A 54,959-nucleotide genomic window follows, 5' to 3' on the forward strand; every position below is an offset into this window, starting at 1 on the left:
AGTTGCACCATCGCCGGGTCGTCCACGTGCGGCGTCAGGGACAGGCCGAGGGCGGTGGCGGCGTCCTGGGCGTGGGAGCGCAACTGGCCGCGCAACTGCTCGCGGGAGTTCTCCACGCTGCTGACGAAGCTGCCGCTGAAGGCGACGACGAGGAACAGGCAGATGGCGAGGAACAATTGCTTGAGCAGTGACATTCAATCCTCCTTGGGGGCGTCGAGGTCGAGGCCTTCGGCGCGCATCTTGGTCAGCAGGTCCTGCCAGCGCGACAGCTTCTTGCTGTCGCCGGTCCGGCGTCCGCCGTCGGCGCCGGGCAGCCAGAGGCCCTCGGCATTGAAGGCGTACACCGGCAACAGGTCGTCGCGTTGCGAAGCGGGGCGGATCTCGCCGATCAGGTTGTCCAGCACCAGTGGGTCGGCGCCCGGGCTGGCGTACCAGGTCAGCACCATGTGCGCCTGGTTCAGGCGCAGGGCCTTGACGTAGGTGATGCGCAGCTTGTCGCTGGCGACGCCGAGGCGACGCAGGGTCACGTACTTGGCGATGGCGTAGTCCTCGCAGTCGGCTGCGCCCTTGACCAGCGCCTCGACCGGAGTCGCCCAGTAGTCTTCCTGCTGCCAGATTTCGATGTCGTCGGTGAAGCGTAGCGACTGGTTGAAGAAGTCGTTGACCGCGCGCAGCTTGGCCGCTTCGTCGAGCGTGCCGCCCTGTTCGAGCAGGCGGCCCCAGTCGCCCAGGCGTGATTTCGCCGCGCCCAGCTCGCCGTAGCGCTGCTCGGCACGGCTCAGTATCGACTCCAGGTCCCACTGCGCCAGCGCCGCGCCGACTGCCAGCAGCAATGTCGCCGCCAGCGACAGCAGCCAGGGGGCGTAGGCCCTGGGGCAGGGCCGGCGGGCGCCGGGGGTTGGGGACATCGAGCGGGCTCCGGAAGGACTCAGCGAAGTCTACGAGAGCGCCGGGCGGCCTGCCAGCGCGGGGTGTCCGGCGAAACTGACAGGATTGTCATTCAGGGGTCAGGGTGGGGTCCCGCTGCGCTGCTTATAAAGAAGAACGAAGTCGGCCGCGCGAGGCCGGCGACTGGGAAAGGTGGACAGATGCAGGCGTTGCGCAGTGGTGGGGGGCGGGTCCTGGTGGGCGTGCTGGCGGCGGGCCTGGTCGCCTTCGGCGGTTGGGCATGGCTCGGCGGCGACGCCGGGGCGAAGGCGGCGCCCGCGCCGGCCAGGGTCCCGGTGAACGTGGCGCGGGTGGAGCGGCGCGACGTCGAGCAACAGGTCAGCGGCATCGGTACGGTGACTTCGTTGCACAACGTGGTGATCCGCACCCAGATCGACGGCCAGTTGACCCGCCTGCTGGTGAGCGAAGGGCAGATGGTCGAGGCGGGCGAGTTGCTGGCGACCATCGATGACCGCGCCGTCGTCGCCGCGCTGGAGCAGGCGCAGGCCTCCAGGGCGAGCAACCAGGCCCAGCTGAAATCCGCCGAGCAGGACCTGCAACGCTACCGCAGCCTGTATGCCGAGCGTGCGGTGTCACGCCAACTGCTGGACCAGCAGCAGGCGACGGTCGACCAGTTGCGCGCGACCCTGAAGGCCAACGATGCCACCATCAACGCCGAGCGGGTGCGCCTGTCCTACACCCGGATCACCTCGCCGGTATCCGGCAAGGTCGGTATCCGCAACGTCGATGTCGGCAACCTGGTGCGGGTCGGCGACAGTCTCGGCCTGTTCAGCGTGACCCAGATCGCACCGATCTCCGTAGTCTTCTCCCTGCAACAGGAACAGTTGCCCCAGTTGCAGGCGCTGCTCGGCGGCGAGGCGGCGGTGCGCGCCTACAGCCGCGACGGCGGGAGCGCGCTGGGCGAGGGCCGGTTGCTGACCATCGACAACCAGATCGACAGTTCCACCGGCACCATCCGCGTGCGCGCCTCCTTCGATAACCGCCAGGCCCGGCTCTGGCCCGGGCAGTTCGTCGCGGTGAGCCTGCACACCGGGGTCCGGCGCGACCAGTTGGTGCTGTCGAGCAAGGCGGTGCGCCGCGGCCTGGAGGGCAATTTCGTCTACCGGGTCGCCGCCGACCGGGTCGAGGCGGTGCCAGTGCGGGTGCTCCAGGACATCGACGGCCTCAGTGTGGTGGAAGGCCTGGCCAGCGGTGACCAGGTGGTGGTGGACGGCCACTCGCGGCTGATGCCAGGCGCCCTGGTCGATATCCAGGAGCCGCGCCCGAGCCTGGCCCAGGTCACGGAGCGGCGGCCGTGACGCCGCGCGCCGGGATTTCCGGCTGGTGCGTACGGCACCCGATCGCCACCGCGCTGCTGACCCTGGCCTCGCTGCTGCTGGGGCTGCTGGCGTTCCTCCGGCTCGGCGTGGCGCCGTTGCCGGAGGCGGACTTCCCGACCATCCAGATCAACGCCTTGCTGCCCGGCGGTAGCCCGGAAACCATGGCCTCGTCGGTGGCCACCCCCTTGGAAGTGCAGTTCAGCGCGATTCCCGGGATCACCGAGATGACCTCCAGCAGCGCCCTGGGCACCAGCACCCTGACCCTGCAGTTCAGCCTCGACAAGAGCATCGACGTCGCCGCCCAGGAGGTCCAGGCGGCGATCAACGCCGCGGCCGGGCGGCTGCCGGTGGACATGCCGAACCTGCCGACCTGGCGCAAGGTCAACCCGGCGGACAGCCCGATCATGATCCTGCGGGTCAACTCGGAGATGATGCCGCTGATCGAACTCAGCGATTACGCCGAGACCATCCTCGCCCGCCAGCTCAGCCAGGTGAACGGCGTGGGGCAGATCTTCGTGGTCGGCCAGCAGCGCCCGGCGATCCGCATCCAGGCCCAGCCGGAGAAGCTCGCCGCCTACCAGCTGACCCTGGCCGACCTGCGCCAGTCGTTGCAGTCGGCCAGCGTCAACCTGGCCAAGGGTGCGCTCTACGGCGAGGGGCGGGTGTCGACCCTCGCGGCCAACGACCAGTTGTTCAACGCCAGCGACTATGACGACCTGGTGGTCGCCTACCGCCAGGGCGCGCCGGTGTTCCTCAAGGACGTGGCGCGGATCGTCTCGGCGCCCGAGGACGACTACGTGCAGGCCTGGCCGAACGGCGTGCCCGGGGTGGCGCTGGTGATCCTGCGCCAGCCTGGGGCGAACATCGTCGATACCGCCGACGCGATCCAGGCCGCATTGCCGCGCCTGCGCGAGATGCTCCCGGCGACCATCGAGGTAGACGTGCTCAACGACCGCACCCGGACCATCCGCTCGTCGTTGCACGAGGTCGAACTGACCCTGCTGCTGACCATTGGCCTGGTGGTGCTGGTGATGGGCCTGTTCCTCCGCCAGCTGTCGGCGACCCTGATCGTCGCCACGGTGCTGGCGGTGTCCCTGAGCGCCAGCTTCGCGGCGATGTACGTGCTCGGCTTCACCCTCAACAACCTGACCCTGGTGGCGCTGATCATCGCTGTCGGCTTCATCGTCGACGACGCCATCGTGGTCGTGGAGAACATCCACCGACACCTGGAAGCGGGCGCCTCGAAGGTCGAGGCGGCGCTCAAGGGCGCGGCGGAGATCGGCTTTACCGTGATTTCCATCAGCTTCTCGCTGATCGCCGCGTTCATTCCCCTGCTGTTCATGGGCGGGATCGTCGGCCGGCTGTTCCGCGAATTCGCGGTCAGCGTGACGGTGGCGATCCTGATCTCGGTGGTCGCTTCGCTGACCCTGGCGCCGATGCTGGCTTCGCGCTTCATGCCGGCATTGCGGCATGCCGAAGCGCCGAGAAAGGGCTTCGCCGAATGGCTGACCGGCGGCTACGAACGCGGCCTGCGCTGGGCGCTCGGGCACCAGCGGCTGATGCTGGTCGGCTTCGCCTTTACCGTGCTGGTGGCGGTGGCCGGCTACGTCGGGATTCCCAAGGGTTTCTTCCCCTTGCAGGACACCGCCTTCGTCTTCGGCACGAGCCAGGCTGCCGAGGATATCTCCTACGACGACATGGTCGCCAAGCACCGGCAACTGGCCGAGATCATCGCCAGCGACCCGGCGGTGCAGAGCTACAACCATGCGGTGGGCGTCACCGGCGGTAGCCAGAGCCTGGCCAACGGACGTTTCTGGATCGTCCTCAAGGACCGTGGCGAGCGCGATGTCTCGGTCGGCGAGTTCATCGACCGGCTGCGCCCGCAACTGGCCAAGGTGCCGGGAATCATGCTCTACCTGCGCGCGGCGCAGGACATCAACCTCAGTTCCGGACCCTCGCGGACCCAGTACCAGTACGCCCTGCGCAGCAGCGACAGCACCCAGCTGGCGCTCTGGGCGCAACGCCTCACCGAGCGCCTGAAGCAGGTGCCGGGGCTGATGGATGTGTCCAACGACCTGCAGGTCGGCGCCAGCGTCACCGCGCTGGACATCGACCGGGTGGCCGCGGCGCGTTTCGGCCTCAGCGCCGAGGATGTCAGCCAGACCCTCTACGACGCCTTCGGCCAGCGCCAGGTCGGCGAGTACCAGACCGAGGTCAACCAGTACAAGGTGGTCCTCGAACTCGATGCGCGCCAGCGCGGCCGCGCGGAAAGCCTGGACTGGTTCTACCTGCGCTCGCCGCTGAGCGGCGAGATGGTCCCGCTGTCGGCCATCGCCAAGGTCGCGGCGCCGCGCTCCGGGCCGCTGCAGATCAACCACAACGGCATGTTCCCGGCGGTCAACCTGTCCTTCAACCTGGCTGCCGGGGTGTCCCTCGGCGAGGCGGTGCAGGCGGTGCAGCGCGCCCAGGAGGAGATCGGCATGCCCTCGACCATTATCGGCGTGTTCCAGGGCGCGGCGCAGGCCTTCCAGAGCTCGCTGGCCTCGCAACCGCTGCTGATCCTCGCCGCGCTGATCGCGGTGTACATCATCCTCGGGGTGCTCTACGAGAGTTTCGTACATCCGCTGACGATCCTTTCGACCCTGCCCTCGGCGGGGATCGGCGCGGTGTTCCTGCTCTGGGCCTGGGGCCAGGACTTCTCGATCATGGCGCTGATCGGCATCGTGCTGCTGATCGGCATCGTCAAGAAGAACGGCATCCTCATGGTCGACTTCGCCATCGTCGCCCAGCGCGAGCAGGGCATGAGCGCGGAGCAGGCGATCTACCAGGCCTGCCTGACCCGTTTCCGGCCGATCATGATGACCACCCTGGCCGCGCTGCTGGGCGCGATACCCCTGATGATCGGCTTCGGCACCGGTTCCGAGCTGCGCCAGCCTCTGGGCATCGCGGTGGTCGGCGGGCTGCTGGTGAGCCAGGTGCTGACCCTGTTCAGCACGCCGGTGGTATACCTGGCCCTGGAGCGGCTGTTCCACCGGCGCGGGGCGACGACCTCGGACGGCGGAACCGCTGGGGCGACGGCGACATGAGGCGTAACGGACGCGGCTTTCCTGGACGGCGGCGCGTGGCTAGGATGCAGGCAGGCATGCGTCCCGCCCGGGATGCGAAGGCGAACAGAGGATCGGGCGATAGATGCGGGTACTGATTGTCGAGGACGAGGCGAAGACGGCGGACTACCTGAACCGTGGCCTCAGTGAACAGGGGTTCACCGTGGACCTGGCGGACAACGGCATCGACGGTCGCCACCTGGCGCTCCATGGCGAGTACGACGTGATCGTGCTCGACGTGATGCTGCCGGGCGTCGACGGCTACGGCGTGCTGCGGGCGTTGCGCGAGCGGCGGCAGACCCCGGTGATCATGCTCACCGCGCGCGAGCGCGTGGAAGACCGGGTGCGCGGGCTGCGCGAGGGCGCCGACGACTACCTGATCAAGCCGTTCTCCTTCCTCGAACTGGTCGCCCGCCTGCAAGCCCTGACCCGGCGCGGCGGCAACCATGAAAGCCATTCGCAGATGCGCATCGCCGACCTGTCCATCGACCTGCTCAGCCGCAAGGTCTTCCGCGGCAACACTCGCCTGGAGCTGACTGCCAAGGAGTACGCGCTGCTCTGCGTGCTGGCCCAGCGCAGCGGCGAGATCCTGTCGAAGACGGCGATCGCCGAACTGGTCTGGGACATCAACTTCGATACCGACACCAATGTCGTGGAGGTGGCGATCAAGCGCCTGCGCGCCAAGCTCGACGGTCCGTTCGAGAACAAGCTGCTGCATACCATCCGGGGCATGGGCTACGTCCTGGAGAACCGTGCGCTGACGGAGTCGGGCTGAGGTGGGCATGTCCTTGTCGACCCGCCTGGCGGGAATGTTCGCCGGCGCCGCGGTGGTGATCTTCGCCCTCATCGGCACCATGCTTTATTGCATCCTCGACCGCCAGACCGAGCGCCTGCAGCAGGGCGAGGTGGACGTGCGCTTCAACATGGTCTCGCGGATGCTCGACCACCCCGACCTGGCCGAACGCTGGCCGCACCTGCAGGGCAAGCTGGACAACCTGAGCCAGGAGTACGAGCTGATCCGTTTCTGGATCGACAGCGACGACCCGCGCTATCACTACGGGCGCTTCAGCGAACCGGTGCAGCGGCTGATCGCCGATGGCGCCGGCCGCTACGAATTGGAGTTGCCGGAGCACCGGTACGCGCTGACTGCGCGGGTCGGCGTGTTGCCGGCGCGCGAGGGGCGGCCGCGGCTGACCTACGTCACCGCCATCGACAGCGCGGCGTTCCACGAGGCGCGGACCTCCACCGTGAAATGGCTGCTCGGCCTGTCCGCCCTCGGCGTACTGCTGGCCTCGTTGCTCGGCCACTGGATCGCCCGCCTGGGCCTGTGGCCGGTGCATCGGCTCTCCGAGGAGGCCCGGCGGATCAGCCCGCGGCAGTTGTCTCAGCGCTTGCAGCTCTCGCCGCTGCCGGCCGAGCTGCGCGAGCTGGTGGGAGCGTTCAACGGCGCCCTGGACCGCCTGGAGCAAGCCTACGTGCGCCTGGAGTCGTTCAATGCCGACGTCGCCCACGAGCTGCGCACGCCATTGACCAACCTGATCGGCCAGACCCAAGTGGCGTTGTCCCGCGAACGCAGCGGCGAACATTACGAAGAGGTCCTGCAATCCAACCTGGAGGAGTTGGAGCGGCTGCGGGCGATCGTCAACGACATGTTGTTCCTCGCCCGTGCCGACCAGGGACGCCTGGCCTGCGAGCGCGAGGAAACCTCGCTGGCCGGCGAGATCGCCACCACGGTAGATTTCCTCGAGGTGATCTTCGACGAGGCCGGGGTCGGCATCGAGGTGCGCGGCGAGGCCCGCGCGCTGGTCGAGCGCGCCCTGTTCCAGCGGGCGGTGACCAACCTGCTGTACAACGCCGCCCAGCACACCGCCGCCGGCGGCACGCTGCGGGTCGGCGTCGAGCGGCGTGGCGACGAAGTGCGGGTGGCGGTGAGCAACCCCGGCGTGCCGATCGCCGACGAGCACCGCAGGCACCTGTTCGAGCGCTTCTATCGGGTCGACGCGGCGCGCAGCAACAGCGAGGCCAACCACGGCCTCGGCCTGTCCATCGTCAAGGCGGTGGCGAGCATGCACGGCGGTTCGGTGTTCGTCGACAGCGCGGACGGCTGGAACACCTTCGGCTTCACCGTGCTGAGCCCCGAGCGGCGCGGGCCCGGCGACCGCTTGCCGCTGGGCGAGGGCGATCCGGCGCTGTCCTGAGCGGGCCCTCAGGCGTCGTGCGGCGGGCGGGTCTTCTGGCGGAGGATATAGATGCTGACCAGTACCGCGCTGGTCAGCATGAAGCCCTGGGCCCAGGGGCGTCGGACCAGGTAGCAGGAAAGGGCGATGCTGGCCCACATCAGGCCGATGGCGTAGACCTTGCCCTTGAGCGGGATGCCTTCGCCGTCGAGATAGTCGCGGATCCACGGGCCGAGCCGTGGATGGCCGACCAGCCAGTGGTAGAAGCGCGGCGAGCTGCGCATGAAGCAGGCCGCCGCGAGGAGCAGGAAAGGCGTGGTCGGCAGCACCGGCAGGAAGATGCCGATCACGCCCAGGGCTACGCTTAGGAAACCCACGGCCTGGAGGCTATAGCGCACCCAGGCACGAGCGCTCGGGCGAATTTCCCGCTGCGCCACCGCGGCGCTCCTTAGTGCGTGCGCGGCTTGAGCAGGGCGGGCTTTTCTTCCGGCGCCTGGCAGAGCAGGAACAGGTTGGTCAGCAGGTCGGGAATCTGCGCGACCATGTCGTCCACCAGGTGGCGGTCGCGGGCGATCTCGTCGAACTCGGGCTGCTCGTCGAACAGGCCGGAGCCGACCATGATCGGCAGCAGCAGCTCGCTGACTTCCTCTTCGGCCTGCTCGAACCAGACTTCCTCGCGAAGGAACACGCCTTCCATGAAGCCGATGCACCAGCCGCGCAGGTCGGAGTCGTCCGGCTCGTCGCCGAGGTCGAGGTCGCAGGGCAGCTCGAGGTCTTCGTCGCTGGCCAGCACGCGGGTGATGTGCGCCTTGAGCTGCTCGAGGGAAGTCTCGATCTCCTGGCGCTCCTCATCGCTGCGGTAGTGCGGCGGTTCGGCGAACAGGGCGTCGATCCACTCCCGCTCCGGCACCTGCTCCGGGCAGATGGAGAGGGCGGTCAGGTAGCCGTGGGTCGCCACGTAGTCCAGCGCTTCTTCGTGCAGGTCATCGGCATCGAGGAAGGCTTGCAGACGGGACAGTTTTTCGGCGAAGGACATCAGGGTACTACCTCGGGAGGGATGCGGCTCTGGATTGTAGTCCAGACGGGACCTGCGGGCAAAGCGAGCGTGCCTGCTGCGGCGCCCTGGCGAGCGTTTCGCGGACGCTCTCGGCGAAGTTGGCCCGGACCTTGCTCGATCCCTTGCGCAAGCCACGATGCAATCCCTTCGCAAATGGAGAATTCCCATGGCCGTCGCCCCTGGTGTGTTGTTGCCGCCGACGCCTGATGTAAAGCCCAAGGCCGCTGCGCCGAAGAGCCAGCAGAAAACGCCTGAGCCCAGTAACGACAAGACTTCCAGCTTCTCCGACATGTATGCCAAGGAGACCGCGAAGAAGCCCGCCGAGCGCGCCGACGGTCCCGCGAAGGGTTCGCGGGACAAGCCGCGGGACGCCGGCAAGGAGGCTGCCGAGGCGCAGCCGACGGATGCCGCCGCGCAACCGGCCGTTGCCGAAGACGGCAAGCCTTTGCCGGCCGACGGCCAGGCCAAGGCCGACGGCGAAGATAAAGTCGAAACGCCGGTCGATCCGCTGCAACTGCTCGGCCTCGGCGGCGCCGTGCCGATGCTCGACGAGAATACCCAGGCGACTTTGCTGCCGCCGGCCGTGCCGACGGCCAGCAGTGCTCCGGCCAGCCTGACCGAAGCCAGCAGCGACCCGACCCTGGTCAAGCTCAACGGCGTTCCGGCAGTGAACATGGCCCTGGAGCAGGGTGCCCAGGACGCAGCGCAGGCGGCGAAAGGCGGGCCGGCGAAGAACGCCGATCCGCGCCAGGCGAACCTCGGCGATGCCCTTGCCAGCCTGACCTCGGATTCCTTGCCCAAGGCCGTCGACGGCAAGGCGCTCGAGGCCCAGTTGCAGCAGACCGCCGAGCCGGCCATCGCCAGCGCCGCCTCCGAGAGCCTGCTGGAGAGCAAGGCGGAGCCGCGCGGCGAGCCTTTCGCGGCCAAGCTCAACGGGCTGACCCAGGCCATGGCGCAACAGGCCCTGACCAACCGTCCGGTGAACGGTACGGTGCCCGGCCAGCCGGTGGCGATACAGCAGAACGGCTGGAGCGAGGCGGTGGTGGACCGGGTGATGTGGATGTCCAGCCAGAACCTGAAGTCGGCGGAGATCCAGCTCGACCCGGCCGAACTGGGACGCCTGGACGTGCGCATCCACATGACCGCCGACCAGACCCAGGTGACCTTCGCCAGTCCCAACGCCGGCGTTCGCGACGCCCTGGAAAGCCAGATGCACCGGCTGCGCGACATGTTCAGCCAGCAGGGCATGAACCAGCTCGACGTGAACGTCTCCGACCAGTCGCTGGCGCGGGGCTGGCAGGGCCAGCAGCAGGGCGAGGGCGGATCGGCGCGCGGACGCGGCTTGGCCGGCGACGCCTCGGGCGATGAGGAAACCCTTGCCGGAGTCAGCGAGATCCGCAGCCGGCCGGGTTCGTCGGCGGCGCGCGGTCTGGTCGACTACTACGCCTGAGGCGAACGACTGCATTTCCCCTTTGGGCCTCCTGCGGGAGGCCTTTCTTTTTCCGGAGCGGGCGATTTCGCAAAAGACGGGGATGATTTCCTGTGGCCAGGCTGTAATATCCGCGCCGTCTATCATCTCGGACAGCCCTCCGGGGCTGGCCCCAGGGGGCGGGGCGGCGTTGCAGAAATGGCACAACCCTTGCTCTGCCCCTGTGAAACCCTTCATTTGACGCTATAGCGACGGATTTTTGGCATGGCTAAGAAAGAGGCGACACCCGCCGACGCGGGGGCTCCGAGCGGCGGCAAGAGCAAGCTGAAGCTGATCCTGCTGATCGTGGTCGGCCTGCTGCTGGCGATCGGCCTGTCGGTGGGCGGCACCTGGTTCTTCCTCAGCAAGTCGCTGAAGGCCGAGAAGACCGAGGAAGTCGCCAGCGAGGCGGCGAAGCCGGGCAAGCAGCCGGCGCTCTACGAGATCCTGGCGCCGGCCTTCGTCGTCAACTTCAACCAGAACGGCCGGCAGCGCTACATGCAGGTCGGCGTCGCGTTGATGGGGCGCGACAAGGCGCAGATGGACGCATTGCGCGAGCACATGCCGCTGGTTCGCAATAAACTGGTGATGCTGTTCTCGAGTCAGAGTTTCGACTCGCTGGTGACGCCGGTGGGCAAGGAAATGCTCCGCCAGCAGGCGACCGCCGGATTGCAGGAACTGGCCAAGAAGGAAACCGGCCAGCTGGCTATCGAACAAGTGTTGTTCACCAATTTCGTGCTGCAGTAGGTATCCCATGGCCGTGCAAGATCTGCTTTCCCAGGATGAAATCGACGCGCTGTTGCACGGCGTCGACGATGGCCTGGTGGAAACCGAAGTCGAGGCGACGCCGGGATCGGTCAAGTCCTATGACCTGACCAGCCAGGACCGCATCGTCCGGGGCCGCATGCCGACCCTGGAGATGATCAACGAGCGTTTCGCCCGCTACACCCGCATCAGCATGTTCAACCTGCTGCGCCGTTCGGCCGACGTCGCGGTCGGCGGCGTGCAGGTGATGAAGTTCGGCGAGTACGTGCACTCGCTGTACGTTCCCACCAGCCTCAACCTGGTGAAGATGAAGCCGCTGCGCGGCACCGCGCTGTTCATCCTCGACGCCAAGCTGGTGTTCAAGCTGGTGGACAACTTCTTCGGCGGCGACGGCCGCCACGCCAAGATCGAGGGCCGCGAGTTCACCCCGACCGAACTGCGGGTGGTGCGGATGGTGCTGGAGCAGGCCTTCGTCGATCTGAAGGAAGCCTGGCAGGCGGTGCTGGAGATGAACTTCGAGTACGTCAACTCGGAGGTCAACCCGGCCATGGCCAACATCGTCAGTCCCAGCGAGGTGGTGGTGGTCTCCACCTTCCACATCGAACTGGACGGCGGTGGCGGCGACCTGCACATCACCATGCCCTATTCGATGATCGAGCCGATCCGCGAGATGCTCGACGCCGGTTTCCAGTCCGACCACGACGACCAGGACGAGCGCTGGATCAAGGCCCTGCGCGAGGACGTGCTGGACGTCCAGGTACCGCTCGGCGCCACCGTGGTCCGCCGCCAGCTCAAGCTGCGCGACATCCTGCACATGCAGCCGGGCGACGTGATCCCGGTGGAGATGCCGGAACACATGGTGATGCGCGCCAACGGCGTGCCCGCCTTCAAGGTCAAGCTGGGCGCCCACAAGGGCAACCTGGCGCTACAGATTCTCGAAGCGGTCGAGCGCTCGCGCTGACCGCTTCCCCCGGAGGAAAGACGAACCATGGCAGACGAAGAAAAAGTGACCACCGAGGAACAGGCACTGGCCGACGAGTGGGCGGCGGCGCTGGCCGAGGCGGGCGACGCCAGCCAGGACGACATCGATGCGCTGATGGCCCAGGGCGGCGCGACTCCCGTGGCGGAGCCGAGTACCCCGCGGGCGCCGATGGAAGAGTTCGGCGCTTCGCCGAAGGCACCGACCATTTCCGGCCTGGAGGGGCCCAACCTGGATGTGATCCTGGACATCCCGGTGACCATCTCCATGGAAGTCGGGCATACCGACATCAGCATCCGCAACCTGCTGCAGCTGAACCAGGGGTCGGTGATCGAACTCGATCGCCTGGCCGGCGAGCCGCTGGACGTACTGGTCAACGGCACCCTGATCGCCCACGGCGAGGTGGTGGTGGTGAACGAGAAGTTCGGCATCCGCCTGACCGACGTGATCAGTCCCAGCGAACGCATCAAGAAGCTGCGCTGACATGCGTCGCTACCTGTTCGCCGGCTTCCTGCCGGCACTCGCCTCGCTGAGCGCGCCGCTGTGCGCCGCCGAGGGGACGACGGGTGCCGCCGCGCCGACGGTGGGCGCCGCTTCCGGCGCCGCCGCGCAACTGGCCCAACTGGTGCTCGGCCTGGGCCTGGTGATCGGCCTGATCTTCCTGCTCGCCTGGCTGGTGCGCCGGGTGCAACAGGCCGGTCCGCGCGGCAACCGCTTGATCCGCACCCTCGCCAGCCAGCCGCTGGGTCCGCGCGACCGGCTGGTGCTGGTGCAGGTCGGCGAGGAGCAGATCCTGCTCGGCCTGACGCCCGGCCGGATCACGCCGTTGCACGTGCTCAAGGAGCCGGTACACCTGCCGGACGGCGAGCCGGCCACGCCGGAATTCGCCCAGCGCCTGCTGGAGCTGCTGAACAAGGACCCCAAGGGCAAGCCATGACTCCGCGCATCTCCCTGGCCGGCGCGCTCGCCGCGCTCTGCCTCCTGTTGCTGGCGCCGTGGCCGGCGCTGGCCGCCGACCCGACATCGATCTCGGCGATCACCGTGACCACCAACGGCCAGGGCCAGCAGGAGTATTCGGTCAGCCTGCAGATCCTGCTGATCATGACCGCGCTGAGCTTCATCCCGGCGTTCGTCATGCTGATGACCAGCTTCACCCGGATCATCATCGTCTTCTCCATCCTGCGCCAGGCGCTGGGCCTGCAATCGACGCCGTCGAACCAGGTGCTGGTGGGGCTGGCGCTGTTCCTGACCATGTTCGTCATGGCCCCGGTGTTCGACAAGATCAACAGCCAGGCCCTGCAGCCCTACCTGAACGAGCAGATTCCCGCCCAGGAAGCCCTGCAAAAGGCCGAGGTACCGCTGAAGGCGTTCATGCTGGCGCAGACTCGCACCTCCGACCTGGAGCTGTTCGTGCGCCTGTCCAAGCGCACCGACATCGGCAGCCCGGAGGCGACGCCGCTGACCATCCTGGTCCCGGCCTTCGTCACGTCCGAGCTGAAGACCGCGTTCCAGATCGGCTTCATGATCTTCATCCCGTTCCTGATCATCGACCTGGTGGTGTCCAGCGTGCTGATGGCGATGGGCATGATGATGCTGTCGCCGCTGATCATTTCCCTGCCGTTCAAGATCATGCTGTTCGTCCTGGTGGATGGCTGGGCGCTGATCATCGGGACGCTGGCGGGCAGTTTCGGCACCGTCTAGCGGTGCCGCCGGCTTGACGCGCCGCTGGCGCGCTGGAGAGAGACATGACCCCTGAGGTGGCACTCGACCTGTTCCGCGAGGCGTTGTGGCTGACGGCGATGATCGTCGGCGTGCTGGTGGTTCCGAGCCTGCTGGTCGGTCTAGTGGTGGCGATGTTCCAGGCCGCCACCCAGATCAACGAACAGACCCTGAGCTTCCTGCCGCGCCTGATGGTGATCCTGCTCACCCTGATCGTGCTGGGCCCCTGGCTGCTGCGGCAGCTGATGGAATACACCCAGACGCTGATCGGCAACATCCCGCTGCTGATCGGCTGATGCTGGAGCTGACCAACGCACAGATCGGCGGCTGGATCGCCAGCTTCGTGCTGCCGCTGTTCCGGGTCGCGGCGCTGCTGATGACCATGCCGGTGATCGGCACCCAGCTGGTGCCGGTGCGGGTGCGCCTCTACCTGGCGCTGGGCGTCTGCGTGGTGCTGGTGCCGAACCTGCCGCCGATGCCGCAGGTGGACGCGCTGAGCATGAAGGCCATGCTGCTGATCGGCGAGCAGATCCTGGTCGGCGCCTTGCTCGGCTTTTCCCTGCAGTTGCTGTTCCACGCCTTCGTGATCGCCGGGCAGATCATCTCGATGCAGATGGGCCTGGGCTTCGCTTCCATGGTCGACCCGGCCAACGGCGTCTCGGTGCCGGTGCTCGGCCAGTTCTTCACCATGCTGGTGACGCTGCTGTTCCTGGCGATGAACGGCCACCTGGTAGTGTTCGAGGTGATCGCCGAGAGCTTCGTCACCCTGCCGGTGGGCGAGGGCCTGAGCGGCAACCATTTCTGGATCATCGCCGGCAAGCTCGGCTGGGTGATGGGCGCAGCGCTGCTGCTGGCGCTGCCGGCGATCACCGCGCTGCTGGTGGTGAACCTCGCCTTCGGCGCCATGACCCGCGCGGCGCCGCAACTGAACATCTTCTCCATCGGCTTTCCATTGACCCTGGTGCTGGGCCTGGTGATCCTCTGGATCGGCACCGCCGACCTGCTCAGCCAGTACCAGGTGCTGGCCGGCGAGGCCCTGCAATTCCTCCGTGAACTGGTGCGGGCGAGGTAGCCATGGCCGAGAGCGAGAGCGGGCAGGACAAGACAGAGGAACCCACGGAGAAACGCCGCCGCGAGGCGCGCGAGAAAGGGCAGTTGCCGCGTTCGCGGGAGCTGAACACCCTGGCCATCCTCATGGCCGGCGCTGGCGGCCTGCTGATCTACGGCGCCGACCTGGCGGGCGCCCTGTTGCGCCTGATGCGCAGCAATTTCGAGCTGTCCCGGGAAACCGCGATGAATACCGAGAGCATGCTGCAATTGCTCGGCGCTTCGGCCTACCTGGCGGCCCAGGGGCTCTGGCCGATCCTGCTGATGCTGCTGGTGGCGGCGATCGTCGGGCCGATCGCCCTCGGCGGCTGGCTGTTCTCGATGGACGCCCTGCAACCCAAGTTCAGCCGGCTCAACCCGCTGTCGGGGCTGAAACGGATGTTTTCCGCCAAGTCGCTGCTCGAACTGAGCAAGGCGCTGATCAAGTTCCTGGTGGTGCTGGCGGTGGCCCTGCTGGTGCTCTCCGCCGACCGCGACGCCCTTCTGGCCCTGGCGCACCAGCCGCTCGAGCAGGCGATTCTGCACAGCGTGCGGGTGGTCGGCTGGAGCGCCTTCTGGATGGCCTGCAGCCTGCTGCTGATCGCCGCGGTGGACGTGCCCTACCAGATCTGGGACAACCGCCAGAAGCTGCTGATGACCAAGCAGGAAGTGCGCGACGAATACAAGGACTCCGAGGGCAAGCCCGAGGTCAAGTCGAAGATCCGCCAGATGCAGCGCGAGATGGCGCAGAGACGGATGATGGCGGCGGTGCCGGAGGCCGACGTGGTGATCACCAACCCGACCCACTTCGCCGTGGCCCTGAAGTACGACCCGGCGGGCGGCGGGGCGCCGCTGCTGCTGGCCAAGGGCAACGATTTCCTGGCCCTGAAGATCCGCGAGGTGGCCCAGGAGCACAAGGTGATGGTCATGGAGTCGCCGGCGCTGGCGCGAGCGGTGTACTACTCCACCGAGCTGGACCAGGAGATTCCCGCCGGGCTCTATCTCGCCGTGGCCCAGGTGCTGGCCTATGTCTACCAGCTCAAGCAGTACCAGGCCGGCAAGGGCAAGCGGCCGAGCCCGTTGAAGGACCTGCCGATCCCGCCGGACCTGCGTCGCGACGAGTGACCGGGCTGGAGCTGCGTGCCGCGCTGTGGCAGCCTTGGCCGATACCCGCTCGGGATGAGAGCTTTGCCGTTCATGGATCGAACCCTGTCTGATCGTATTTTCCCGCCTGTCCTCCTGTTGCTCGCCCTGGCCTGGCTGCTGCCCTGGATGCCTGCGCACGCCGAAGCGCCGGCGGAATGGGTCGCCTTGCCCCTGTCGGAGCGGGTGGTGGATGCCACCCACACGCTGGACGAGGCGACGCGCCAACGCCTGGTGGAGAAGCTCGAGGCGCTGGAGCGGCGACGCGGCGCGCAGATCGCGCTGGTGATGCTGCCGACTACCGGTACCCTCGATATCGAAGCCTTCTCCGACAAGCTGTTCCAGGCCTGGAAGCTCGGCCGCAAGGCGGTCGACGACGGTCTGCTGCTGGTGGTGGCCAAGGATGACCGGCGCATGCGCATCGAGGTCGGCTACGGCCTGGAGGGTGCGGTGCCCGATGTGGTCGCCGGACGGATCATTCGCGAGCGGATGGCCCCGGCATTTCGCGAGGGCGACTACGCCGGCGGGATCGAGGCCGCGGTGGACGAGCTGATCCGCCTGGTCGACGGCGAAACGCTGCCGGCGGCTGCGTCGTCGTCGGGTACGCCGGAGGTCTCGCTGGGGCCATTGCCGGCGGAAGCCTGGGCGCTGCTGGTCGCTTTCATCTACGGAGCGCTGGCCGGAGTGCTGTTGAGTGCCCGGGCGCTGCGCTGGCCCTGGCTGCTCGGCGGGGCGCTGCTCTGCTGGCTGCTGGGCACGCTGGCCGGCGCTTCCGGCGAGTGGATGAGCGTGCTGCTGGTGGCTCCGCTGTGCATGCTGGTCGGCGGCGCGACCTTCGGCGCGCTGTGGACGGTGCGCCCGGCCTTCTACCTGGTGATCGGCGTACTGGTCTATGTAGCCCTGCTCGGGCTGGCGGCGCATTGGTTCAGCGCGGTGTCCTTCATCTACGGCCTGCTGTGGCCGGCCGGGGTGCTGATGCTGGCGGTTCTCTGCTGGTCGAACTACCGCCTGATGCGCTCGCTATGGCGCGAGCGGCGGAAAAGTTTCCACCGCCGACTGTGGGCGTTGCTGGCGGCCTACCTGCTGCTCGGATTGCTGTCCGGTGGTCTGGACGCACCGCTGGTCTGGCTGGCCCTGCTACCGTTCCAGCTCATGCTCGGGCTGCTGGTGTTCGGCCAGGTACGCCTGAGTGGGGGTGGTGGAGGCTCGTCGGGAAGCTCCGGCGGCGGTTCCTCCTCCTCTTCCTCCTCGTCGTCCGGCGGCTTTTCCGGGGGCGGTGGTTCCAGCGGCGGAGGCGGTGCCTCGGGCAGTTGGTAATGGGTTCCCATTCATTTCATTCGGAGACAAGGATGTCTGCAATCACGCGTTATCTCGCCATGCTTCGGCTGTTCGGCATGCTGCTCTGCGCCGCCGCGATTCCCTCCGTTGCCACCGCGACGGTGCCGGTCACCGTCGCGGTGGCAGCGTCCGATGTCGAGGAGGAGGCCGTGGAGGCATCGGCGGTCGGCGCCGAGGCCGAGGCAGCGCGCGATGCGGGCTACGAGTCCGCGGAGGTTCCGGCGCCGGCGCGGCGGGTGACCGACCTTACCGCGACCCTCGACGCCGCCGAGCGTGCCCGCCTGGAAGCTTCGCTGGCCGCGCTGGAGGCCCGGAAGGGTGCCCAGGTAGCGATCCTGATGGTGCCCAGCACCTATCCGGACAGCATCGAGGCCTATGCGACGCGGGTCTTCGAGGCGTGGAAGCTGGGGCGCAAGGGGATCGATGACGGCGTCCTGGTGCTGGTGGCGAAGGACGACCGGCGCATGCGCATCGAAGTCGGCTATGGCCTGGAAGGAACGATCACCGACATCGATGCCGGGCGGATCATCCGCGAATACATGACCCCTGCGTTCCGTCAGCAAGACTACGCCGGCGGCCTGGAAGCGGCGGCGCAGCGCCTGGTACGACTGATCGACGGCGAGGCGTTGCCGCCGCCGCCGCGCGACCCGCTGGAGCCCGGCGCGGTACGGCAGACCCTGGCTATCGCATTCCTGCTCGGCGCTCTCGGCGGGGTGGCGCTGCTGGTACGCCCGCGCGCCTGGTACTGGACCCTGGGTGCGGTAGTGGCGCTCGCTGCGGCGCTGGCGCTGGGGCGACACTGGCCAGCATGGGCGATGGTGGCGCTGGCGGAGATGGTGGCGGTCCTGGGCGTCGGCTTCGGCGCCTTGCTCAAGTATTCGCGCGGTGCCCGCTGGTTCTTCGCCATTCTTGTGCTCTATGCGCTGGGGCTGTTCTGGGCCTACGGCCGTTATGGCCTGCCGGTGCTCCATTACGGATTGGCCGTGCCGCTTTCGCTGGGGCTGACCCTGCTGATGCTGGCCGGTGCCTGGCAGGGGCTGCGCAGAGGACGGCGCTGGGCCTACCTGCCGGGCCTGCTCGGCCTGCTGCTGACCCTGGCCCTGGAGTGCCTGCTGTTGCTGGTGGACGACCCGCTGAACAGCATCGAGGCGTTGATCATCCTGCCCGCCGCTTGCCTGCCGCTGCTCATCGGTTGCAATTTCAGCGCCGGCGGCTCGGGGGGAGGGCGTCGGCGCGGCGGCGATTACGCTAGCTCATCGGGGTCCTCGTCTTCCTCGTCGTCGAGTTCGTCCAGTTCGTCTTCGGACTCGTTCTCCGGCGGCGGAGGCTCGAGTGGCGGCGGTGGCGCCTCCGGCAGTTGGTGATTGGCGAAAACCCTTTTTCAATCAATGAATTGAAAAGTTGGAACGGTTCCTGCAATGACCCGCCCGACGCGCATTCCGGCGTCAAAAGTTTGTTCGGCGCCCACCTACGGGCGCCATACGCAGGGCAGGGGAGTCGAGAGTGGATCGCACGCAACTGATCAGCAATGTGCGCAGCAACCTGGCGGGGCTGGGTCGCGGCAGCCTCGGCGTGCCGATCCTGCTGCTGGCCATGCTGGCGATGATGACCCTGCCGATCCCGCCATTCCTGCTGGACGTGCTGTTCACCTTCAACATCGCCCTGTCCATCGTCGTCCTGCTGGTCTGCGTGTACGCCCTGCGGCCGCTGGACTTCGCCGTGTTCCCGACCATCCTGCTGGTGGCGACCCTGTTGCGCCTGGCGCTGAACGTTGCCTCGACCCGCGTGGTGCTGCTCCACGGCCACGACGGCCATGGCGCCGCAGGCAAGGTGATCCAGGCCTTCGGCGAAGTGGTGATCGGCGGCAACTACGTGGTCGGGGTGGTGGTGTTCGCGATCCTCATGATCATCAACTTCGTGGTGGTGACCAAGGGCGCCGGGCGGATTTCCGAAGTCAGCGCGCGCTTCACCCTGGATGCCATGCCCGGCAAGCAGATGGCCATCGACGCCGACCTCAACGCCGGCCTGATCGAGCAGGAGGAAGCCAAGAAGCGCCGCAGCGAGGTGGCCCAGGAGGCCGACTTCTACGGTTCGATGGACGGTGCCAGCAAGTTCGTCCGCGGTGACGCCATCGCCGGCCTGCTGATTCTCTTCATCAACCTGATCGGCGGCGTCGCCATCGGCATGATCCAGCATTCGATGTCCTTCGGCGACGCCGGCAAGGTCTACGCCCTGCTGACCATCGGTGACGGCCTGGTGGCACAACTGCCGTCGCTGCTGCTGTCGACCGCGGCGGCGATCATGGTGACGCGGGTCTCCAGTTCCGAGGACATGGGCCAGCAGGTCAACCGGCAGATGTTCGCCTCGCCCAAGGCGCTGGCGATTTCCGCGGCGATCCTGATCGCCATGGGCGCCGTGCCGGGCATGCCGCATGTTTCCTTCATCGGCCTCGGCGCCCTGGCCGGCGCTGCTGCCTACTGGATCTGGCACCGGCAGAACAAGGCCAAGCAGGTCGCCGAGCAGGAGGTACAGCGCCAGCAGGAGCTGCTGCCGGCGCAGCGTGCCCAGGAGGTCAAGGAACTGGGCTGGGACGATGTCACCCCGGTGGACATGGTCGGCCTGGAAGTCGGCTACCGGCTGATCCCGCTGGTCGACCGCAACCAGGGCGGGCAACTGCTGGCGCGGATCAAGGGCGTACGCAAGAAGCTGTCCCAGGAGCTGGGCTTCCTGATGCCCTCGGTGCACATCCGCGACAACCTCGACCTGCTGCCCAACGCCTACCGCCTGACCCTGATGGGGGTCAGCGTGGCCGAAGCGGAGATCTATCCCGATCGCGAGCTGGCGATCAACCCCGGCCAGGTATTCGGCAGCCTCAACGGCATCGCCGGCAAGGACCCGGCCTTCGGCCTGGAAGCGGTATGGATCGAGCCCGGCCAGCGCGACCAGGCGCAGTCGCTGGGCTACACCGTGGTGGATGCGAGCACCGTGGTCGCCACTCACCTGAATCAGGTGCTGCACAAGCACGCCCACGAGCTGCTGGGCCATGAAGAAGTGCAGCAGCTCCTGCAATTGCTCGCGCGCAGCTCGCCGAAGCTGGCGGAAGAGCTGGTGCCGGGGCTGATTTCCCTGTCCACCCTGCTCAAGGTCCTGCAGGCGCTGCTCCAGGAGCAGGTGCCGGTGCGCGACATCCGTACCATCGCCGAGGCCATCGCCAACGTCGCTCCGCGGAGTCAAGATCCCGGCGCGATGGTCGCCGCGGTTCGCGTCGCGTTGTCCCGCGCAATCGTGCAAAGCATTGTCGGGCTTGAGCCGGAGCTGCCTGTGATCACGCTCGAGCCGAGGTTGGAACAGATTTTGCTGAACAGCATGCAGAAGGCCGGACAAGGCTCCGAGGACGGCATGTTGCTGGAGCCGGGAATGGCCGAGAAGCTGCAACGCTCGCTGATCGAGAGCGCGCAACGCCAGGAGATGCTCGGTAAGCCGGCGATCCTGCTGGTTGCCGGGCCGATCCGCTCGATGATGTCGCGCTTCGCGCGGATGGCGGTGCCCAGCATGCATGTGCTGGCCTACCAGGAAATCCCGGACAACAAGCAAGTCACCATCGTCGCGACGGTGGGGCAGAACTGAACGAGGGCTGCGCCGGCTCCAGGGCCGGCACACCGGGCAACCTGAGGTTGCCGGCAAGACTACTGAACTGAGGGGTTCGGGCAATGCAAGTCAAACGCTTCTTCGCCGCCGATATGCGTCAGGCCATGAAACTGGTCCGCGACGAACTGGGTCCGGACGCCGCGATTCTCGGCAACCGCCGGGTCGCCGGCGGCATCGAGCTGACCGCGGCGCTGGATTACCAGGCCCCGCCGGCGCCGAGCAAGCCCAACCCGGCGCTGGAAGTGGAGCTGCGCAAGACCCAGGCGCGGATCGCCGAGGCGCGCGCCGAATTGACGGCGCGTCCGGCGGAAAACCAGCGCAAGGACCGTCAATTGTTCGCCGAGGAGAAGCCGGCGCGTCCGTCCCTGGCCGAGTCCATGACGGCGGCGCAGGCCAAGCCCCAGGCGGGCGGCCAGACCCTCGAGGCAATGCGTTTCGAACTGAACGGCCTGCGCGAGCTGATCGAGGTACAACTGGGTTCCATCGCCTGGGGCCAGTTGCAGCACCAGCGTCCGCAGCAGGCCAATCTCTGGCGGCGCCTGCAGCGCATGGGCTTGCCGGCGGAGCTGAGCAAGCCGTTGCTGGAGCGGGTCGCCGCGGTGGGCGATACGCGCCAGGCCTGGCGCATGCTGTTGGCGCACCTGTCGCGTGCCGTGCAGACCCCCGAGCAGGACCCGCTCGACGCGGGCGGCGTACTGGCCCTGGTCGGCCCGGCAGGCGCCGGCAAGACCACCACCCTGGCGAAGATGGCCGCGCGCTACGTCCTCAAGTACGGCGCCCAGAGCCTGGCGCTGGTGAGCATGGACAGCTACCGGATCGGCGCCCAGGAGCAGATCAAGACCCTCGGTCGGATCCTCAACGTACCGGTGACCCTGGTCGATCCCGGCCAGTCGCTGATCCAGGCCCTGGCGCCGCTGGCGCGCAAGCGCATGGTGCTGATCGATACCGCCGGCCTGCCGGCCAGCGACCCGGCATTGCGCATGCAGCTCGAGGCACTGGCGTCGCCGAGCCTGAACGTGAAGAATTACCTGGTGATGGCCACCACCAGCCAGAGCCAGGTGCTCAAGTCGGCCTACCAGACCTATCGGCACTGCGGGCTGGCGGGTTGCATCCTGACTAAGCTGGACGAGGCGGGCAGCCTCGGTGAATCGATGGCGCTGGCTATCGCCCAGCGTCTCCCGGTAGCCTATCTGGCGGATGGGCCGCGGATTCCGGACGACCTGCAGGTGGCGCGCAGTCACCAACTGGTCAGCCGGGCGGTGAGCCTGCAGGCACCGGAAGAGCCCAGCGAGGACGCCATGGCCGAGATGTTCGCCGGGCTCTACCAGCAACCGGCGCGGCGTGCCGGCTGAGGACGTGGGAAGAACCGCGCGTGGCGCGGGTGACGGAAGCGAAGGTGGCTTCCGCCGGGCCGGGAACGATGGCGCATCATTCCCGCCAATACCGGAGAGCGCTGGAAGGGGCGTTCCGGGAAGACGACAACACAAGGTATGAAGCAGATGGGTAGCATGCATCCCGTACAGGTGATCGCAGTAACTGGCGGCAAGGGCGGCGTCGGCAAGACCAATGTGTCGGTGAACCTGGCACTGGCTCTGGCCGATCTCGGCCGTCGCGTCATGCTGCTGGATGCCGACCTCGGCCTGGCCAACGTCGACGTCCTGCTGGGACTCACGCCCAAGCGCACCCTGGCCGACGTGATCGAGGGACGCTGCGAACTGCGCGATGTCCTCCTCCTCGGTCCCGGTGGCGTGCGCATCGTTCCCGCGGCCTCCGGCACGCAGAGCATGGTGCACCTCTCGCCCATGCAGCATGCGGGGCTGATCCAGGCGTTCAGCGATATCAGCGACAACCTCGATGTCCTGGTCGTCGACACTGCCGCCGGAATCGGCGATTCGGTGGTCAGTTTCGTCCGCGCCGCGCAGGAGGTGCTGCTGGTCGTCTGCGACGAGCCGACCTCGATCACCGATGCCTACGCCCTGATCAAGCTGCTCAACCGCGACCACGGCATGACTCGCTTCCGGGTCCTGGCCAACATGGCCCACAGCCCGCAGGAAGGACGCAACCTGTTCGCCAAACTGACCAAGGTCACTGACCGTTTCCTCGACGTCGCACTACAGTATGTAGGTGTCATCCCTTACGACGAGTCGGTACGCAAGGCCGTGCAGAAACAGCGAGCCGTATACGAGGCATTCCCCCGCTCGAAGGCGTCCCTGGCCTTCAAGGCGGTCGCGCAGAAGGTCGACAGCTGGCCGCTGCCGGCCAACCCGCGCGGGCACCTGGAGTTCTTCGTCGAACGACTGGTCCAACACCCCGCGACAGGTTCGGCCGTATGACAGCGGCCTCTGGAGTGCGTATGTATAGCAAGGCGCAAGCGCAGAACTCCCAGGAGCAACTGATCCAGCGTTACGCACCACTGGTCAAGCGCATCGCCTATCACCTGCTCGGCCGCCTGCCGGCCAGCGTGCAGGTGGAGGACCTGATGCAGGCCGGCATGATCGGCCTGCTCGAGGCCGCGAAGAAATACGACGCCGGCAAGGGCGCCAGCTTCGAGACCTATGCCGGCATCCGCATCCGTGGGGCCATGCTCGACGAGGTCCGCAAGGGCGACTGGGCGCCGCGTTCGGTGCACCGCAACACGCGCATGGTGACCGACGCGATCCGCGCGATCGAGGCGAGAACCGGACGCGACGCTAAAGATCACGAAGTTGCTGCCGAACTCCAATTGAGCCTCGAAGATTACTACGGCATCCTCAGCGACACGCAGGGCAGCCGCCTGTACAGCTTCGACGACCTGTTGCAGGACGGCGAACATGGATTGCCGGAAGACACCAGCCTCAGTCACAACGAACCGATCCACGGCCTGCTCGACGAACGTTTTCAGGCGGCCCTGGCGGATGCCATCGCCAAGTTGCCGGAGCGCGAGCGCCTGGTGCTGGCGTTGTATTACGACGAGGAACTCAACCTCAAGGAGATCGGCGAGGTACTGGGCGTCAGCGAATCGCGGGTCAGCCAGTTGCACAGCCAGTGCGCCGCGCGTTTGCGTGCGCGCCTGGCCGATTGGCGGTCGGCCTGAACCGGCCTCGACCGCAGCTTGTAACCGTTAACGCAAAAGAATGTGTGGCGCGTCCCCTGGGGCGCGCTCTGGTCTGTACGGAGGTTTACTTGGACAAGAACATGAAAATTCTCATCGTGGACGACTTTTCCACGATGAGACGCATCATCAAGAACCTCTTGCGGGACTTGGGCTTCACCAATACCGCCGAGGCCGACGACGGCACCACGGCGCTGCCGATGCTGCACAGCGGCAATTTCGACTTTCTCGTCACCGACTGGAACATGCCGGGCATGACCGGCATCGATCTGCTGCGCGCGGTTCGCGCCGACGAGCGCCTCAAGCACCTGCCGGTGCTGATGGTCACCGCCGAGGCCAAGCGCGACCAGATCATCGAAGCGGCCCAGGCCGGGGTCAACGGCTATGTGGTCAAACCCTTCACCGCTCAGGTCCTGAAGGAAAAGATCGAGAAGATTTTCGAGCGGGTCAACGGCTGAAGCCGGCCAAGAGGGTGTCATGGTGCTTGGTAACGATTCCACGGGCGACGAATTCGAATCGACCCTGAAAAAACACGCGCGCGAACTGGTGGACTGTCTCGAACGGGGGCACTTCCAGCAGGCGGTGCAATTGATCCAGGAGCTCAGCCAGGCCAGGGACCGTGGCCTCTACCAGGAAGTGGGCAAGCTGACCCGCGAACTGCACAACGCCATCGTCGATTTCCAGATCGACCCGCATTCCCCCCACGCGCAGGAAATGTCGCAGATCGCCGATGCCACCGATCGTCTTTCCTACGTGGTGGAAATGACCGAGAAGGCCGCCAACCGGACCATGGACCTGGTGGAGCAGAGCGCCCCGCTGGTCAACCAACTGGGCGACGATTCGCGGGAGCTGCACCAGGAGTGGCAACGCTTCATGCGCCGGGAAATCGACGCCGACGGCTTCCGCGAGCTGGCCAAGCGCATCGAACAGTTCCTCGTGCGCAGCGGCGAGAACGCCGGCCAGTTGTCCTCGCAGCTCAATGACATCCTGCTGGCGCAGGATTACCAGGACCTGACCGGCCAGGTGATCAAGCGTGTCACCAAGCTGGTCACCGAGGTCGAGAGCAACCTCGTGAAGCTGGTCTGGATGGCCGGCCAGGTGGACCGTTACGCCGGAATCGAGCACGACCACGTGAGCATGCGCCACCAGGCCGCGCTGGAGCGTTCGGCCAAGGGCGAGGGGCCGCAGGTCGCCGCGGAAAAACGAGAGGATGTGGTGTCCGGGCAGGATGACGTGGACGATCTGCTGTCCAGCCTGGGTTTCTGACCCGCCCGGCTCAAGACTGCGGCATCGCTGCCGTTAAGTAAGCATTGAACGCTGGCATCCGCGGGCTGCCGGCACAGCCTTCGTCATGCCGATGATCCCGGCGGGCGGGCTGAAGTCGGTCCGGAAAGCCGGGCCGGTATTTCCGGCAGGACAGCGGTCCTGCCGATCCTTTCGAGTAACACGTCTCTGGGAGCAGCCGAATGAGCTTCGACGCCGATGAAGAAATCCTCCAGGACTTCCTGGTTGAGGCCGGCGAGATTCTCGAGCAATTGTCCGAGCAACTGGTCGAGCTGGAGAGCCGGCCGGACGACATGGACCTGCTCAATGCCATTTTCCGTGGGTTCCATACGGTCAAGGGCGGTGCCGGCTTCCTCCAGCTGAACGCGCTGGTGGAATGCTGCCACATTGCGGAAAACGTCTTCGATATCCTGCGCAAGGGCGAGCGGCGCGTCAGCTCCGAACTGATGGATGTGGTGCTGCAGGCGCTGGATACGGTCAACGCGATGTTCGACCAAGTGCGCGAGCAGTCCGAACCGACCCCGGCGACGCCCGAACTGCTGGCGGCCCTTGCCCGCCTGGCCGAGCCCGAGGGCGCCGCGCCCGCGGAACCTGTGCAAGCGCCGCCAGCGGCCGTTCCGCCAGCCGAGCCTGCGGCGCCGCCGGAAGCGCCCGCGCAGAGTGCCTCCAGCGATATCACCGACGACGAGTTCGAGCAGTTGCTGGATGCTCTCCAGGGCGACGAAGCGCCGGCCTCCGCCGTTGCAGAAGCGCCCGCGGCTCCCGCTGGCGACGAGATCAGCGACGCCGAGTTCGAGGCGTTGCTCGACCAGTTGCACGGCAAGGGCAAGTTCGTCCCGCCGGCGGTCTCGGCCGAGCCTGCGCAAGTCCCCGCCGAGGCGGTCGAGCCGGCCGCGGCTGCCGCTGGTGACGATATCAGCGACGACGAGTTCGAGGCGCTGCTCGACGAACTGCACGGCAAGGGCAAGTTCGGCGATGTCCCGGAAGCCGCCGGCACACCCGCCGCACCGGCTGCCGCGGCTCCAGCGGCTGCGCCGGCGGAGCCGGGCAAGGCGCCGGCCGCCGCGGGCGGCGATGAGATCAGCGACGACGAGTTCGAGTCGCTGCTCGACGAACTGCACGGCAAGGGCAAGTTCAACGGCGCCTCCGAGGCCGTGGCGGCCGCCGCGGCGGTAGCCAAGAACATCGCGGCGAAGAGTCCCGCGGCGAAACCGGTCGCTCCGGCCAAGGCCGCCGCCGCGCGTCCGGCGGCGCCCGACAGGCCGGCGGCGAGCGAGGCGGAGACCACCGTGCGGGTGGATACGGCGCGTCTCGACGAGATCATGAACATGGTCGGCGAGCTGGTGCTGGTGCGTAACCGCCTGGTGCGCCTGGGCCTGAACAGTGGCGACGAGGCCATGGCCAAGGCCGTGGCCAACCTCGACGTGGTCACCGGCGACCTGCAGATGTCGGTGATGAAGACTCGCATGCAGCCGATCAAGAAGGTCTTCGGCCGCTTCCCGCGCCTGGTTCGCGACCTGGCGCGGAACATGAAGAAAGAGATCAACCTGGAGCTGGTGGGCGAAGAGACCGACCTCGACAAGAACCTGGTCGAGGCCCTCGCCGATCCGCTGGTGCACCTGGTGCGCAACGCCGTCGACCACGGCATCGAGAGTCCGGAGGAGCGCGAGGCCGCCGGCAAGCCGCGGGTCGGCCAGGTGGTGCTGTCAGCGGAGCAGGAGGGTGACCACATCCTCCTGATGATCACCGACGACGGCAAGGGCATGGACGCCGAGGTGCTGCGCAACAAGGCGGTGGAGAAGGGCCTGCTGGAGCGCGATGCGGCGGACCGCCTGACCGACCTGGAGTGCTACAACCTGATCTTCGCCCCGGGTTTCTCGACCAAGACCGAGATTTCCGACGTGTCCGGCCGCGGCGTCGGCATGGACGTGGTGAAGACCAAGATTTCCCAGCTCAACGGCACGGTCAACGTGTTCTCGCAGAAGGGGTCCGGCTCGAAGATCGTCATCAAGGTGCCGCTGACCCTGGCGATCATGCCTACCCTTATGGTGATGCTGGGCAGCCAGGCGTTCGCCTTCCCGCTGGTCAACGTCAACGAAATCTTCCATCTTGACCTGTCGCGCACCAATGTCGTGGATGGCCAGGAAGTGGTGATCGTCCGCGACAAGGCCTTGCCGCTGTTCTACCTCAAGCGCTGGCTGGTGCCGAGCGCGGCCCACGAGGAGCAGGGCGAGGGGCACGTGGTGATCCTGTCGGTCGGCACCCAGCGCATCGGTTTCGTCGTCGACCAGTTGGTGGGACAAGAAGAAGTGGTGATCAAGCCACTCGGCAAGATGTTGCAGGGCACCCCCGGCATGGCGGGCGCCACCATCACCGGGGACGGGCGCATCGCCCTGATCCTCGATGTGCCGAGCATGCTCAAGCGTTACGCACGGCGCATCTGACGCCGCGTATGGGTTTCCGGCGGCGCAGGAGCGTCGCCCTCTGAGGAGTAGCTATGGCAGTCAAAGTCCTGGTGGTGGACGATTCGGGGTTCTTCCGCCGCCGTGTCTCGGAGATTCTCTCCGCCGATGGACAGATCCAGGTGGTCGGCACCGCCACCAATGGCCGCGAGGCCATCGAGCAGGCGCTGGCCCTGAGACCCGATGTGATCACTATGGATTACGAGATGCCGCTGATGGACGGCATCACCGCGGTACGCAACATCATGCAGCGTTGCCCGACCCCGGTCCTGATGTTCTCCTCGCTGACCCACGAGGGCGCGCGGGTGACCCTGGATGCGCTGGACGCCGGAGCGGTCGACTACCTGCCGAAGAATTTCGAGGACATCTCGCGCAACCCGGACAAGGTCCGCCAGTTGCTTTGCGAGAAGGTCCTGACCATCGCCCGTAGCAATCGTCGCTCGATCAGCCTGCCGCCGCTGCCTTCGGCCACCTCGTCCAGCCATGCGCCGGCGTCGTCCTCCAGCCTCGGCGCGAGCGCGCGTGCCAGTGCCGGCGCGTCGCCGGCCCCGGCGTCGACCTCGGCGGCGCCGAAGCGCAAGGCCTACCGGCTGGTCGCGATCGGTACCTCCACCGGTGGACCGGTTGCCTTGCAGCGGGTGCTGACCCAGTTGCCGGCCAACTTCCCGGCGCCGCTGGTGCTGATCCAGCACATGCCGGCGGCCTTCACCAAGGCTTTCGCCGAGCGCCTCGACAAGCTGTGCCGGATCAGCGTCAAGGAAGCAGAGGACGGCGACATCCTGCGTCCCGGCCTGGCGCTGCTGGCGCCGGGCGGCAAGCAGATGATGGTCGACGGCCGCGGCACGGTGCGCATCCTCCCCGGCGACGAACGCCTGAACTACAAGCCCTGCGTCGACGTGACCTTCGGCTCGGCGGCCAAGGCCTACAACGACAAGGTTCTGGCGGTGGTCCTCACCGGCATGGGCGCCGACGGACGCGAGGGCGCGCGCCTGCTCAAGCAGGGCGGCAGCCAGGTGTGGGCGCAGGACGAGGCCAGTTGCGTGATCTACGGGATGCCGATGGCCGTGGTCAAGGCCAACCTGGCGGACGCGGTGTACGGGCTCGACGACATCGGCCGGCACCTGGTCGAGGCGTGCCAGTAAGCGTGCGTGCAGGAATGAGGAGACTGCCTTCGATGGCCACCCACGTGACGACCTGCGCGCGCCTTCGCCGAGCCGAGGGGACGCACTGATGGACGTGCTCAGCCTGGTCGGGATCATCCTGGCGTTCGTCGCCATCGTCGGCGGCAACTTCCTCGAGGGCGGCCACGCGGGGGCCCTGCTCAACGGTCCGGCGGCGCTGATCGTGATCGGCGGCACCCTGGCCGCGGCGCTGTTGCAGACCCCGGTGAACGTGCTCAAGCGCGGCCTGGGCATGCTCGGCTGGGTGTTCTTCCCGCCGCGCGAGGATCTTTCCGGGGGAATCGACCGGATCGTCTCCTGGAGCATGACCGCGCGCAAGGAAGGCCTGCTCGGCCTGGAGAGCATCGCCGACGCGGAGCCCGATCCCTATGCGCGCAAGGGCCTGCAACTGCTGGTGGACGGCGCCGAGCCAGAAGTCATCCGCAGCATCCTCGAGGTCGACCTGTTCACCCAGGAAAGCCGCGACCTGCAGGCCGCCAAGGTGTTCGAGAGCATGGGCGGCTATGCGCCGACCATCGGCATCATCGGCGCGGTAATGGGCCTGATCCATGTGATGGGCAACCTGGCCAACCCGGCGCAGCTCGGCAGCGGCATCGCCGTGGCCTTCGTCGCCACCATCTATGGGGTCGGCTTCGCCAACCTGCTCCTGCTGCCGATCGGCAACAAGCTGAAAACCCTGGTGCTGCGCCAGTCGCGCTACCGCGAGATGCTCCTGGAGGGCCTGCTGTCCATCGCCGAGGGCGAGAACCCGCGTTCCATCGAGTTGAAGCTGCAAGGCTTCATGGACTGACCGGAGCCGAGCATGCAGCGTCGCCGTCGCCACCAGGAGGAACACGAGAACCACGAACGCTGGCTGGTTTCCTATGCCGATTTCATCACCCTGTTGTTCGCCTTCTTCGTGGTGATGTATTCGATTTCCTCGATCAACGAGGGCAAGTACAAGATCCTCTCGGAGACCCTCACCGGCGTGTTCAACCAGCCCGACCGCTCGTTGAAGCCGATTCCCATCGGCGACGAGCGGCCGCGCACCACTGAGCCGGAGCGCACCAGCGTCGAGGAGCAGCCCAGCGACAACGCGGCCAGCGCCGACTCGCTGGAGCGGATCGCCGACAGCGTGCGCGATGCCTTCGGCGACTTGATCGCCTCCGACCAGTTGAGCGTGCGCGGCAACGAGCTGTGGATCGAGATCACCCTCAATTCCAGCCTGCTGTTTCCCAGCGGCGATGCGCTGCCCAACGATGCCGCCTTCGATATCGTCGAGAAGGTCGCCAAGATCCTGGCGCCCTACAAGAACCCGATCCATGTCGAGGGCTTCACCGACGACGTGCCGATCCATAGCCCGCGCTATCCCACCAACTGGGAACTGTCGGCGGCGCGGGCGGCGAGCATCGTCCGCCTGCTCGGCAACGATGGGGTCGAGCCGTCGCGGATGGCTGCGGTGGGCTATGGTGAATTTCAACCGGTGGCAGACAATGCCAGCGCCGAAGGGCGGGCGAAGAACCGCCGGGTGGTGCTGGTGATCTCGCGCAACCTGGAGGTACGGCGCAGCGTCAGCGGGGTCGGCAGCGGCAAGGCGCAGCCGGATTCGGCACTCCGCCACGCAGGCTCGGCAGCTGGCACGCAAGCTGCAGATACTGGCGGTACGCCGGCGCCCGCGCCGGCAACCGTCAATTCCCCGTCGCCTTCGCCATGAGCGCGCGAACCATGGTTTGCGTACGGGCGCCGGGGCCGAACTGGCCATTAGCGCGGCCCCAACCGGGTAGACCCATGCCAGGAAGAGTAGAGCAATGAAAGTCTGGGCAGTCGCCAATCAGAAAGGAGGGGTCGGCAAGACCACCTCGTCCATCGCCCTGGCCGGCCTGCTGGCGGATGCCGGCAAGCGCGTGGTCGTGGTCGACCTGGACCCCCACGGCTCGATGACCAGCTATTTCGGCTATGACCCGGACACCCTCGAGCACAGCGCCTTCGACCTGTTCCTGCACCAGGGCAACGTCCCCGAGGGGCTGCCGGCCTCGCTGCTGCGCAGCACCAGCAACGAACGCATCTCCCTGCTGCCGTCGAGTACCGCGCTGGCCACCCTGGAGCGCCAGTCGCCTGGCAAGAGCGGTCTCGGCCTGGTGGTCTCGAAAAGCCTGGCGCAGCTCTGGCAGGATTTCGACCATGCGATCATCGACAGCCCGCCGCTGCTCGGCGTGCTGATGGTCAATGCCCTGGCCGCCAGCCAGCACCTGGTGATTCCGGTGCAGACCGAGTTCCTCGCGGTGAAAGGGCTGGAGCGGATGGTCAACACCCTGGCGATGATCAACCGGTCGCGCAAACAGGCGTTGCCCTATACCATCGTACCTACGCTGTTCGATCGGCGGACCCAGGCTTCGCTGAGCACGCTGCGGATTCTCAACGAGAACTACCCGGACAACCTGTGGCAGGCGTTCATTCCCATCGATACCCGCCTGCGCGATGCCAGCCGGGCCGGGGTCACGCCGTCGCAACACGACGGCAAGAGTCGCGGGGTGATCGCCTACCGCGCCTTGCTCAAGCATCTGCTGGCGCAGCAGCCGGCCACCCGGGTGGCCTGATGGCGCGCCGGTCGCCGCGCCGACAGGCGCATTCAAGCCGCACCGGAGTGCGGCCGATAACCGTTGTAGACCCCTGTCGCGGAATACCCACATGAGCGCCGCCACCGCCACCCGTTCGCAACTGGCCTTGCAGTCCTACCTGGATGCGTTGCTCCAGGAGGCCACTTTCGAGGACCTGGAACCTCCCGTCGAGACGCCGCCAGCGCCTGCGCCCGCGCCGTTGAAGCCTGTCGCGCTGGCGGTCGCCGAAGTGGCGACACCGGCCCCGGCGCTGGAAACGCTGCCGGTCGACCACGGGTTCGACGAGTTCGAGGCCGCGGTGCTCGAGGAGCAGGTCCGCGATGCGCGCCTGGTTCCGCCGGCGCCGGCGGCCCTGCTCGACGAACCGACGACGTTGCGCGAGCTGCCGGTCGAGCCACGGCCCCACGAGGTCATCGAACTGCGCGTGCCGAGCGCCCCGGCGAGCGCCAGCGAGCCGGCGCTGCTCGACCTGCCGCTGCTCGACGACGGTCGTCCGGCCTGGGCGGCGGAGCCCTTCGAGTGCCTGCTGTTCGACGTCGCCGGGCTGACCCTGGCGGTGCCGCTGGTGTGCCTCGGCTCGATCTATCCGCTGGAGAACCAGGAACTGACCCCGTTGTTCGGCCAGCCCGACTGGTTCCTCGGCATCCTGCCGTCGCAGGCGGGCAACCTGAAGGTGCTGGACACCGCACGCTGGGTGATGCCCGAACGCTACCGCGACGACTATCGCGACGGCCTCAAGTACGTGATCTCGGTCCAGGGCTACGAGTGGGGGCTGGCGGTGCACCAGGTGAGCCGCTCGATCCGCCTCGACCCGGCCGAGGTGAAATGGCGCAGCCAGCGTAGCCAGCGGCCCTGGCTGGCCGGCACGGTCATCGAACACATGTGTGCGCTGCTGGATGTGGCGGCGCTCGCCGAACTGATCGCCAGCGGCGCCGTCAAGCGCCTGCACGGCGACCATTGATAGACAGCTTCCGCCGCTTGCGGCGGTTTTCGAGAGGTTAGGGGAATGAGCAAAGCCACCGCGCAAAGCGCCGAAGATCCGATCCTGCAGTGGGTCACCTTCCGCCTGGACAACGAGAGCTACGGCATCAACGTGATGCAGGTCCAGGAGGTGCTGCGCTACACCGAGATCGCCCCGGTGCCGGGCGCGCCGAGCTACGTGCTGGGCATCATCAACCTGCGCGGCAACGTGGTCACGGTGATCGACACCCGGCAGCGCTTCGGCCTGGACCCTGCGCCGGTCAGCGACAACACGCGGATCGTCATCATCGAGGCGGACAAGCAGGTGGTCGGCATCCTGGTCGACAGCGTCGCCGAGGTGGTCTACCTGAAGCAGTCGGAAATCGAGACCGCGCCGAACGTCGGTAACGAAGAATCGGCCAAGTTCATCCAGGGCGTCTGCAACAAGAACGGCGAGCTGCTGATCCTGGTCGAGCTGGACAAGATGATGACCGAGGAAGAATGGTCGGAGCTGGGCAGCATCTGATGCGTTCGACCGACACGAGGGCCTGCTGAGATGGAGGTCGTCGCGCTGGCACTGGCGGTCGCCGCCTGCCTCGGCCTGGCGGCGGCGTGCCTGTGGCTGCGCCGTGAATTGCGCCGCCTGCAAGCTGCGCTGGCGCAGCAGGCGGAGGAGGGCGCGGCGCGCGAGCGCCGGCTCAAGGAGCTGAGCAAGCGCATCGAGTCCTACCAGCAGGTCAACGTGCGCATGGGCGAGGCCTTGCAGGACCTCGGCAAGCAACTCGCGCCGCTTCCCGACCGGGTCGCGCGCCTGGAGCAGCGCGATCCGACCACGCTGTCGTTCAGCCAGGCCGCACGCCTGGTCGGGCTCGGCGCCAGCGCCGAAGACCTGACCCAGGCCTGCGGGCTGTCGCAGGCCGAGGCCGAGCTGGTGGCGCGCCTGCACGAAGCCAAGGGCAAGTGACGGCCACCGACCCGGCGCTGGCGCTTTTCAGGCGAGCAGGCGGCTCGCCACTTCTGCCAGTGTCACCTCTCCCCTGAACTCCCCGCAGCTCTGCGCCGGCAGGCGATCCTCGATGGCATGGGCGAAGCGCACCGCCGGGTCCTGCTCCAGCTTCTCCAGGTGTCGATGTAGGCGCGGAAAGTCGTGTTGCAGGTCGAAGTAGCCCAGCTCCCGTCCCCAACGAGCGGTACCCGCGAGGTAGGCGTCGGCCACGCTCGGCCCTTCGCCGGCCAGCCACTTGCGGTCGCCGAGCAGCTTGTCGATCCGGCCATAGGCTCGCGCCGCGCGCGCCAGCGCCCTTGCCGTCGTGGTTGCGTCGGCGTCCTCCAGATAGAACAGGGCCCCCCAGGCCGAATGGCATTCGGTATGCAGGAGAGCGAGGGCGAAGTTCAGTTCGTCGAACTCGGCGCTGCCCTGCGGATAGCCGAGCTTCCTGCACAGGTCGCGCGCCGCCAGGTGCTGGAGAATGGCCAGGCTTTCGCTGAGCGCGCGGCCGTCCTCCAGGAGCAGGGTGGGCGTCTGGCGAGCCGGGTTCAGGCGCACGTAGGTGCGCTCGCCGGTCTCCAGCGGCATCTCGATCCGACACAGGCGATAGGGGCGGCCGAGCCACTCGAGGGCCACGATCGAGCCGAAGGAACAGCCGTGGGGTACGCCATAAAACAGTACAGGTTCCATTTTCCATCTCCGTTCAGGTAACGCACGTTGCGCATCGCAACCGGGCTGAACGCAGGGTAGGGGTGATATAGGCTATATTCGGTCCTGATTTTTCCGGTGGATCGAAAAATGTCCAAGCCCACGGTGCGCGTGCTCGCCCTGCTCGAACTGCTGCAGAGCCACGGCCAGCTCAGCGGTAGCGAGCTGGCCAGGCGCCTGGAGGTGGATGGACGGACGCTGCGTCGCTATATCGTCGCCCTCGAGGAGCTGGGCATTCCCATCTCGGCGGAGCGCGGACGCCATGGCGGCTACCGCCTGGTGGCCGGTTTCAAGCTCCCGCCGCTGATGTTCAGCGCGGAGGAAACCCTGGCCGTGTCCCTCGGCCTGCTGGCGGTGCGCAGTCTCGGCCTGGGCGAAAGCGAGCTGGCCCTGGAAAGCGCGCAGGCCAAGCTGAGCAGGGTGATGCCCGATGCGCTGCGGCGGCGCCTCGTGGCGCTCCGCGAGACCGCCAGCCTGGACCTGGCCCGCGCCCGGGCGGGAACCAGTGTGGCGGCGCTGGCGACCCTCGCCGAAGCCGCCCAGGTCCGTGCGCGGGTCGAGTTCCGCTATCGCGACCCGCAGGGCGCCGAAACCCTCCGCCAACTCGATCCCTACGGCCTGGCCTATCGCAACGGCTGCTGGTACGTCAGCGGTTTCTGCCACCTGCGCCAGGCGTTGCGCTCGTTCCGTCTCGATCGCCTGGACGCGCCGCGCATGCTGGCGGAGCGCTTCGAGCGACCGGCGGATTTCGATACCCTCCGCCACCTGCGGGAGAGCTTCGCCCGGATGCCGCGCGCCTACCCGGTGGAAATCCTGATGCGGGCGGCGAGGGAGCAGGTGGTCGCGGTGCTCGGCGAGCCCCTCGGTCTGCTCGCCGAGGTCGATGGCGGTACGCTGTTGCGCGCCAGCACCGACGACTTGGACTGGTTCGCCCGGCGCCTGTGCGGCCTGCCGTTCGACTTCGAGGTCAGGCAGCCGCTGGAGTTGCGCGAGCCGTTGAGGCGCCAGGCCGAGCGTGTCCTGCGTAACCTGGGCCAGGAGGAAGCTTCGGATCACAGGTAGGCATTTAGAGGAAAAGTCCTATTAATTGCGCGGCTGCCGCTTTCTAGAATCGGTCCTGGTCAACCAGCACGTTTCCAGGAGGCCACAAGGATGCCTGCAATACCCCTGCGCGCCATGGTGCTGTGCGCCAACCCCGGCCGTCTGCTCAGGTACGGAGCGCTGTTCAACCGCTGCGGCTACTTCCACCTGAGCCTGTGCCTGGACCGACGGGAGCTGCGGCGCTCCCTGGACCAGGGTTACCCGTACGACTATTTCCTCTACGACGGATTCCGCCTGGACCAGGGCTGCAAGGGTACGCTGGCGATGCTGGGGCGCAGCGGCAGCATCCGGCGCTTCCTGCTGGTGGGCGAACTCGATTGCCGCGAGAAGCGCCTGTTGTTCGAGTGGAGCAGAGGCCATGGCCTGAGCATCGGCGCGGTGTCCGACCGGCCTTTGGGCCAGGTCGCCCTGGCCGCGTTGATCAAGCGTGATCGCGGCTGCCCCGACCTCCTGCGCGGCATCGCCTGAGGCGGCTCCCGGGAAGATGAGGTAAGGTCGTTTTCCAACCTTCCATGGCGAGACAGCGCATGACCGTCCAGGCCGACATCCTCAAGGCGATCGAAGGCATCGAGCATGGCTTCCAGCAAGCCGGCCAGGCACTCTCCGAGCGGATATTCCATTGCCGGCAGGTGCATGGCGCCGAGATCGTCGAGGCGCGCTCGCTGTCGGAATCGGGACGGCATGCCGCCGACGGCGTCTTCAGCGAAGGGCCGTTGGCGGTCGCGGTGGTCACCGCGGACTGCCTGCCGATTCTCATGAGCAGCCGCGACGGTCGGGTGGTGGCCGCCCTGCATGGCGGCTGGCAGGGGCTCGTCGCCGGTATCGTCGGCGCGGCGGTGGCGCGCTTCAATGCGCGCGGCGTCGCCAGCGCGGACATCCGGGTCGCCATCGGTCCCGGGATCAAAGCCTGCTGCTACGAGGTGAGTGCCGGGTTCATCGAGGCGTTGCAGGTCGGCCACGGCCGCCTCTGGGAGGGCGCGGCGCCGCCCTGGAGCCAGCGTCGTCCGCTCCCCGAGCGGCCGCCCCGGTTCGCTCCGCCCGAGCCAAGGCAGGCGGAGCAGGGCGCCTGGCTGGACCTGGTGGCCTTCTGTCGCCAGTTGTTCCAGGCCGCCGGCGTCGGGCCGGCGCAGATCGAAGCCAGCGCCGTCTGCACTTACTGTTCCGGCGATGCGTTCGCCAGTCATCGCCGACGCCAGCGCCTGGGCGAGGAGAAGCGCCAGCAGTACGCCTGGATCGCGCGCAAGCCGTGACCGCGTATCGGTATTGTCCGGAAATCCTGGATAGTCATGACGGTTGTCGGCTGTTTATCCGCCAATAGCCGGCTTCTAGACTTTTCTTGTCGATGCGTGGCTGTCGCCACGCTCATTCCAGGAGAGTCCCAGCATGCCTGACATCACCCAAGCCGCCATCGTCACCGGCGCCTCCCGCGGCATCGGTCGCGCCATTGCCCGGCGGCTGGCCGCCGACGGTTTCGCGGTCGCGGTCAACTATGCCGGCAACCAGGCCATGGCCGACGAGGTCGTGGCCGAAATCGTCGCCGCCGGCGGCGCGGCTATCGCCGTGCAGGGCGACGTGGCCAGCGCGGAGGACATGGACAAGCTGTTCGAAGCCACCAGGGGCGCCTTCGGTCGCATCGACGTGGTGGTCAACAGCGCCGGCACGATGCCCTACCTGAAGATCGCCGATGGCGACCTGGAGGGCTTCGACCGGGTGATCCGCACCAACCTGCGCGGCGCCTTCATCGTGCTCGGCCTGGCTGCCCGGCATGTCGAGCGCGGCGGACGGATCATCGCCCTGTCCACCAGCGTGATCGCCCGGGCGTTGCCCAGCTACGGTCCGTACATCGCGTCCAAGTCCGGGGTCGAGGGGCTGGTGCACGTGCTGGCCAACGAGTTGCGCGGCCAGGACATCAGGGTCAACGCGGTGGCGCCCGGCCCGGTGGCCACCGAGCTGTTCTTCAACGGCAAGAGCGCCGAGCAGATCGACCAGATCGCCAGGCTGGCGCCGCTGGAGCGTCTCGGCGAGCCGGACGAGATCGCCGCGGCGGTGTCCTTCCTCGCCGGGCCGGACGGGGCCTGGGTCAACTCCCAGGTGCTGCGGGTCAACGGCGGTTTTGCCTGAGCCGCTGTACCGGGACGACGTGTCGAAGGTTTCGGCTGCGCTATCTATCGGTTCCTTTCGCCGCTGTCGGCCCGTTGCGAGTCGGCGTCGCGTCTACGCCAATAGTCGTCCTCATCGGTCTGGCGTTCGCTCAGCCGTTTCCCGCTGCGTGCGTCGAACTCCAGGATCCAGAAGGTGGCAGGCTCCTTCTGGTCGTCGCGAAGGTAGCTTCGGTAGGTGAAGCGGTCCCTATCCTGAAGCAGGACCACGCGGTCGATGGTTCCTTCGTGATGGCGTACCTTGGCTTGCCGATTGATGCGGAACTCCGGAGTCAGCCGGTGCCGATCGATGATCGCATCCTTTTCCTCGTCGCCGAGGATGGCCGGGGCGGCCTGGACATGGCTGGCGATAAGCAGCAGGGCGGCGAGGAGGAAGGGGCTTGGCGAGGGCATGGGCGGCCTGGGAAGTGGCAGGTGGACTGTGCTGGGACCGCTCTCGCGGATTCCGGTTCCGGCGCTTCGGTTTCGACGTGTGGCGGGTCCGCTCAGTCGCCGGGACCGCCGAGCAGCAGCATCTCGTCGCCATCCGCGGCGTCCGGCGCGAATCCCTCGGGACACTTGCCTTTCAGGTGCCAGGCGAAGGCGATGATCTCGGCGATGGTGCGATACAGCGCTTCCGGAATGGCGTCGCCGAGTTCCAGGCGGGCGAGCAGGCGGACCAGCTCGGCGTTCTCGTAGATCGGTACCTCGTAGTCGCGGGCGATGGCCAGGATCGCCTCGGCCAGTTCGGCGTCGCCCTTGGCGGAAAGGGTCGGCGCGGCCTGGCCGTCGTAGCTCAGGGCGATGGCCTGGCGCGGGGCGGGTGACTGCTTTCTGTTCATGCGGTTTCGTCTACCCAGCGTTGTTCGATGGTCGCTCGCGGGCCCTGGGGCGGGCGGCCGCGCTGGCAGGTGATCTCGCCAACGGTCAGGCCGGCGTCGCGCAGGCGTTGGCGCAGGTGGCCGAGTTCATGCTCGACCAGCCGCGCGGTCGCGTCGCGCTCGGCCCAAAGCTGGCTGGACAGGCTGCCGCGCAGCAGGGTCGCCTGGGCGTGCAGCGGTCCCAGCGGCTCCAGGTCGAAGGCCAGTTCGACGCGCCAGAGGCTTTCGCGGGCCTCTTCGCCGGTCTTGCGCTGTTCTTCCTGGAACTTCACCTGCAACGGCACCACCGAGTGCTGATGGCGCATGGGCACCTCCATCTGCCAGGTCGCCAGCTGGGTGCCATCCGGCAGGGTGCTGGTCTGCGCCAGGCTCGACAACTGATGGGTCTGCAGGCGGGAGATCGCCGCGGCGGCAAGGCGCAGCAGCGACTCCAGCTCCATGTCCTCGTCGAACAGCTGGAGAACCTTGCTCGGCAGGGGAAAGTTCAGTGCCTGGGTCTTGTTGGCGCTCTGTCCCAGGTTGCCCAGGGCGTTGCGGACAAAGGCCGGCAGCGCCTGGGCCAGGTTCGCCGTGTTGCCGGCGAACATGCCCGGCGCCTGGGCGCCGGTCGGCGGCAGCGGCGACAGCTGGGCGAACAGGCGCAACAGGTTGGCCTTCAGGTCCTGGCCGAGATGATCGGTGGCGCCCTGCATCAGGCGCGCCTCGAGGAACAGGCCGCTCTGCTGCAGGGCCTGGCCGAGCAGCTTGGAATCGCCCATCTTCTGCGCCTCCGGCAGGCCGGCGAAGAGGCGCTCCACGGCCTGGCGCAGGCTGTCCGGCAGGTCGTTGCGGCCGTTCAGCCCCTGCAGGGCGGCGAACAGGCCTTCCAGGGAAGCCTGGCGGGCGCTCTGCCCGGCCAGTTGCTGGCCCAGCGCAAGCTGGTCGAGGCGTCCGCTGAGCGGCAGGAAGTCGATCTGCTGGCTGTTTTTCACCAGCGCCGTGAGCAGGCTGCCGACCGGCAGCGCCTGGGGCGAGTCGAGGCTCAGCTTGCTGCCGGCGAGCGGCGTGTTGAGCAGGTTCAGCAGGACCCGGTAGACCACCTGCTGGGCCTTGTCCGCCGGCAGCGCGGTGCTGGACAGGACCTTGCCCTGGAGCAGGGTGCCGGGCGGCAGTTGCTCCAGGTCGAGGCTGCTCAGCGGGCCAGCGCCGGCCATGCTGTCGAGCAGGGTGGCAACCACGCTGGCGCTGCTGGTGGCGCTGACGTTGAGCAGGTTGCCCGGCACCAGCGGCCGGTTGCTCTGCACTTCCACCAGGCTCTGCCCGCTGTTCGCCAGGGTCAGCTTGAGCAGGACCTGGAAATTGTTCGCCAGGCCTTCCTTGACCGCCAGCACCTCGGCCTTGCCCGACTCGCCTTCGCCCAGCAGGCCGGCCAGGGTCTGCACCAGCTTCAGGGTCATCTCGGCGTCGGCCTGGGCGTTGCCCTGCGATTGCGCCGGCGGCAGCGGGCGCGGGGCGGAAACCGGGGGTAGTGATGGGGAAGCGCCTATCTCGGCTGGCATGGGTAACAACCTGTCTTAAACGACCCTGCTGAGGCTGGGGAAGGGCGTGTATAATGCCGCGCCTGTCAAACAGGCTGGCCGCGTCGTCACCAGTATAGCGGCCGTGTTTATCCCGACTTTAGGGTCTGTTCCGTGAAGGCCTCCGGCGCCGCGACGAGGAGAGACGCTTGGCGATGTTGTTCGATGTCCGATCCTGCTGAAGTCCCCACAGCCAGCCCCTTGCTGGAAACCGTCGGGCTCGCCTGCGAGCGCGACTGGCGCATGCTGTTCGAGCGCCTCGACCTGCGCCTGGCCGCCGGCGAGATGTTGCAGGTGGTGGGTCCCAACGGCAGCGGCAAGACCAGCCTGCTGCGCCTGCTGTCCGGACTGATGCAGCCGACCGCCGGGGAAGTCCGCCTGAACGGCCGGCCGCTCGCCGAACAGCGCGGCGAACTGGCCCGCAGCCTGCTGTGGATCGGCCACGCCGCGGGAATCAAGGGCCTGCTCAGCGCCGAGGAGAACCTCACCTGGCTCTGCGCGCTGCACCAGCCGGCCAGCCGCGAGGCGATCTGGCAGGCCCTGGCCGACGTCGGCCTGCGTGGCTTCGAGGACGTTCCCTGCCACACCCTTTCCGCCGGCCAGCAACGTCGCGTGGCGCTGGCCCGCCTGTACCTGGACGCACCGCCCTTGTGGATCCTCGATGAACCCTTCACCGCCCTCGACAAACAGGGGGTGGCGCAACTGGAAGCGCACCTGGCCGGGCATTGCCAGCGCGGCGGGATGGTGGTGCTGACCACCCACCACAGCCTGCAGCAGGTGCCCGCCGGCTACCGCGAGCTGGACCTCGGTGCGCTCAAGGCGGCCAGCGGCGCGACGGTCGAGCCGGCGCTGGGCGATCCGGCATGAGCAACGTCTTCAGCCTGCTTCTGGCGCGCGAGGCGCGCCTGCTGTTCCGCCGACCGGCGGAGCTGGCCAACCCGCTGGTGTTCTTCGCCATCGTCATCGCCCTGTTCCCCCTGGCGGTCGGGCCGGAAAGCCAATTGCTACAAACCTTGTCGCCCGGCCTGGTCTGGGTGGCGGCGCTATTGGCCGTGCTGCTCTCGCTGGAAGGGCTGTTCCGCAGCGATTTCGAGGACGGTTCTCTGGAGCAGTGGGTCCTTTCGCCGCACCCCCTGGCTCTTCTGGTGCTGGCCAAGGTGCTGGCACACTGGCTGTTTTCCGGGCTGGCCCTGGTCCTGATGTCGCCGCTGTTCGCGCTGATGCTGGGCCTGCCGGCCCGTTGCATACCGGTGCTGCTGCTTTCCCTGTTGCTCGGTACGCCGGTGCTGAGCCTGCTCGGCGCCGTCGGCGCGGCCTTGACCGTGGGCCTCAAGCGCGGCGGCCTGTTGCTGGCGCTGCTGATCCTGCCGCTGTACATCCCGGTGCTGATTCTCGGTAGCGGGGCGCTGCAGGCTTCGTTGCAGGGACTGCCCAGCAGCGGACATTTATTGTGGCTGGCGAGCCTGACGGCGCTAGCATTGACACTCACGCCATTCGCCATCGCTGCCGGCCTGAAGATCAGCGTAGGCGAGTGAGTCCGCCCGCCGAAGGCATCGGCGGGCGTGCGGTACCGGGCGGCTGCGCCGCCCACGCTTGACCCGGGCTGGCAGCGGAAGGCCTGCCCGGTATTTCCAAAGAGCCCTGTAAACAGAGCCTGATGATGAATTGGACATGGTTTCACAAGCTTGGGTCGCCCAAGTGGTTCTACGAGATCAGCGGCCGCTGGCTGCCCTGGTTCGCCGTGGCGGCGGCGCTGCTGATCGTCACCGGCTGCGTCTGGGGGCTGGCCTTCGCGCCGCCGGACTACCAGCAGGGCAATAGCTTCCGCATCATCTATATCCATGTGCCGGCGGCCTTCCTCGCCCAGTCCTGCTACGTCATGCTGGCCGTGGCCGGTGCCGTCGGGCTGATCTGGAAGATGAAGATCGCCGATGTGGCGGTGCAGTGCGCCGCCCCCATCGGCGCCTGGATGACCTTCGTCGCGCTGCTTACCGGGGCCGTCTGGGGCAAGCCGACCTGGGGCGCCTGGTGGGTCTGGGACGCGCGCCTGACGGCGATGCTGATCCTGCTTTTCCTCTATTTCGGCATCATCGCCCTCGGCCAGGCGATCAGTAACCGCGACAGCGCGGCCAAGGCCTGTGCCGTACTGGCCATCGTCGGCGTGGTGAACATCCCGATCATCAAGTACTCGGTGGAGTGGTGGAACACCCTGCACCAGCCGGCCACCTTCACCATCACCGAGAAACCGGCGATGCCGGTGGAGATGTGGTTGCCGTTGCTGATCATGGTCCTCGGTTTCTATTGCTTCTTCGCGGCCATGCTGCTGGTGCGCATGCGCCTGGAAGTGCTCAAGCGCGAGTCCCGCACCGCCTGGGCGAAAGCCGAGGTGAAGGCCCTGGTGGAGAAGGCACGATGAGCTTCGAATCGTTCGGCGACTTCCTCGCCATGGGCCATCACGGTCCCTACGTCTGGTCGGCCTACGGCATCAGCCTGCTGGTGCTGGCGATCAATGTCGCCGAGCCGCTGCTGGCCCGGCGCCGCTACCTGCAAGAAGAGGCGCGTCGTCTGCGCCGGGAGGCCCAGCAGTGAATCCGGTCCGCAAGAAACGTCTGATCATCGTCCTCGCCATCGTGGTGGGCGTCGGCGCCGCGGTGGGCCTGGCGCTATCGGCCCTGCAACAGAACATCAACCTGTTCTACACCCCGACCCAGATCGCCAACGGCGAAGCGCCGACCGACACCCGCATCCGCGCCGGCGGCCTGGTGGAAAAGGGTTCTCTGCAACGCAGCGAGGATTCGCTGAACGTGCGCTTCGTGGTCACCGACGGCGCCAAGGAAGTGACCATCGCCTACCATGGCATCCTTCCCGACCTGTTCCGCGAGGGGCAGGGCATCGTCGCCCTCGGCAAGCTGGGCGGCGACGGCGTGCTGGTGGCCGATGAAGTGCTGGCCAAGCACGACGAGAACTACATGCCGCCGGAAGTCACCAAGGCGCTCAAGGACAGCGGCCAACTGAAACACTACGAGAACGGCAAGGCCGCCGGCGAGACCTCGTACAACCAGGAGGGCAAGTAGATGATCCCCGAACTCGGCCACCTGGCCCTGATCCTCGCCCTCTGCCTGGCCCTGGTGCAATCGAGCCTGCCGCTGGTCGGCGCCTGGCGCGGCGACCGCCAGTGGATGAGCCTGGCGCGCCCGGCGGCCTGGGGGCAGTTCGCCTTCCTCGCCTTCGCCTTCGGCTGCCTGACCTGGGCCTTCCTGCGCGACGACTTCTCGGTGGCCTACGTGGCCGGCAACTCCAACAGCGCGCTGCCCTGGTACTACAAGTTCAGCGCCGTCTGGGGCGCCCACGAAGGTTCGCTGCTGCTCTGGGCGTTGATCCTCGGCGGCTGGACCTTCGCCGTGTCGATCTTCTCCCGGCAACTGCCGGAGGTCATGCTGGCCCGCGTGCTGGCGGTGATGGGCATGATCAGCACCGGCTTCCTGCTGTTCCTGATCATCACCTCCAACCCGTTCAGCCGCCTGCTGCCGCAGACCCCGATGGACGGCAACGACCTCAACCCGCTGCTGCAGGACGTCGGCCTGATCGTCCACCCGCCGATGCTCTACATGGGTTACGTCGGATTCTCGGTGGCCTTCGCCTTCGCCATCGCCGCACTGCTCGGCGGCCGCCTGGACGCCGCCTGGGCGCGCTGGTCGCGGCCCTGGACCCTGGTGGCCTGGGCCTTCCTCGGTATCGGCATCGTGCTCGGCTCCTGGTGGGCCTACTACGAGCTGGGCTGGGGGGGCTGGTGGTTCTGGGACCCGGTGGAAAACGCCTCCTTCATGCCCTGGCTGGTCGGTACCGCGTTGATTCACTCGCTGGCGGTGACCGAGAAGCGTGGCGTGTTCAAGAGCTGGACCGTGCTGCTGGCGATCGCCGCTTTCTCCCTGAGCCTGCTGGGCACCTTCCTGGTCCGCTCCGGCGTGCTCACCTCGGTGCACGCCTTCGCCTCCGACCCGGAGCGCGGGGTGTTCATCCTCGCCTTCCTGCTGCTGGTGGTCGGTGGCTCGCTGACCCTGTTCGCCCTGCGTGCGCCGGTGGTCAAGAGCCAGGTCGGCTTTGCCCTGTGGTCGCGCGAGACCCTGCTGCTGCTGAACAACCTGGTGCTGGTGGTGGCGGCCTCGATGATCCTCCTCGGGACCCTCTACCCGCTGCTGCTCGATGCCCTCAGCGGCGCCAAGCTGTCGGTCGGCCCGCCGTACTTCAACGCCATGTTCCTGCCGCTGATGGCGGCGCTGATGGCGGCCCTGGCGGTCGGCGTGCTGGTGCGCTGGAAGGACACCCCGAGCCGCTGGCTGCTCGGCATGCTGACCCCGGTGCTGGTGGCCAGCGCGGTCCTGGCGGCGGCCGGTTCGATGTACTTCGGCGATTTCAACTGGGCGGTGCTGGCGGTGTTCCTGCTGTCCGCCTGGGTGGTCCTGGCCGGTTTCCGCGACTTCCTCGACAAGACCCGGCACAAGGGCGTGCTGGCCGGCGCCCGCAGCCTGACCCGCAGCTACTGGGGCATGCAACTGGCGCACCTGGGCATCGCCGTGTGCGCCATCGGCATTGTCCTCAGCAGCCAGTACAGCGCCCAGCGTGACCTGCGCATGTCGCCCGGCGACACCGTCGAACTGGGCGGCTACCACTTCCTCTTCGACGGCGCGAAGCACCACGAAGGGCCGAACTACACCTCGGACAAGGGCAGCATCCACGTCAGCCGCGACGGCAAGGAGATCGCCACCCTGCATCCGGAGAAGCGCCTGTACACCGTGCAGAGTTCGATGATGACCGAGGCCGGGATCGATGCCGGCTTTACCCGCGACCTCTACGTGGCGCTCGGCGAGCCGCTGGAGAACGGTGCCTGGGCGGTGCGCGTGCACGTCAAGCCGTTCGTCCGCTGGATCTGGTTCGGTGGCCTGCTGATGGGCCTCGGCGGCGCCCTGGCGGCGCTCGACCGGCGCTACCGGGTGAAGGTGAAAACACGTGTACGCGAGGCCCTGGGCCTCGCCGGTCAGGGAGCCTGAGTCTTGAAACGAGCGATTCTGCTGCTGCCGCTGGGGATCTTCCTGATCGTCGCGGTGTTCCTCTTCCGCGGCCTCTGGCTGGACCCCAGCGAGCTGCCCTCGGCGCTGATCGGCAAGCCGTTCCCGGCCTTCGACCTGCCCAGCGTGCAGGACCCGGCCCGGCGCCTAACCGAGGCCGACCTCAAGGGCAAGCCGGCGCTGGTCAACGTCTGGGGCACCTGGTGCCCGTCGTGCCGGGTCGAGCACCCGGAACTGACCCGGCTGGCCGAGCAGGGCGTGGTGATCTACGGGATCAACTACAAGGACGACAACGCCGCCGCCATCAAGTGGCTGAACGAGCTGCACAATCCCTACCTGCTGAGCATCAGCGACGCCGACGGCACCCTGGGCCTGGACCTAGGCGTGTACGGTGCGCCGGAAACCTACCTGATCGACAAGCAGGGCATCATCCGCCACAAGATCGTCGGGGTGGTCGACCAGAAAGTCTGGCGCGAGCAACTGGCGCCGCTGTACCAGCAACTGCTGGACGAGCCGGAGGCCCGATGAAGCGTTTCCTCGCCACCGCGCTGCTCGGTCTCGCCCTCTGCGGCGTGGCCCAGGCCGCCATCGACACCTACGAGTTCGCCAGCGACGCCGAGCGCGAGCGCTTCCGCAACCTGACCCAGGAACTGCGCTGCCCGAAGTGCCAGAACCAGGACATCGCCGACTCCAACGCACCGATCGCCGCCGACCTGCGCAAGCAGATCTACGGCCAGTTGCAGCAGGGCAAGAGCGACGGCGAGATCGTCGACTACATGGTTGCCCGCTACGGTGATTTCGTTCGCTACAAGCCGCCGGTCAACGAGCGTACCTGGCTGCTCTGGTTCGGTCCGGGCGCCTTGCTGCTGTTCGGCGTGCTGGTGATCGGCGTGATCGTCCTGCGCCGCCGGCGCACCGCTGCCAAGGTGCAAACCACCCTGTCCGCCGAGGAGCAAGCGCGCCTCGCCAACCTGTTGAAGAACGACAAATGATCGATTTCTGGCTCGCTGCCGGCCTGCTGCTGCTGGCGGCCCTGGCATTCCTGCTGATTCCGCTGCTGCGTGGCCGTCGCGCCCAGGCCGAGGAAGACCGTACCGCCCTGAACGTCGCGCTTTATCAGGAGCGGATCGCCGAGCTGGCCGGCCAGCAGGCCGCCGGCACGCTGACCGCCGAGCAACTGGAGAATGGCCGCGCCGAGGCTGCCCGCGAACTGCTCGCCGACACCGAGGGCAGCGGCGAAGAGCGTAGCTCGCGCCTGGGCCGGGCGGTCCCGCTGGTCGCGGCGCTGCTGGTGCCGTTGGTCGCGCTCGGCCTGTACCTGCATTGGGGCGCCAGCGACAAGGTCGAGCTGGCCCGCGAATTCGCCCAGGCGCCGCACTCCATGGAAGAGATGACTGCGCGCCTGGAGCGCGCGGTACAGGCCCAGCCGGATTCCGCCCAGGGCTGGTACTTCCTCGGTCGCACCTACATGACCCAGGAACGCGGCGCCGATGCGGCGCGGGCCTTCGAACGCGCCGCCGAACTCAGCGGGCGGCAGCCGGAAGTGCTCGGCCAGTGGGCGCAGGCACTGTATTTCTCCGGTGGCAAGAAAATGACCGCGCAGATCAAGGCCCTGGCCGACGAGGCGCTGAAGGGCGACCCGGCCGAAGTGACCACCCTTGGCCTGCTCGGCATCGCCGCTTTCGAAGAGCAGCGCTACGCCGACGCCATCGGCTTCTGGGAGCGCCTGGTGTCGGTGTTGCCGAACGAGGACCCGGCACGCTCGGCGATCCAGGGCGGCATCCAGCGCGCCCGCGAGCGCATGACCGAGGCCGGGCAGACTCCGCCGGCGCCGGCCGCGCCCGCTGCCGCCGGGGTGACCCTGACGGTGAAGGTGGATATCAGCGACGCGGTGAAGGGCCAGGTCAAGGCCGACGACAGCGTGTTCGTCTTCGCCCGCGCCGTCGGCGGCCCGCCGATGCCGTTGGCAGTGAAGCGCCTGACCGTCGCCGACCTGCCGGCCGAGGTCAGCCTGAGCGATGCCGACGCCATGATGCCGCAGCTCAAGCTCAGCGGTTTCCCGCAGGTCGAGCTGGTCGCGCGGGTATCCCGCGCCGGCAACGCCATCTCCGGCGAGTGGATCGGACGCGGCAAACCGTTGTCTACTGCCCAGTCGTCGGCGCAAGCGCTGACCATCGACGGCCCGGACCAGCCCCAGGCGGCCCGGCCATAACGACAATCGGTTGGGGAGGTGCGGCGGTGAAGGCGAAGTATCTGGGTCTGGCGATTCTCCTGGGCGGTCTCGGCGGGTGCGTGGTGCATCCGCCGCAGACCAGCGAACCGCCGGCCTCGCTGCCGCCGCAGAGCCAGCCGCAGCCCGGTCCGTCCAGCGCGCCCGGCGCCACCCCGCCGCGCATCACCCCGCAACCGCAGACTCCGGCGCAGCCCAGCCGCTCGCGTCCGCAGTTCGCCCCGCCGCCAGGCGGCAAGGGCGTCTGGGACGGCAGCCTGGGGGTCTATGTGATCCGCGGCGAGCGCGATCTCTACTACCGCCAGCGTACCTACTACCGCTGGGACGGCGGCTGGTTCTGGTCCACCAGCCCGCAGGGTCCCTGGACCGAGACCGACGCCCGCGGCATCCCGCCCGGTCTCAGCCGGCGCTACGCCAATCCATGACCCCTAGGGGTTCTCCGGGTCGTGCCCGAGCGACTGGATGAACAGCGAGAACAGTTCCGGTTGCGAGGAAATGTCCAGCTTGGCGTACAGGTGGCGCCGATGGACCTTGATCGTCTCCGGCGAGATCGCCAGGCGCTCGGCCATGGCCTTCGACGAGTAGCCGCGAAGGATCAGGCGAGCGATCTCCAGCTCGCGTTCCGATAGCACGCTGGCGCCGAAGTGGCTGAGGGCGTCGCGTATCTGCGTGGCCATCTCTTCCTGCGGTGCGGCCGGCAACAGGCGCTGGCTGCGCTGCTGCCAGTGCTGCTGCATCAGCGCCAGGACCCAGCTCGAGAGCAGCCCTAGCATCCCGCATTCCTCGTCGGCGAATATCCGCTGCATGCCCAACGACAGCGACAGCGCGCCCTGGCCGGGCACCTGTAGGATGAACTGCACCTCGTCCTCCAGAACGTTGTCGTGGAAGTAGCTGAGGTAGTACTCGCTCTGCCGGAAATGGTCCGGGGCGATCTCCTCGAGGCGGTACAGGCCGCTGGCCAGGCCTTCCCGGCAAGCCTGGTAGAAGGGGTCGAGCAGGTACAGCCCGTTCAGGTAGGCGAGCATCGAGGCCGGCCCGGCCTGCGGTTCGGCGTCGTATTCCTCCAGGGCCACCGGCACGCCGTTGGCGGGGTAGAAGATCGCCAGGGCATTGTCGAACGGCAGGTGCTGGCGCAGCAGCAGGATCAATTGCTTCCAGAAGCGGTTGCCGCCGATCTGTTCGATGGCGCGGCCCAGGCTGGCGTGCATGCCGATGTCCCGGAACAGGGTGTGCATCCGTATTCGCTCCACGGTGGGTTTTCGCAGGCTCCGGTTTGCGGCTTTTCCACCCGCCGCGTCAAGGGGCGTAACCCCAAAGGGTGATTGGCCCGCCGGCCCCGCGCTCCTAGAGTCGGCGCATAACCAGCGCCCCGGCAGGGGGCCGCCGCGAGTCTCCGTTACTGCCTCACTTCAATAACAATCAGAGGACAACGACATGAGCTCTTCCCCCGCGCCCGAAAGCGCGCTGAAACCCACCCTGGGCGTGTTCGACGTGGTCGCCATCACCGTTTCCGCGGTCACTCCCGCCAGTTCCGTCTTCGTCATCGCCCCCTTCGCCATCCAGCAGGCCGGCACCGGCGCCTTCTGGGCCTTCGCCCTGGCCGGGGTACTGGCGCTGATGTTCGCCTGCTGCTACGCCGAGCTGGGCAGGGCGCACAGCACCGCCGGCGGCGAGTATGTCTACGCCAAGCGGGTGTTCGGCGGCTTGGCCGGCTACGCCACCTTCCTCACGGTGCTGGCGATGCTGCTGTTCATCCCGCCGGTGCTCGCCACCGGCGCGGCGACCTACCTGAACGCTGCCCTCGGCACCCACTTCGATGCGCAGACCGTGGCCCTGGCGATCGTTGCCTTCAGCTACCTGCTGGGCATCCTCAACATCCGCGTCAACGCCTGGGTCACGGGCACCTGCCTGCTGCTGGAAGTGGCGGCGCTGCTGGTGATCGTCGGCCTCGGTTTCGGCCATGCGCAGCAGCCGGCGAGCGTCCTGCTGCAGCCGCAGGTAGTCGGCGACGGCGGGCTGCTGGCGATCGCACCCTGGGCATTGGTGATCGGAGCGGTCGGTACCGCGCTGTTCTCCTACAACGGTTTCGGCGGCGCGGTGCTGCTCGCCGAGGACATGAAGGACGGCGGCCACAGCGTGCATCGTGCGGTGCTCTGGTCGCTGGCGCTGGTGGTGCTGATCGAGATCGTCCCGCTCGCCGCGCTGCTGATCGGCGCGCCGTCGCTCCCGGCGATGCTCGCCAGCCCCGATCCGATCGGCTACCTGTTGAACAGCCATGGCAACGAGACGCTGTCGCGCCTGGTCAGCGCGGGAATCTTCCTCTCGGTGTTCAACGCCATCGTCGCCATCGTCATCCAGAGCGCCCGGGTGATCTTCAGCAGCGGTCGCGACGCGCTCTGGATGCCGGCGTTGAACCGTGCCTTCACCCGTATCCATCCGCGCTGGGAATCGCCCTGGCTGGCCACGCTGTTCCTCGCCATTCCCTCGGCGGCGCTGAGCTTCAGCTCCAACCTGGCCGAACTGACCTCGTTCACCGTGCTGCTGATTGTCATGGTCTACCTGATCGTCGCCCTCTGCGCGCTGTTCAGCCGGGTGCTGCGGCGCGACCGCGAGCATCCCTACCGGATGCCGCTGTGGCCGCTGCCGGCGCTGCTGGCGGCGAGCGGGGCGGGATACCTGCTGCTCAACCTGTTCCTGGCGGCCTCGGCCAGGGACGTGATGATCATCGTCGGACTGCTGGCGGTGTCGGTGATTCTCTACTGCACCTACGGCAAGCTCAGTCCGGCGTTCCAGAAGCTTTGAAACAGGAGTCCGCATGCGCGCTCGACAACTTGGCATCACCCTTGGCCTGGGCACTCCCGGCCCGTTCAACGCGATCACCGACGTTCCCGGCGTGCGCGTCGGCCACAGCACCCTGAACCAGCGGATCGACGGCAGGCAGGTTCGCACCGGCGTCACCCTGGTCCAGCCGCGCGCCGGTGCGGCGCGCCTGCAACCCTGCTTCGCCGGCTGCCATGTGCTCAACGGCAACGGCGACGCCACGGGCCTGGAGTGGATCCGCGAGGCCGGCCTGCTGACCACCCCGATCGCCATCACCAATACCCACAGCGTCGGCGCGGTGCGCGACGCGCTGATCGCCGAGGAGCGCGCCGAACTCGGCGACAGCGGGCTGTACTGGTGCATGCCGGTGGTGATGGAGACCTTCGACGGCCTGCTCAACGATATCTGGGGCCAGCACGTCGGCGCCCGCCAGGTCGGCGAGGCGCTGGCCTGCGCCGAGTCCGGACCGGTCCGCGAAGGTTCGGTGGGCGGCGGCACCGGGATGATCTGTCACGAGTTCAAGGGCGGCATCGGCAGCGCGTCGCGGCGGCTTCCGGCGGAGCAGGGCGGCTGGACGGTGGGCGCGCTGGTCCAGGCCAACCACGGCCAGCGCCGCGAGCTGCGGGTCGACGGCTATCCGGTCGGCCGCCGGCTGGGCGACATCCCCTCGCCGTTCAGCGAGGAAGGCACCCCGGGCATGGGCTCCATCGTGGTGATCCTGGCCACCGACGCGCCACTGTTGCCGCACCAGTGCCAGCGCCTGGCGCAGCGCGCCTCGATCGGCATCGCTCGCACCGGCGGCGGTACCGAGGACTCCAGTGGCGACGTGTTCCTCGCCTTCGCCACCGGCAACCAGGACCTGCCGCCAGCCGACTATGCGCGTAAGGACCTGCCGCAGAGCACGCCGCTGCGGATGCTCAACAACGACCACATCTCGCCGTTGTTCGCCGCGGCGGCGGAGGCGGTGGAAGAAGCCATCGTCAACGTGCTGCTGGCCGGCGAGGACATGCGCACCGAGGACGGCCGGCTGGTGCCCGCGCTGAAGGGGGAGACGCTCCTGGCGGCGCTGCGCGAGACCGGCTGGCCGGGACGCTGAAAGCGGCTCAGCGCCAGCCGCGGGTGCGCGCCACCGCTTCGCTGAAACGCACCTGCCAGCGCCGGGCGGTGCCGGCGTCGACCCGCGGCTGGAACTCCGTGCGGGTGTTGCGCGGCTCCGCCAGCTCGTAGCCGAGGCCACGCGCGGCAAGGGCGGCGCAACCGAAGGCGGTGAGTTCGTCGAAGCGCTGGGTGACGATGCGCCGTTGCAGGCTGTCGGCGAGGAACTGGGCGAAGTAGGGGCTGCGCGCCAGGCCGCCGTCGATGGACAGGCGGTCGGTGACCTTCAGGTAGCCGTCCATCGCCTGGATCACCTCGGCGCTGCGCAGCACCACGCCTTCGAGCAGGGCCTGGCAGAGGTCCTCGCGGCGGGTGCCGGCGTCCATTCCCAGCCACATCGCGCCAGCGCTGCGGTCCCAGTGCGGGCATGCGAGTCCCGACAGGGCCGGGACGAAGGCCAGGCCGCGCTCGATGGCCGGCGGCCGGTCGAAGCCGGCCAGTTCCGAGAAGTCGCTGAACAGGCCGAGACGCCCGGCCCACTCGACCGCGGCGCTGGCGTCGTAGACCCCGCCGTCCATGGCGTACACCGGTTTGCCATCGATCTGCCAGGCGATGGTGGCGAGCAGGCCTGTCTCCGGCGAGCGGATGATCCGCTCGCCGCTGAGGGTCAGGGCGAAGGCGCCGGTGCCGAAGGTGATCTTCGCATCACCCGGCTGGCGGCAGCCGTGACCGTAGAGCGAGGCCTGCTGGTCGACCACCGAGGCCGTCAGCGGGGTGTTGCCGATCACCCCGAAATGGCCGACGGTATCGCGGATTTCCGGCAGGCACTCGATCGGCACGCCGAACAGGGCGCACAGTTCGGGGTCCCAGCGGCCCTCGGCGAGGTTCATCAATGCGGTGCGCGAGGCGGTGGTGACGTCGGTGGCGAAGGTTCCGCACAAGCGGTCGAGAAACCAGGCGTCGCTGGTTCCCAGGCGCAGGCGGCCAGCCTCGAGAGCCCGGCGAGCGGCAGGGAGATGCTCGACGATCCAGCCCAGCTTGCTGGCCGAGAAATAGGCGTCGAGCGGCAGGCCGCTGCGTTCCACGACCAGCGCCTCGGCGCCGCTGGCGCGTAGACGCTCGATGTGCGGGGTGGTGCGGTTGTCCTGCCAGACGATCAGCGGCGACAACGGCTCGCCGCTGCGGGCGTCCCAGGCCATGCAGCTTTCGCCCTGGTTGGCGAGGCCGATGGCGTCGACCCGGCCGCTGGCCTCCAGGCAGCGTTGCAGGTTGGCCAGCAGTTCCAGCGGATCGTGCTCGACCCAGCCGGACTGCGGATGGTGTTGCTGGTGACGCAGCGCCAACTGAATATCGGCGCTGCCGTCCTGGCTGGCGACCAGCACGCGGGTACTGGTGGTTCCCTGGTCGAGGGCGGCGATTCGCATGGTCGGTTCTCTTCGCGGGTTCAGTGGCCGGAGGTGAGGAAGGCGACTTCCAGGCGCCGGGTGTCCGGCGGTAGGCGCAGGGCGGCCAGCGGCACCAGCAGGCGGCGCTCCGGCAGGCAGGACAGGGCGCGCTCCCACACCGGGCGACCATCGGCCAGTATCCGCAGGCGGCCGCTGGCGGCCTCGCTTACGCGTAGCTGCAGATGCGCCAGGCCGGGTGTCGGGTCGGCCAGCAGCCGCTGCGGCACGCACAGCTTGAGCGGACCGCTGCAATCGATGGCTATGCCAGGCGCGGCGACCGGCAGTTCGGCCCGCAGGTCGGCGGCCAGCAGGCCGGCTATCCTTCGTCCCTCGCGGAACGACCAGCCGGCGGTCTCGATCGGCCGGAGCAGGTTGCCGGCGGCGAAATAGGCGGGGTCGGAGCAGCGGCCGAACTGATCGATGCGCGGGCCGCCGCTGGCCGGGTCCAGTTCCAGGTGGCTGAGGCGGACCAGGCTCGATTCGGGAACGAAGCGTCCGCTGAGGAGGATGCCGTCGCAGGCGATCCGTTCGACCCGCCCGTCGCCCAGGCGTACCCGCGCCGCCTCGACCCGGCCGCGGCCTTCGATCTCCAGCAGCTCGCTGGAGAAGTGCATCGGTACTCCGCACAGCCTGGGAAACAACGATAGCGGCCAACGCGCAGTGGCCCGTGCGTTGCGTTCGAGCATGGCCACCGGGCGGATGCCGGCACGCCGGCAGCTCATCACGGCGGACAGGCTGACCAACTCGGTGCCGACGATCAGCGGCCGTTCGAACGGCTTCAGGCCTTGCAGATAGAGATAGGCTTGCAGCGCGCCGGTATTGATCACGCCCAGTGGCCGGTCGCCGCCCAGCAGGCGCGCCGAGCGCGGCGTCTCGCGTGCGCCGGTGGCCAGCAGCACGCGTGTCGCGCGCAGACTGCGCGGGCCTTCGGGGGTGGCCAGTTGCAGCAGACCGGCGGCGGCGAGAGCGACCACGCTATGGCGCAGGCGGATATCCACCCCGGCCCGTTCAGCCTGTTCGACGTTACGCAGCGCGTAGGCCGGGCCGGTCAACAGGCGGCCGTGCTCGCGCAGGCCGAACGGCGGATGCGCGCAATGCCGGGGTATACCGCCGGCCTCGCCGTCGCGCTCCAGCACGCAGACCCGGGCGACGCCCTGGCGGCGTAGTTCGATGGCGGCCGCCAATCCGGCGGGACCGCTGCCGACGATGGCGACGTCGACCTGTTCAGTGATGCTCATGGCAACTCCCGGTGGCGAGGGGCTGGGCGAGGCGGCCGGCGCTCAGCTCGGCGACCCGCGCGTTGCAGTAGAAACCCTGGCAGCGTCCCATGCAGGCGCGGGTGCGACGCTTCAGGCCGCCGAAGTCGCCGGCTGGCAGCGGGCCTTCCAGGGCGGCGAGGATTTCCCGGCGGGTGACCATCTCGCAGTGGCAGACGATCTCGTCGTAGCCGGGACGCTGCCAGTCGCGCGGCAGGTGTTCGGCGAGGTTCGGTACCTGCGGCCAGAGCGGCTCGCGAACCGCTTCGTGGAAACGCCCACCCTGGTAGAGACGATAGACGTGGCGTGCGATGCCCAGCGCCGCGGTGAGACCGGTGGAACGGATGCCGCCGACACTGATCCAGTTGCGTCCGTCGACCTGGCGGATGCGGTATTCCTTCTTTTCGCTGGCCGGTCGCAATCCTGCGTAGGTGGCGGTGACCGGCATGCCGCGCAGGCCGGGGATCCGCTCGACGGCGGCGTCGATCAGTCGCTGCAGGGTGTCGCTGTCGACCCGTGCCTGTTCGCGGTCGTCCTGTTCCTCGGCGGTGGGGCCGGCGAGCAGGTTGCCGAAGACAGTACGGGTGAATACCACGCCCTTGGTCCGCTCGTTGGGCACCGGTAGCAGGATGTGCCGCAGCAGCGCCGCGGCGGCCTTGTCGAAGACCACGAACTGGCCCTTGCGCGGATGGATGGCGAAGCTCGCCGCGCCGAGCAGGCGCTGTTCCAGTTGGTCACCGAAGAGTCCGGCGCAGTTGATTACCTGGCGCGCGCGCAGATCGCCGCGGCGGGTATGCAACAGCCATTCGCCGCCGTCGAAGGCGCCGTCCAGCACTTCGACGTCGAAACAGGCCTCGGCGCCATGGGCCAGCGCCTGTTGCAGATAGGCGAGCGGCGCGGACCAGGGGTCGACCAGATGCTCACCGGGGACCCGCACCGCGCCGAGCACGTTGCCGGCCAACTGCGGCTCCAGCGCCAGGACCTCGTCGCGACCGACCTGGCGGACGTCATCGACACCGTTGCCGTGGGCCTGCTCGACGATGGCCGGCAGGCGCGCCAGATCCTCGTCGCTCCATGCCGCCACCAGGGCGCCGGTTTCCAGCAGCGGCAGGTTGAGGCGCGCATGGATGTCGCGGTATTCGCGATAGCCCTCCTGCATGCAGGCCAGTTCGATGCTGCCGGGCGGCGCGTCGAAGCCGGTATGAAGGATCGCGCTGTTGCCCTTGCTGGCACCGGAGAGGATGTCGGTGCTTTTTTCCAGCAGGACCACCCGCGCACCTTCCAGGGCGAAGCGGCGGGCCATGGCGCAACCCACCACGCCAGCGCCGATCACTGCAACGTCGAAGATC

Annotated in this window: 57 protein-coding genes (2 of these 57 only partly in view); 45 read left to right on the forward strand and 12 right to left on the reverse strand. The window is 67.8% G+C overall.

Features of this window, described 5'->3' with window-relative positions; all coding sequences use genetic code 11:
- Positions 1–194: the 5' portion of a cyclic di-GMP receptor LapD gene (gene lapD / locus AC4OR5_RS13620; RefSeq protein ID WP_003083019.1), read on the reverse strand. The gene continues 1,759 nt to the left of window position 1, outside the view; 194 of the gene's 1,953 nt are visible here — the first part of the coding sequence; the start codon lies at positions 192–194; the stop codon falls past the left edge of the window.
- Positions 195–908: a cysteine protease LapG gene (lapG, locus tag AC4OR5_RS13625; RefSeq protein WP_023092036.1), complete on the reverse strand. Its 714-nt coding sequence runs from the start codon at positions 906–908 to the stop codon at positions 195–197.
- A gap of 180 nt (positions 909–1,088) precedes the next feature.
- Here lapG and mexM point away from each other — a divergent pair, with 180 nt between their 5' ends.
- The 4 genes from mexM to AC4OR5_RS13645 all read left to right on the forward strand — a co-directional run bounded on the left by mexM (position 1,089) and on the right by AC4OR5_RS13645 (position 7,569).
- Entirely contained in the window at positions 1,089–2,246 is a 1,158-nt protein-coding gene (gene mexM / locus AC4OR5_RS13630; RefSeq protein WP_003133235.1) for a multidrug efflux RND transporter periplasmic adaptor subunit MexM, read from the forward strand.
- On the forward strand, positions 2,243–5,353 hold the full coding sequence (mexN, locus tag AC4OR5_RS13635) for a multidrug efflux RND transporter permease subunit MexN (RefSeq protein ID WP_003133233.1): 3,111 nt from the start codon (positions 2,243–2,245) through the stop codon (positions 5,351–5,353). The genes mexM and mexN overlap by 4 nt, the downstream gene beginning before the upstream one ends.
- A gap of 103 nt (positions 5,354–5,456) precedes the next feature.
- Complete coding sequence (locus AC4OR5_RS13640) at positions 5,457–6,146, forward strand: heavy metal response regulator transcription factor (RefSeq protein WP_058160348.1); 690 nt, start codon at positions 5,457–5,459, stop codon at positions 6,144–6,146.
- A 7-nt stretch (positions 6,147–6,153) separates the two neighbouring features.
- Positions 6,154–7,569, forward strand: a complete 1,416-nt coding sequence (locus AC4OR5_RS13645) for a sensor histidine kinase (protein WP_023097837.1) — start codon at positions 6,154–6,156, stop codon at positions 7,567–7,569.
- A gap of 8 nt (positions 7,570–7,577) precedes the next feature.
- On the opposite strand, the gene AC4OR5_RS13650 is transcribed toward AC4OR5_RS13645, so the two are convergent.
- Positions 7,578–7,985, reverse strand: coding sequence for a YbaN family protein (locus tag AC4OR5_RS13650; RefSeq protein ID WP_003087079.1), 408 nt, complete (start codon positions 7,983–7,985; stop codon positions 7,578–7,580).
- A gap of 11 nt (positions 7,986–7,996) precedes the next feature.
- Complete coding sequence (locus AC4OR5_RS13655) at positions 7,997–8,584, reverse strand: UPF0149 family protein (protein WP_003083037.1); 588 nt, start codon at positions 8,582–8,584, stop codon at positions 7,997–7,999.
- A 187-nt stretch (positions 8,585–8,771) separates the two neighbouring features.
- On the opposite strand from AC4OR5_RS13655, the gene AC4OR5_RS13660 reads away from it, so the two are divergent.
- From AC4OR5_RS13660 to AC4OR5_RS13780, 25 genes are all read left to right on the forward strand, one after another.
- Positions 8,772–10,055: a flagellar hook-length control protein FliK gene (locus tag AC4OR5_RS13660; protein WP_058160347.1), complete on the forward strand. Its 1,284-nt coding sequence runs from the start codon at positions 8,772–8,774 to the stop codon at positions 10,053–10,055.
- Positions 10,056–10,298: 243 nt separating this feature from the next.
- The gene (fliL, locus tag AC4OR5_RS13665; RefSeq protein WP_003083042.1) at positions 10,299–10,820 is read left to right on the forward strand and encodes a flagellar basal body-associated protein FliL; all 522 of its coding nucleotides are present in this window, start codon (positions 10,299–10,301) and stop codon (positions 10,818–10,820) included.
- Between the two features lie 7 nt (positions 10,821–10,827).
- Complete coding sequence (gene fliM / locus AC4OR5_RS13670; protein ID WP_003083045.1) at positions 10,828–11,799, forward strand: flagellar motor switch protein FliM; 972 nt, start codon at positions 10,828–10,830, stop codon at positions 11,797–11,799.
- 27 nt (positions 11,800–11,826) lie between these two features.
- Positions 11,827–12,300, forward strand: a complete 474-nt coding sequence (gene fliN, locus AC4OR5_RS13675) for a flagellar motor switch protein FliN (RefSeq protein WP_003083049.1) — start codon at positions 11,827–11,829, stop codon at positions 12,298–12,300.
- Position 12,301: 1 nt separating this feature from the next.
- Positions 12,302–12,754: a flagellar biosynthetic protein FliO gene (fliO, locus tag AC4OR5_RS13680; protein WP_003083051.1), complete on the forward strand. Its 453-nt coding sequence runs from the start codon at positions 12,302–12,304 to the stop codon at positions 12,752–12,754.
- Complete coding sequence (gene fliP / locus AC4OR5_RS13685; RefSeq protein WP_003083052.1) at positions 12,751–13,518, forward strand: flagellar type III secretion system pore protein FliP; 768 nt, start codon at positions 12,751–12,753, stop codon at positions 13,516–13,518. Before fliO ends, fliP begins: the two co-directional genes overlap by 4 nt.
- Before the next feature lie 44 nt (positions 13,519–13,562).
- Positions 13,563–13,832: a flagellar biosynthesis protein FliQ gene (fliQ, locus tag AC4OR5_RS13690; RefSeq protein ID WP_003083053.1), complete on the forward strand. Its 270-nt coding sequence runs from the start codon at positions 13,563–13,565 to the stop codon at positions 13,830–13,832.
- On the forward strand, positions 13,832–14,608 hold the full coding sequence (gene fliR, locus AC4OR5_RS13695) for a flagellar biosynthetic protein FliR (protein WP_003133221.1): 777 nt from the start codon (positions 13,832–13,834) through the stop codon (positions 14,606–14,608). Before fliQ ends, fliR begins: the two co-directional genes overlap by 1 nt.
- Before the next feature lie 2 nt (positions 14,609–14,610).
- Positions 14,611–15,747 (forward strand): flagellar biosynthesis protein FlhB, encoded by a 1,137-nt coding sequence (gene flhB / locus AC4OR5_RS13700; protein WP_003083056.1) that lies wholly within the window; start codon positions 14,611–14,613, stop codon positions 15,745–15,747.
- Positions 15,748–15,819: 72 nt separating this feature from the next.
- Positions 15,820–17,082, forward strand: a complete 1,263-nt coding sequence (locus AC4OR5_RS13705) for a TPM domain-containing protein (protein WP_058160346.1) — start codon at positions 15,820–15,822, stop codon at positions 17,080–17,082.
- A 32-nt stretch (positions 17,083–17,114) separates the two neighbouring features.
- Entirely contained in the window at positions 17,115–18,467 is a 1,353-nt protein-coding gene (locus AC4OR5_RS13710) for a TPM domain-containing protein (RefSeq protein ID WP_043104697.1), read from the forward strand.
- Between the two features lie 139 nt (positions 18,468–18,606).
- The gene (gene flhA, locus AC4OR5_RS13715) at positions 18,607–20,730 is read left to right on the forward strand and encodes a flagellar biosynthesis protein FlhA (RefSeq protein ID WP_003087100.1); all 2,124 of its coding nucleotides are present in this window, start codon (positions 18,607–18,609) and stop codon (positions 20,728–20,730) included.
- An 83-nt stretch (positions 20,731–20,813) separates the two neighbouring features.
- Positions 20,814–22,103, forward strand: coding sequence for a flagellar biosynthesis GTPase FlhF (gene flhF, locus AC4OR5_RS13720; protein ID WP_003087102.1), 1,290 nt, complete (start codon positions 20,814–20,816; stop codon positions 22,101–22,103).
- Between the two features lie 138 nt (positions 22,104–22,241).
- Positions 22,242–23,084 (forward strand): flagellar synthesis regulator FleN, encoded by an 843-nt coding sequence (gene fleN / locus AC4OR5_RS13725; RefSeq protein WP_003083064.1) that lies wholly within the window; start codon positions 22,242–22,244, stop codon positions 23,082–23,084.
- Positions 23,081–23,824 carry an RNA polymerase sigma factor FliA gene (fliA, locus tag AC4OR5_RS13730; RefSeq protein ID WP_003083070.1) on the forward strand — a complete coding sequence of 248 codons (744 nt, stop codon included), beginning with the start codon at positions 23,081–23,083 and terminating at the stop codon, positions 23,822–23,824. Before fleN ends, fliA begins: the two co-directional genes overlap by 4 nt.
- 101 nt (positions 23,825–23,925) lie before the next feature.
- Positions 23,926–24,300 (forward strand): chemotaxis response regulator CheY, encoded by a 375-nt coding sequence (locus AC4OR5_RS13735; RefSeq protein WP_003083073.1) that lies wholly within the window; start codon positions 23,926–23,928, stop codon positions 24,298–24,300.
- A 19-nt stretch (positions 24,301–24,319) separates the two neighbouring features.
- Positions 24,320–25,108 (forward strand): protein phosphatase CheZ, encoded by a 789-nt coding sequence (locus AC4OR5_RS13740; protein ID WP_003083075.1) that lies wholly within the window; start codon positions 24,320–24,322, stop codon positions 25,106–25,108.
- A 200-nt stretch (positions 25,109–25,308) separates the two neighbouring features.
- Entirely contained in the window at positions 25,309–27,570 is a 2,262-nt protein-coding gene (locus AC4OR5_RS13745) for a chemotaxis protein CheA (RefSeq protein ID WP_033989342.1), read from the forward strand.
- Between the two features lie 53 nt (positions 27,571–27,623).
- Entirely contained in the window at positions 27,624–28,730 is a 1,107-nt protein-coding gene (locus AC4OR5_RS13750; protein WP_003087115.1) for a protein-glutamate methylesterase/protein-glutamine glutaminase, read from the forward strand.
- Positions 28,731–28,818: 88 nt separating this feature from the next.
- Positions 28,819–29,559 (forward strand): flagellar motor protein, encoded by a 741-nt coding sequence (locus tag AC4OR5_RS13755; RefSeq protein WP_003083089.1) that lies wholly within the window; start codon positions 28,819–28,821, stop codon positions 29,557–29,559.
- Between the two features lie 12 nt (positions 29,560–29,571).
- Positions 29,572–30,462, forward strand: a complete 891-nt coding sequence (gene motD / locus AC4OR5_RS13760; RefSeq protein ID WP_003083090.1) for a flagellar motor protein MotD — start codon at positions 29,572–29,574, stop codon at positions 30,460–30,462.
- Positions 30,463–30,556: 94 nt separating this feature from the next.
- On the forward strand, positions 30,557–31,345 hold the full coding sequence (locus AC4OR5_RS13765; protein WP_003083092.1) for a ParA family protein: 789 nt from the start codon (positions 30,557–30,559) through the stop codon (positions 31,343–31,345).
- Between the two features lie 91 nt (positions 31,346–31,436).
- On the forward strand, positions 31,437–32,327 hold the full coding sequence (locus AC4OR5_RS13770) for a CheW domain-containing protein (protein WP_003087116.1): 891 nt from the start codon (positions 31,437–31,439) through the stop codon (positions 32,325–32,327).
- Positions 32,328–32,372: 45 nt separating this feature from the next.
- Positions 32,373–32,852 (forward strand): chemotaxis protein CheW, encoded by a 480-nt coding sequence (locus AC4OR5_RS13775; RefSeq protein WP_003083098.1) that lies wholly within the window; start codon positions 32,373–32,375, stop codon positions 32,850–32,852.
- A 30-nt stretch (positions 32,853–32,882) separates the two neighbouring features.
- A complete protein-coding gene (locus AC4OR5_RS13780; RefSeq protein WP_017001822.1) occupies positions 32,883–33,290 on the forward strand; it encodes a DUF2802 domain-containing protein in 408 nt (135 codons plus the stop codon).
- A 27-nt stretch (positions 33,291–33,317) separates the two neighbouring features.
- Here the strand turns inward: AC4OR5_RS13780 and AC4OR5_RS13785 are convergent, their stop codons facing one another.
- Positions 33,318–34,004 carry a glutathione S-transferase family protein gene (locus AC4OR5_RS13785; protein WP_003133197.1) on the reverse strand — a complete coding sequence of 229 codons (687 nt, stop codon included), beginning with the start codon at positions 34,002–34,004 and terminating at the stop codon, positions 33,318–33,320.
- Between the two features lie 108 nt (positions 34,005–34,112).
- Between AC4OR5_RS13785 and AC4OR5_RS13790 the strand changes: the two genes are divergently transcribed.
- From AC4OR5_RS13790 to AC4OR5_RS13805, 4 genes are all read left to right on the forward strand, one after another.
- On the forward strand, positions 34,113–35,084 hold the full coding sequence (locus AC4OR5_RS13790) for a helix-turn-helix transcriptional regulator (RefSeq protein WP_019485668.1): 972 nt from the start codon (positions 34,113–34,115) through the stop codon (positions 35,082–35,084).
- Positions 35,085–35,174: 90 nt separating this feature from the next.
- Positions 35,175–35,591, forward strand: a complete 417-nt coding sequence (locus AC4OR5_RS13795) for a hypothetical protein (protein WP_003087127.1) — start codon at positions 35,175–35,177, stop codon at positions 35,589–35,591.
- 59 nt (positions 35,592–35,650) lie between these two features.
- Positions 35,651–36,373, forward strand: coding sequence for a purine nucleoside phosphorylase YfiH/LACC1 family protein (locus tag AC4OR5_RS13800; protein ID WP_058160344.1), 723 nt, complete (start codon positions 35,651–35,653; stop codon positions 36,371–36,373).
- Between the two features lie 133 nt (positions 36,374–36,506).
- Positions 36,507–37,244, forward strand: coding sequence for an SDR family oxidoreductase (locus tag AC4OR5_RS13805; RefSeq protein ID WP_003087132.1), 738 nt, complete (start codon positions 36,507–36,509; stop codon positions 37,242–37,244).
- A 44-nt stretch (positions 37,245–37,288) separates the two neighbouring features.
- On the opposite strand, the gene AC4OR5_RS13810 is transcribed toward AC4OR5_RS13805, so the two are convergent.
- From AC4OR5_RS13810 to fliK, 3 genes are all read right to left on the reverse strand, one after another.
- Complete coding sequence (locus AC4OR5_RS13810; RefSeq protein ID WP_003111331.1) at positions 37,289–37,675, reverse strand: hypothetical protein; 387 nt, start codon at positions 37,673–37,675, stop codon at positions 37,289–37,291.
- 92 nt (positions 37,676–37,767) lie between these two features.
- Positions 37,768–38,103 carry an EscU/YscU/HrcU family type III secretion system export apparatus switch protein gene (locus tag AC4OR5_RS13815; protein ID WP_003133180.1) on the reverse strand — a complete coding sequence of 112 codons (336 nt, stop codon included), beginning with the start codon at positions 38,101–38,103 and terminating at the stop codon, positions 37,768–37,770.
- Positions 38,100–39,578, reverse strand: coding sequence for a flagellar hook-length control protein FliK (gene fliK, locus AC4OR5_RS13820; protein WP_015503193.1), 1,479 nt, complete (start codon positions 39,576–39,578; stop codon positions 38,100–38,102). The genes AC4OR5_RS13815 and fliK overlap by 4 nt, the downstream gene beginning before the upstream one ends.
- Positions 39,579–39,863: 285 nt before the next feature.
- Here fliK and ccmA point away from each other — a divergent pair, with 285 nt between their 5' ends.
- The 10 genes from ccmA (at position 39,864) to AC4OR5_RS13870 (ending at position 47,419) form a co-directional block, all read left to right on the forward strand.
- Positions 39,864–40,565: a cytochrome c biogenesis heme-transporting ATPase CcmA gene (ccmA, locus tag AC4OR5_RS13825; RefSeq protein WP_003140265.1), complete on the forward strand. Its 702-nt coding sequence runs from the start codon at positions 39,864–39,866 to the stop codon at positions 40,563–40,565.
- Positions 40,562–41,233: a heme exporter protein CcmB gene (gene ccmB, locus AC4OR5_RS13830; RefSeq protein ID WP_003083130.1), complete on the forward strand. Its 672-nt coding sequence runs from the start codon at positions 40,562–40,564 to the stop codon at positions 41,231–41,233. The genes ccmA and ccmB overlap by 4 nt, the downstream gene beginning before the upstream one ends.
- 122 nt (positions 41,234–41,355) lie before the next feature.
- Positions 41,356–42,114, forward strand: coding sequence for a heme ABC transporter permease (locus AC4OR5_RS13835; RefSeq protein WP_003083135.1), 759 nt, complete (start codon positions 41,356–41,358; stop codon positions 42,112–42,114).
- The gene (gene ccmD / locus AC4OR5_RS13840; RefSeq protein ID WP_003083136.1) at positions 42,111–42,287 is read left to right on the forward strand and encodes a heme exporter protein CcmD; all 177 of its coding nucleotides are present in this window, start codon (positions 42,111–42,113) and stop codon (positions 42,285–42,287) included. Before AC4OR5_RS13835 ends, ccmD begins: the two co-directional genes overlap by 4 nt.
- Positions 42,284–42,772 carry a cytochrome c maturation protein CcmE gene (ccmE, locus tag AC4OR5_RS13845; protein WP_003083137.1) on the forward strand — a complete coding sequence of 163 codons (489 nt, stop codon included), beginning with the start codon at positions 42,284–42,286 and terminating at the stop codon, positions 42,770–42,772. The genes ccmD and ccmE overlap by 4 nt, the downstream gene beginning before the upstream one ends.
- Positions 42,773–44,746 (forward strand): heme lyase CcmF/NrfE family subunit, encoded by a 1,974-nt coding sequence (locus tag AC4OR5_RS13850; protein WP_003107324.1) that lies wholly within the window; start codon positions 42,773–42,775, stop codon positions 44,744–44,746.
- A gap of 3 nt (positions 44,747–44,749) precedes the next feature.
- Entirely contained in the window at positions 44,750–45,292 is a 543-nt protein-coding gene (gene dsbE, locus AC4OR5_RS13855; protein ID WP_003083138.1) for a thiol:disulfide interchange protein DsbE, read from the forward strand.
- Positions 45,289–45,756 carry a cytochrome c maturation protein CcmH gene (gene ccmH, locus AC4OR5_RS13860; protein ID WP_058160343.1) on the forward strand — a complete coding sequence of 156 codons (468 nt, stop codon included), beginning with the start codon at positions 45,289–45,291 and terminating at the stop codon, positions 45,754–45,756. The genes dsbE and ccmH overlap by 4 nt, the downstream gene beginning before the upstream one ends.
- The gene (gene ccmI / locus AC4OR5_RS13865; RefSeq protein WP_003083145.1) at positions 45,753–46,976 is read left to right on the forward strand and encodes a c-type cytochrome biogenesis protein CcmI; all 1,224 of its coding nucleotides are present in this window, start codon (positions 45,753–45,755) and stop codon (positions 46,974–46,976) included. The genes ccmH and ccmI overlap by 4 nt, the downstream gene beginning before the upstream one ends.
- A 26-nt stretch (positions 46,977–47,002) precedes the next feature.
- Entirely contained in the window at positions 47,003–47,419 is a 417-nt protein-coding gene (locus AC4OR5_RS13870; protein ID WP_003087156.1) for a hypothetical protein, read from the forward strand.
- Positions 47,420–47,422: 3 nt separating this feature from the next.
- On the opposite strand, the gene AC4OR5_RS13875 is transcribed toward AC4OR5_RS13870, so the two are convergent.
- Entirely contained in the window at positions 47,423–48,229 is an 807-nt protein-coding gene (locus AC4OR5_RS13875) for a helix-turn-helix transcriptional regulator (RefSeq protein ID WP_003449754.1), read from the reverse strand.
- Between the two features lie 199 nt (positions 48,230–48,428).
- On the opposite strand from AC4OR5_RS13875, the gene AC4OR5_RS13880 reads away from it, so the two are divergent.
- Both AC4OR5_RS13880 and AC4OR5_RS13885 read left to right on the forward strand, forming a co-directional pair.
- Positions 48,429–49,796 carry an APC family permease gene (locus tag AC4OR5_RS13880; RefSeq protein ID WP_003158277.1) on the forward strand — a complete coding sequence of 456 codons (1,368 nt, stop codon included), beginning with the start codon at positions 48,429–48,431 and terminating at the stop codon, positions 49,794–49,796.
- Positions 49,797–49,809: 13 nt separating this feature from the next.
- On the forward strand, positions 49,810–50,910 hold the full coding sequence (locus tag AC4OR5_RS13885; protein WP_003087164.1) for a DmpA family aminopeptidase: 1,101 nt from the start codon (positions 49,810–49,812) through the stop codon (positions 50,908–50,910).
- Positions 50,911–50,917: 7 nt separating this feature from the next.
- Here the strand turns inward: AC4OR5_RS13885 and AC4OR5_RS13890 are convergent, their stop codons facing one another.
- The 3 genes in view from AC4OR5_RS13890 to AC4OR5_RS13900 are tightly spaced (at most 20 nt apart) and all read right to left on the reverse strand, a layout consistent with a single transcriptional unit that may run on beyond the window.
- Positions 50,918–52,333: a glycerol kinase gene (locus AC4OR5_RS13890; RefSeq protein WP_023106823.1), complete on the reverse strand. Its 1,416-nt coding sequence runs from the start codon at positions 52,331–52,333 to the stop codon at positions 50,918–50,920.
- A 20-nt stretch (positions 52,334–52,353) separates the two neighbouring features.
- Positions 52,354–53,592, reverse strand: coding sequence for an NAD(P)/FAD-dependent oxidoreductase (locus tag AC4OR5_RS13895; protein WP_003133161.1), 1,239 nt, complete (start codon positions 53,590–53,592; stop codon positions 52,354–52,356).
- Positions 53,579–54,959 carry the 3' portion of an NAD(P)/FAD-dependent oxidoreductase gene (locus tag AC4OR5_RS13900; RefSeq protein ID WP_023095868.1) on the reverse strand. Its footprint extends 29 nt past the window's final position, so the window shows 1,381 of its 1,410 coding nt (coding positions 30–1,410); the start codon falls outside the window, past its right edge; it ends in the stop codon at positions 53,579–53,581. Before AC4OR5_RS13900 ends, AC4OR5_RS13895 begins: the two co-directional genes overlap by 14 nt.

Source organism: Pseudomonas sp. YA1 (genome assembly GCF_058680555.1).

Bases quoted from the DNA above. Each gene is read 5' to 3' on its own strand.
- ccmB (WP_003083130.1), top strand. From the start codon at position 40,562: ATGAGCAACGTCTTCAGCCTGCTTCTGGCGCGCGAGGCGCGCCTGCTG.
- fliQ (WP_003083053.1), top strand. From the start codon at position 13,563: ATGACCCCTGAGGTGGCACTCGACCTGTTCCGCGAGGCGTTGTGGCTG.
- AC4OR5_RS13800 (WP_058160344.1), top strand. From the start codon at position 35,651: ATGACCGTCCAGGCCGACATCCTCAAGGCGATCGAAGGCATCGAGCAT.
- AC4OR5_RS13755 (WP_003083089.1), top strand. From the start codon at position 28,819: ATGGACGTGCTCAGCCTGGTCGGGATCATCCTGGCGTTCGTCGCCATC.
- fliN (WP_003083049.1), top strand. From the start codon at position 11,827: ATGGCAGACGAAGAAAAAGTGACCACCGAGGAACAGGCACTGGCCGAC.
- fliL (WP_003083042.1), top strand. From the start codon at position 10,299: ATGGCTAAGAAAGAGGCGACACCCGCCGACGCGGGGGCTCCGAGCGGC.
- AC4OR5_RS13885 (WP_003087164.1), top strand. From the start codon at position 49,810: ATGCGCGCTCGACAACTTGGCATCACCCTTGGCCTGGGCACTCCCGGC.
- AC4OR5_RS13655 (WP_003083037.1), bottom strand. From the start codon at position 8,584: ATGTCCTTCGCCGAAAAACTGTCCCGTCTGCAAGCCTTCCTCGATGCC.
- AC4OR5_RS13890 (WP_023106823.1), bottom strand. From the start codon at position 52,333: ATGCGAATCGCCGCCCTCGACCAGGGAACCACCAGTACCCGCGTGCTG.
- AC4OR5_RS13815 (WP_003133180.1), bottom strand. From the start codon at position 38,103: ATGAACAGAAAGCAGTCACCCGCCCCGCGCCAGGCCATCGCCCTGAGC.
- AC4OR5_RS13895 (WP_003133161.1), bottom strand. From the start codon at position 53,592: ATGAGCATCACTGAACAGGTCGACGTCGCCATCGTCGGCAGCGGTCCC.
- AC4OR5_RS13740 (WP_003083075.1), top strand. From the start codon at position 24,320: ATGGTGCTTGGTAACGATTCCACGGGCGACGAATTCGAATCGACCCTG.
- AC4OR5_RS13640 (WP_058160348.1), top strand. From the start codon at position 5,457: ATGCGGGTACTGATTGTCGAGGACGAGGCGAAGACGGCGGACTACCTG.
- fliR (WP_003133221.1), top strand. From the start codon at position 13,832: ATGCTGGAGCTGACCAACGCACAGATCGGCGGCTGGATCGCCAGCTTC.
- AC4OR5_RS13785 (WP_003133197.1), bottom strand. From the start codon at position 34,004: ATGGAACCTGTACTGTTTTATGGCGTACCCCACGGCTGTTCCTTCGGC.
- fliK (WP_015503193.1), bottom strand. From the start codon at position 39,578: ATGACCCTGAAGCTGGTGCAGACCCTGGCCGGCCTGCTGGGCGAAGGC.
- AC4OR5_RS13875 (WP_003449754.1), bottom strand. From the start codon at position 48,229: ATGCACACCCTGTTCCGGGACATCGGCATGCACGCCAGCCTGGGCCGC.
- AC4OR5_RS13645 (WP_023097837.1), top strand. From the start codon at position 6,154: ATGTCCTTGTCGACCCGCCTGGCGGGAATGTTCGCCGGCGCCGCGGTG.
- lapG (WP_023092036.1), bottom strand. From the start codon at position 908: ATGTCCCCAACCCCCGGCGCCCGCCGGCCCTGCCCCAGGGCCTACGCC.
- AC4OR5_RS13790 (WP_019485668.1), top strand. From the start codon at position 34,113: ATGTCCAAGCCCACGGTGCGCGTGCTCGCCCTGCTCGAACTGCTGCAG.
- AC4OR5_RS13660 (WP_058160347.1), top strand. From the start codon at position 8,772: ATGGCCGTCGCCCCTGGTGTGTTGTTGCCGCCGACGCCTGATGTAAAG.
- ccmD (WP_003083136.1), top strand. From the start codon at position 42,111: ATGAGCTTCGAATCGTTCGGCGACTTCCTCGCCATGGGCCATCACGGT.
- fliP (WP_003083052.1), top strand. From the start codon at position 12,751: ATGACTCCGCGCATCTCCCTGGCCGGCGCGCTCGCCGCGCTCTGCCTC.
- AC4OR5_RS13735 (WP_003083073.1), top strand. From the start codon at position 23,926: ATGAAAATTCTCATCGTGGACGACTTTTCCACGATGAGACGCATCATC.
- flhF (WP_003087102.1), top strand. From the start codon at position 20,814: ATGCAAGTCAAACGCTTCTTCGCCGCCGATATGCGTCAGGCCATGAAA.
- mexM (WP_003133235.1), top strand. From the start codon at position 1,089: ATGCAGGCGTTGCGCAGTGGTGGGGGGCGGGTCCTGGTGGGCGTGCTG.
- AC4OR5_RS13795 (WP_003087127.1), top strand. From the start codon at position 35,175: ATGCCTGCAATACCCCTGCGCGCCATGGTGCTGTGCGCCAACCCCGGC.
- flhB (WP_003083056.1), top strand. From the start codon at position 14,611: ATGGCCGAGAGCGAGAGCGGGCAGGACAAGACAGAGGAACCCACGGAG.
- AC4OR5_RS13710 (WP_043104697.1), top strand. From the start codon at position 17,115: ATGTCTGCAATCACGCGTTATCTCGCCATGCTTCGGCTGTTCGGCATG.
- fliA (WP_003083070.1), top strand. From the start codon at position 23,081: ATGACAGCGGCCTCTGGAGTGCGTATGTATAGCAAGGCGCAAGCGCAG.
- AC4OR5_RS13775 (WP_003083098.1), top strand. From the start codon at position 32,373: ATGAGCAAAGCCACCGCGCAAAGCGCCGAAGATCCGATCCTGCAGTGG.
- ccmA (WP_003140265.1), top strand. From the start codon at position 39,864: ATGTCCGATCCTGCTGAAGTCCCCACAGCCAGCCCCTTGCTGGAAACC.
- AC4OR5_RS13750 (WP_003087115.1), top strand. From the start codon at position 27,624: ATGGCAGTCAAAGTCCTGGTGGTGGACGATTCGGGGTTCTTCCGCCGC.
- AC4OR5_RS13880 (WP_003158277.1), top strand. From the start codon at position 48,429: ATGAGCTCTTCCCCCGCGCCCGAAAGCGCGCTGAAACCCACCCTGGGC.
- ccmH (WP_058160343.1), top strand. From the start codon at position 45,289: ATGAAGCGTTTCCTCGCCACCGCGCTGCTCGGTCTCGCCCTCTGCGGC.
- AC4OR5_RS13770 (WP_003087116.1), top strand. From the start codon at position 31,437: ATGAGCGCCGCCACCGCCACCCGTTCGCAACTGGCCTTGCAGTCCTAC.
- AC4OR5_RS13745 (WP_033989342.1), top strand. From the start codon at position 25,309: ATGAGCTTCGACGCCGATGAAGAAATCCTCCAGGACTTCCTGGTTGAG.
- fleN (WP_003083064.1), top strand. From the start codon at position 22,242: ATGAAGCAGATGGGTAGCATGCATCCCGTACAGGTGATCGCAGTAACT.
- AC4OR5_RS13765 (WP_003083092.1), top strand. From the start codon at position 30,557: ATGAAAGTCTGGGCAGTCGCCAATCAGAAAGGAGGGGTCGGCAAGACC.
- AC4OR5_RS13805 (WP_003087132.1), top strand. From the start codon at position 36,507: ATGCCTGACATCACCCAAGCCGCCATCGTCACCGGCGCCTCCCGCGGC.
- AC4OR5_RS13780 (WP_017001822.1), top strand. From the start codon at position 32,883: ATGGAGGTCGTCGCGCTGGCACTGGCGGTCGCCGCCTGCCTCGGCCTG.
- fliO (WP_003083051.1), top strand. From the start codon at position 12,302: ATGCGTCGCTACCTGTTCGCCGGCTTCCTGCCGGCACTCGCCTCGCTG.
- AC4OR5_RS13835 (WP_003083135.1), top strand. From the start codon at position 41,356: ATGATGAATTGGACATGGTTTCACAAGCTTGGGTCGCCCAAGTGGTTC.
- ccmI (WP_003083145.1), top strand. From the start codon at position 45,753: ATGATCGATTTCTGGCTCGCTGCCGGCCTGCTGCTGCTGGCGGCCCTG.
- AC4OR5_RS13705 (WP_058160346.1), top strand. From the start codon at position 15,820: ATGGATCGAACCCTGTCTGATCGTATTTTCCCGCCTGTCCTCCTGTTG.
- AC4OR5_RS13850 (WP_003107324.1), top strand. From the start codon at position 42,773: ATGATCCCCGAACTCGGCCACCTGGCCCTGATCCTCGCCCTCTGCCTG.
- motD (WP_003083090.1), top strand. From the start codon at position 29,572: ATGCAGCGTCGCCGTCGCCACCAGGAGGAACACGAGAACCACGAACGC.
- fliM (WP_003083045.1), top strand. From the start codon at position 10,828: ATGGCCGTGCAAGATCTGCTTTCCCAGGATGAAATCGACGCGCTGTTG.
- AC4OR5_RS13810 (WP_003111331.1), bottom strand. From the start codon at position 37,675: ATGCCCTCGCCAAGCCCCTTCCTCCTCGCCGCCCTGCTGCTTATCGCC.